Origin of the sequence: Streptomyces sp. C, assembly GCF_000158895.1 — a bacterium.
Taxonomy (GTDB): Bacteria; Actinomycetota; Actinomycetes; order Streptomycetales; family Streptomycetaceae; genus Streptomyces; species Streptomyces racemochromogenes.
Window position 1 is genome coordinate 5,331,528 of the sequence record NZ_GG657750.1, and the last position, 56,055, is coordinate 5,387,582.

57 protein-coding genes, 1 tRNA gene and 2 pseudogenes (1 of these 60 cut by a window edge) are annotated in these 56,055 nt (G+C 69.8%); 49 read left to right on the top strand and 11 right to left on the bottom strand.

Annotated features, from left to right (window positions below):
* Window positions 1-342, top strand: a pseudogene (locus tag SSNG_RS24240) (ATP-dependent DNA ligase); the annotation flags it as partial.
* A 55-nt stretch (window positions 343-397) separates the two neighbouring features.
* On the opposite strand, the gene SSNG_RS24245 reads toward SSNG_RS24240, so the two are convergent.
* Window positions 398-793, bottom strand: a complete 396-nt coding sequence (locus tag SSNG_RS24245; protein WP_007266546.1) for a DUF6479 family protein — start codon at window positions 791-793, stop codon at window positions 398-400.
* 189 nt (window positions 794-982) lie between these two features.
* A complete protein-coding gene (locus tag SSNG_RS24250; RefSeq protein ID WP_241695109.1) occupies window positions 983-1,675 on the bottom strand; it encodes an XdhC family protein in 693 nt (230 codons plus the stop codon).
* 519 nt (window positions 1,676-2,194) lie between these two features.
* Between SSNG_RS24250 and SSNG_RS24255 the strand changes: the two genes are divergently transcribed.
* The 3 genes from SSNG_RS24255 (at window position 2,195) to SSNG_RS24265 (ending at window position 5,606) form a co-directional block, all read left to right on the top strand.
* Entirely contained in the window at window positions 2,195-3,430 is a 1,236-nt protein-coding gene (locus SSNG_RS24255; protein ID WP_007266548.1) for an MFS transporter, read from the top strand.
* Between the two features lie 98 nt (window positions 3,431-3,528).
* Window positions 3,529-4,206 carry a hypothetical protein gene (locus SSNG_RS24260; RefSeq protein WP_007266549.1) on the top strand — a complete coding sequence of 226 codons (678 nt, stop codon included), beginning with the start codon at window positions 3,529-3,531 and terminating at the stop codon, window positions 4,204-4,206.
* A gap of 344 nt (window positions 4,207-4,550) precedes the next feature.
* Entirely contained in the window at window positions 4,551-5,606 is a 1,056-nt protein-coding gene (locus tag SSNG_RS24265; protein WP_042801787.1) for an HNH endonuclease, read from the top strand.
* Window positions 5,607-6,240: 634 nt separating this feature from the next.
* Here SSNG_RS24265 and SSNG_RS41300 read toward each other — a convergent pair.
* Window positions 6,241-6,609, bottom strand: a complete 369-nt coding sequence (locus tag SSNG_RS41300; protein ID WP_007266551.1) for a hypothetical protein — start codon at window positions 6,607-6,609, stop codon at window positions 6,241-6,243.
* A gap of 988 nt (window positions 6,610-7,597) precedes the next feature.
* Here SSNG_RS41300 and SSNG_RS24270 point away from each other — a divergent pair.
* Window positions 7,598-8,161 carry an HD domain-containing protein gene (locus SSNG_RS24270; protein ID WP_007266553.1) on the top strand — a complete coding sequence of 188 codons (564 nt, stop codon included), beginning with the start codon at window positions 7,598-7,600 and terminating at the stop codon, window positions 8,159-8,161.
* On the opposite strand, the gene SSNG_RS24275 is transcribed toward SSNG_RS24270, so the two are convergent.
* Window positions 8,154-8,627: an NUDIX domain-containing protein gene (locus SSNG_RS24275; protein WP_007266554.1), complete on the bottom strand. Its 474-nt coding sequence runs from the start codon at window positions 8,625-8,627 to the stop codon at window positions 8,154-8,156. The genes SSNG_RS24270 and SSNG_RS24275 overlap by 8 nt on opposite strands.
* A 3-nt stretch (window positions 8,628-8,630) precedes the next feature.
* The gene (locus SSNG_RS24280) at window positions 8,631-9,371 is read right to left on the bottom strand and encodes a helix-turn-helix transcriptional regulator (protein ID WP_007266555.1); all 741 of its coding nucleotides are present in this window, start codon (window positions 9,369-9,371) and stop codon (window positions 8,631-8,633) included.
* Window positions 9,372-10,243: 872 nt separating this feature from the next.
* Here SSNG_RS24280 and SSNG_RS24285 point away from each other — a divergent pair.
* The 15 genes from SSNG_RS24285 to SSNG_RS24355 all read left to right on the top strand — a co-directional run bounded on the left by SSNG_RS24285 (window position 10,244) and on the right by SSNG_RS24355 (window position 21,493).
* The gene (locus tag SSNG_RS24285; RefSeq protein ID WP_007266556.1) at window positions 10,244-10,564 is read left to right on the top strand and encodes a hypothetical protein; all 321 of its coding nucleotides are present in this window, start codon (window positions 10,244-10,246) and stop codon (window positions 10,562-10,564) included.
* A complete protein-coding gene (locus SSNG_RS24290) occupies window positions 10,561-11,205 on the top strand; it encodes a GGDEF domain-containing protein (RefSeq protein ID WP_007266557.1) in 645 nt (214 codons plus the stop codon). The genes SSNG_RS24285 and SSNG_RS24290 overlap by 4 nt, the downstream gene beginning before the upstream one ends.
* Window positions 11,205-12,302 (top strand): hypothetical protein, encoded by a 1,098-nt coding sequence (locus SSNG_RS24295; protein ID WP_042804042.1) that lies wholly within the window; start codon window positions 11,205-11,207, stop codon window positions 12,300-12,302. Before SSNG_RS24290 ends, SSNG_RS24295 begins: the two co-directional genes overlap by 1 nt.
* Window positions 12,302-12,646, top strand: a complete 345-nt coding sequence (locus SSNG_RS24300) for an RRQRL motif-containing zinc-binding protein (protein WP_007266559.1) — start codon at window positions 12,302-12,304, stop codon at window positions 12,644-12,646. The genes SSNG_RS24295 and SSNG_RS24300 overlap by 1 nt, the downstream gene beginning before the upstream one ends.
* A 72-nt stretch (window positions 12,647-12,718) precedes the next feature.
* Window positions 12,719-14,881, top strand: a complete 2,163-nt coding sequence (locus tag SSNG_RS24305; protein ID WP_007266560.1) for a hypothetical protein — start codon at window positions 12,719-12,721, stop codon at window positions 14,879-14,881.
* A 139-nt stretch (window positions 14,882-15,020) separates the two neighbouring features.
* Complete coding sequence (locus SSNG_RS24310; protein WP_007266561.1) at window positions 15,021-15,302, top strand: hypothetical protein; 282 nt, start codon at window positions 15,021-15,023, stop codon at window positions 15,300-15,302.
* A 3-nt stretch (window positions 15,303-15,305) separates the two neighbouring features.
* The gene (locus SSNG_RS24315; protein WP_007266562.1) at window positions 15,306-15,506 is read left to right on the top strand and encodes a hypothetical protein; all 201 of its coding nucleotides are present in this window, start codon (window positions 15,306-15,308) and stop codon (window positions 15,504-15,506) included.
* The gene (locus SSNG_RS24320; RefSeq protein ID WP_007266563.1) at window positions 15,503-16,108 is read left to right on the top strand and encodes a hypothetical protein; all 606 of its coding nucleotides are present in this window, start codon (window positions 15,503-15,505) and stop codon (window positions 16,106-16,108) included. The genes SSNG_RS24315 and SSNG_RS24320 overlap by 4 nt, the downstream gene beginning before the upstream one ends.
* On the top strand, window positions 16,105-16,329 hold the full coding sequence (locus SSNG_RS24325; RefSeq protein WP_007266564.1) for a hypothetical protein: 225 nt from the start codon (window positions 16,105-16,107) through the stop codon (window positions 16,327-16,329). Before SSNG_RS24320 ends, SSNG_RS24325 begins: the two co-directional genes overlap by 4 nt.
* The gene (locus SSNG_RS24330; protein WP_050779718.1) at window positions 16,329-16,688 is read left to right on the top strand and encodes a hypothetical protein; all 360 of its coding nucleotides are present in this window, start codon (window positions 16,329-16,331) and stop codon (window positions 16,686-16,688) included. The genes SSNG_RS24325 and SSNG_RS24330 overlap by 1 nt, the downstream gene beginning before the upstream one ends.
* A gap of 13 nt (window positions 16,689-16,701) precedes the next feature.
* Window positions 16,702-16,992 (top strand): hypothetical protein, encoded by a 291-nt coding sequence (locus tag SSNG_RS24335; protein ID WP_042801789.1) that lies wholly within the window; start codon window positions 16,702-16,704, stop codon window positions 16,990-16,992.
* Window positions 16,993-17,078: 86 nt separating this feature from the next.
* On the top strand, window positions 17,079-18,005 hold the full coding sequence (locus tag SSNG_RS24340) for a bifunctional DNA primase/polymerase (RefSeq protein WP_042801791.1): 927 nt from the start codon (window positions 17,079-17,081) through the stop codon (window positions 18,003-18,005).
* Window positions 18,002-19,552 carry a YfjI family protein gene (locus SSNG_RS24345; RefSeq protein ID WP_007266568.1) on the top strand — a complete coding sequence of 517 codons (1,551 nt, stop codon included), beginning with the start codon at window positions 18,002-18,004 and terminating at the stop codon, window positions 19,550-19,552. The genes SSNG_RS24340 and SSNG_RS24345 overlap by 4 nt, the downstream gene beginning before the upstream one ends.
* A 277-nt stretch (window positions 19,553-19,829) precedes the next feature.
* Window positions 19,830-20,045, top strand: coding sequence for a helix-turn-helix domain-containing protein (locus SSNG_RS24350; RefSeq protein ID WP_347232465.1), 216 nt, complete (start codon window positions 19,830-19,832; stop codon window positions 20,043-20,045).
* Window positions 20,042-21,493 (top strand): tyrosine-type recombinase/integrase, encoded by a 1,452-nt coding sequence (locus SSNG_RS24355; RefSeq protein WP_007266570.1) that lies wholly within the window; start codon window positions 20,042-20,044, stop codon window positions 21,491-21,493. The genes SSNG_RS24350 and SSNG_RS24355 overlap by 4 nt, the downstream gene beginning before the upstream one ends.
* Before the next feature lie 33 nt (window positions 21,494-21,526).
* Here SSNG_RS24355 and SSNG_RS24360 read toward each other — a convergent pair whose 3' ends face one another.
* Window positions 21,527-22,495 carry a hypothetical protein gene (locus SSNG_RS24360; RefSeq protein WP_128637129.1) on the bottom strand — a complete coding sequence of 323 codons (969 nt, stop codon included), beginning with the start codon at window positions 22,493-22,495 and terminating at the stop codon, window positions 21,527-21,529.
* A 310-nt stretch (window positions 22,496-22,805) separates the two neighbouring features.
* A tRNA-Arg gene (locus SSNG_RS24365) sits at window positions 22,806-22,877 on the bottom strand.
* Between the two features lie 106 nt (window positions 22,878-22,983).
* On the opposite strand from SSNG_RS24365, the gene SSNG_RS24370 reads away from it, so the two are divergent.
* From SSNG_RS24370 to SSNG_RS24490, 25 genes are all read left to right on the top strand, one after another.
* Entirely contained in the window at window positions 22,984-23,442 is a 459-nt protein-coding gene (locus SSNG_RS24370) for a response regulator (protein ID WP_128637533.1), read from the top strand.
* Window positions 23,443-23,510: 68 nt separating this feature from the next.
* Window positions 23,511-24,461, top strand: coding sequence for an ArgS-related anticodon-binding protein NrtL (gene nrtL, locus SSNG_RS24375; protein ID WP_007266573.1), 951 nt, complete (start codon window positions 23,511-23,513; stop codon window positions 24,459-24,461).
* Window positions 24,462-24,480: 19 nt separating this feature from the next.
* Entirely contained in the window at window positions 24,481-25,872 is a 1,392-nt protein-coding gene (gene lysA, locus SSNG_RS24380) for a diaminopimelate decarboxylase (protein ID WP_007266574.1), read from the top strand.
* Between the two features lie 167 nt (window positions 25,873-26,039).
* Complete coding sequence (locus SSNG_RS24385) at window positions 26,040-27,332, top strand: homoserine dehydrogenase (RefSeq protein ID WP_007266575.1); 1,293 nt, start codon at window positions 26,040-26,042, stop codon at window positions 27,330-27,332.
* A 6-nt stretch (window positions 27,333-27,338) separates the two neighbouring features.
* Window positions 27,339-28,409, top strand: coding sequence for a threonine synthase (gene thrC / locus SSNG_RS24390; RefSeq protein ID WP_007266576.1), 1,071 nt, complete (start codon window positions 27,339-27,341; stop codon window positions 28,407-28,409).
* Window positions 28,410-28,740: 331 nt separating this feature from the next.
* Window positions 28,741-29,679 carry a homoserine kinase gene (gene thrB / locus SSNG_RS24395; RefSeq protein WP_007266577.1) on the top strand — a complete coding sequence of 313 codons (939 nt, stop codon included), beginning with the start codon at window positions 28,741-28,743 and terminating at the stop codon, window positions 29,677-29,679.
* 418 nt (window positions 29,680-30,097) lie between these two features.
* Entirely contained in the window at window positions 30,098-32,176 is a 2,079-nt protein-coding gene (gene rho / locus SSNG_RS24400) for a transcription termination factor Rho (RefSeq protein ID WP_007266578.1), read from the top strand.
* Between the two features lie 265 nt (window positions 32,177-32,441).
* Window positions 32,442-33,545, top strand: a complete 1,104-nt coding sequence (locus SSNG_RS24405; protein ID WP_007266579.1) for an LCP family protein — start codon at window positions 32,442-32,444, stop codon at window positions 33,543-33,545.
* A 174-nt stretch (window positions 33,546-33,719) separates the two neighbouring features.
* Window positions 33,720-33,938 carry a 50S ribosomal protein L31 gene (gene rpmE / locus SSNG_RS24410; RefSeq protein ID WP_007266580.1) on the top strand — a complete coding sequence of 73 codons (219 nt, stop codon included), beginning with the start codon at window positions 33,720-33,722 and terminating at the stop codon, window positions 33,936-33,938.
* 120 nt (window positions 33,939-34,058) lie between these two features.
* A complete protein-coding gene (gene prfA, locus SSNG_RS24415) occupies window positions 34,059-35,138 on the top strand; it encodes a peptide chain release factor 1 (RefSeq protein WP_007266581.1) in 1,080 nt (359 codons plus the stop codon).
* Between the two features lie 82 nt (window positions 35,139-35,220).
* The gene (prmC, locus tag SSNG_RS24420) at window positions 35,221-36,066 is read left to right on the top strand and encodes a peptide chain release factor N(5)-glutamine methyltransferase (protein ID WP_007266582.1); all 846 of its coding nucleotides are present in this window, start codon (window positions 35,221-35,223) and stop codon (window positions 36,064-36,066) included.
* A gap of 52 nt (window positions 36,067-36,118) precedes the next feature.
* Window positions 36,119-36,766 carry an L-threonylcarbamoyladenylate synthase gene (locus SSNG_RS24425; protein ID WP_007266583.1) on the top strand — a complete coding sequence of 216 codons (648 nt, stop codon included), beginning with the start codon at window positions 36,119-36,121 and terminating at the stop codon, window positions 36,764-36,766.
* Complete coding sequence (locus tag SSNG_RS24430; protein WP_007266584.1) at window positions 36,763-37,401, top strand: low molecular weight phosphatase family protein; 639 nt, start codon at window positions 36,763-36,765, stop codon at window positions 37,399-37,401. Before SSNG_RS24425 ends, SSNG_RS24430 begins: the two co-directional genes overlap by 4 nt.
* 151 nt (window positions 37,402-37,552) lie before the next feature.
* A complete protein-coding gene (glyA, locus tag SSNG_RS24435; protein ID WP_042801796.1) occupies window positions 37,553-38,782 on the top strand; it encodes a serine hydroxymethyltransferase in 1,230 nt (409 codons plus the stop codon).
* A 104-nt stretch (window positions 38,783-38,886) separates the two neighbouring features.
* Window positions 38,887-40,221 (top strand): MraY family glycosyltransferase, encoded by a 1,335-nt coding sequence (locus SSNG_RS24440; protein WP_206731408.1) that lies wholly within the window; start codon window positions 38,887-38,889, stop codon window positions 40,219-40,221.
* 286 nt (window positions 40,222-40,507) lie between these two features.
* Window positions 40,508-40,945 (top strand): hypothetical protein, encoded by a 438-nt coding sequence (locus SSNG_RS24445; RefSeq protein ID WP_007266587.1) that lies wholly within the window; start codon window positions 40,508-40,510, stop codon window positions 40,943-40,945.
* A gap of 210 nt (window positions 40,946-41,155) precedes the next feature.
* The gene (atpB, locus tag SSNG_RS24450; protein ID WP_007266588.1) at window positions 41,156-41,992 is read left to right on the top strand and encodes a F0F1 ATP synthase subunit A; all 837 of its coding nucleotides are present in this window, start codon (window positions 41,156-41,158) and stop codon (window positions 41,990-41,992) included.
* An 83-nt stretch (window positions 41,993-42,075) separates the two neighbouring features.
* On the top strand, window positions 42,076-42,309 hold the full coding sequence (gene atpE / locus SSNG_RS24455; protein ID WP_007266589.1) for an ATP synthase F0 subunit C: 234 nt from the start codon (window positions 42,076-42,078) through the stop codon (window positions 42,307-42,309).
* A 43-nt stretch (window positions 42,310-42,352) separates the two neighbouring features.
* Complete coding sequence (locus SSNG_RS24460) at window positions 42,353-42,895, top strand: F0F1 ATP synthase subunit B (protein WP_007266590.1); 543 nt, start codon at window positions 42,353-42,355, stop codon at window positions 42,893-42,895.
* Entirely contained in the window at window positions 42,892-43,707 is an 816-nt protein-coding gene (locus SSNG_RS24465) for a F0F1 ATP synthase subunit delta (RefSeq protein WP_007266591.1), read from the top strand. Before SSNG_RS24460 ends, SSNG_RS24465 begins: the two co-directional genes overlap by 4 nt.
* Window positions 43,708-43,841: 134 nt before the next feature.
* Window positions 43,842-45,437 (top strand): F0F1 ATP synthase subunit alpha, encoded by a 1,596-nt coding sequence (gene atpA, locus SSNG_RS24470; protein ID WP_007266592.1) that lies wholly within the window; start codon window positions 43,842-43,844, stop codon window positions 45,435-45,437.
* Window positions 45,438-45,457: 20 nt separating this feature from the next.
* Window positions 45,458-46,375, top strand: a complete 918-nt coding sequence (locus tag SSNG_RS24475; protein ID WP_007266593.1) for a F0F1 ATP synthase subunit gamma — start codon at window positions 45,458-45,460, stop codon at window positions 46,373-46,375.
* On the top strand, window positions 46,375-47,817 hold the full coding sequence (atpD, locus tag SSNG_RS24480) for a F0F1 ATP synthase subunit beta (RefSeq protein WP_007266594.1): 1,443 nt from the start codon (window positions 46,375-46,377) through the stop codon (window positions 47,815-47,817). Before SSNG_RS24475 ends, atpD begins: the two co-directional genes overlap by 1 nt.
* A 141-nt stretch (window positions 47,818-47,958) precedes the next feature.
* The gene (locus tag SSNG_RS24485; protein WP_007266595.1) at window positions 47,959-48,333 is read left to right on the top strand and encodes a F0F1 ATP synthase subunit epsilon; all 375 of its coding nucleotides are present in this window, start codon (window positions 47,959-47,961) and stop codon (window positions 48,331-48,333) included.
* A 127-nt stretch (window positions 48,334-48,460) separates the two neighbouring features.
* Window positions 48,461-48,907, top strand: a complete 447-nt coding sequence (locus SSNG_RS24490; protein ID WP_125816350.1) for a DUF2550 domain-containing protein — start codon at window positions 48,461-48,463, stop codon at window positions 48,905-48,907.
* A gap of 89 nt (window positions 48,908-48,996) precedes the next feature.
* On the opposite strand, the gene SSNG_RS24495 is transcribed toward SSNG_RS24490, so the two are convergent.
* The 3 genes from SSNG_RS24495 to SSNG_RS24505 all read right to left on the bottom strand — a co-directional run bounded on the left by SSNG_RS24495 (window position 48,997) and on the right by SSNG_RS24505 (window position 52,863).
* Window positions 48,997-50,892, bottom strand: coding sequence for a glycoside hydrolase family 18 chitinase (locus tag SSNG_RS24495; RefSeq protein ID WP_007266597.1), 1,896 nt, complete (start codon window positions 50,890-50,892; stop codon window positions 48,997-48,999).
* Window positions 50,893-51,028: 136 nt separating this feature from the next.
* The gene (locus SSNG_RS24500) at window positions 51,029-51,682 is read right to left on the bottom strand and encodes a response regulator transcription factor (protein ID WP_007266598.1); all 654 of its coding nucleotides are present in this window, start codon (window positions 51,680-51,682) and stop codon (window positions 51,029-51,031) included.
* Complete coding sequence (locus tag SSNG_RS24505) at window positions 51,679-52,863, bottom strand: histidine kinase (RefSeq protein ID WP_241695110.1); 1,185 nt, start codon at window positions 52,861-52,863, stop codon at window positions 51,679-51,681. The genes SSNG_RS24500 and SSNG_RS24505 overlap by 4 nt, the downstream gene beginning before the upstream one ends.
* Window positions 52,864-53,032: 169 nt before the next feature.
* Between SSNG_RS24505 and SSNG_RS24510 the strand changes: the two genes are divergently transcribed.
* Entirely contained in the window at window positions 53,033-53,608 is a 576-nt protein-coding gene (locus SSNG_RS24510; RefSeq protein ID WP_007266600.1) for a hypothetical protein, read from the top strand.
* Here SSNG_RS24510 and SSNG_RS24515 read toward each other — a convergent pair.
* A complete protein-coding gene (locus tag SSNG_RS24515) occupies window positions 53,605-54,177 on the bottom strand; it encodes a cob(I)yrinic acid a,c-diamide adenosyltransferase (protein ID WP_007266601.1) in 573 nt (190 codons plus the stop codon). The genes SSNG_RS24510 and SSNG_RS24515 overlap by 4 nt on opposite strands.
* A gap of 283 nt (window positions 54,178-54,460) precedes the next feature.
* Between SSNG_RS24515 and SSNG_RS24520 the strand changes: the two genes are divergently transcribed.
* From SSNG_RS24520 to SSNG_RS24530, 3 genes and pseudogenes are all read left to right on the top strand, one after another.
* The gene (locus SSNG_RS24520; protein WP_007266602.1) at window positions 54,461-55,309 is read left to right on the top strand and encodes a 3-hydroxyacyl-CoA dehydrogenase family protein; all 849 of its coding nucleotides are present in this window, start codon (window positions 54,461-54,463) and stop codon (window positions 55,307-55,309) included.
* Window positions 55,310-55,466: 157 nt separating this feature from the next.
* Window positions 55,467-55,791: pseudogene (locus SSNG_RS24525) on the top strand (STAS domain-containing protein).
* Between the two features lie 82 nt (window positions 55,792-55,873).
* A protein-coding gene (locus tag SSNG_RS24530; RefSeq protein ID WP_042801801.1) for a LysE family translocator crosses the window boundary here: on the top strand, window positions 55,874-56,055 show its beginning. The gene runs 460 nt beyond the window's last position; only the first 182 of its 642 coding nucleotides appear in the window; the start codon lies at window positions 55,874-55,876; its stop codon lies off the right edge, out of view.

Consider the following 56,055-nt stretch of genomic DNA (forward strand, 5'->3'; position numbering starts at 1 on the left):
CGGCGCGCCTGGCGCAAGCTCCGGCACACCAACGTGCGGGACGCGGCGGTGATCGGCTACACCGGCACCCCGCGCCGCCCGCTGGCGCTCGTACTGGTCCTGCCGGGGGAGGAGGACGAGGCGCCGCTGGTGTCGAGCCCGCTCTCGGCGGTGCTGCGCACGGAGCTGGCGGCGGTCCTCGCGGAGCGCGGGGGCGCGGGTACCGGCGGGGGCGTGGTCACCGCGATCGGGCTCGGCGAGGTGCCGTTCAGCCTGCTGGACCCGCCGCTGGCGGCCGAGGTCCGGCACACCGCGCTGCGCCACCCCCCGCCGGAGGTGTTGCGGCTGCGGACGGACCTCTGACCTGCGCGGGAGGCGCGGGTCAGAGGTCCGGTGGCGGTGGGTCCGGGCGGGGAGTTCAGGCGTGCGCGCCGCGTCCCGCGTCGGGCGGCGCCCCCGGCTGCGGGTGCGGTCCCGGGCCCTCGGGCTTCTCGTAGCCGGACTCGCGCTCGGCCCGTACCTGGTCGGCGTGGTCGGAGGTGGTGGAGCCGAAGTTCCCGTAGCCCTGCATCTCGTGCGGCCGCAGGCCGCCCTCGGGGATCTCCACCGGGTCACGCTCCTCGCGGACCTCGTGCACCGCCCCGCCCTCGGGCAGGTGCGGCTGGCTCTCCGGGGTGGGCGGCGGCGGCTCCTTCTCCCGGACCCGCTGGCCCAGCTTGAAGCCGGCGAGGATCACGCCGGCGATGACGATGCCGACGACGAAGAACCACGCGATGTCGGTCAGGATCTTGTCCACGCTGAGGATCGTGTCCATAGAGCCCATTTTCCCGCTTTTGCTACTTTTGCACGTGAGAGCAGCGCAAAGAATCCCCCCGGAAACCGGCCCCGGCCCGACCCCCCACCGCCCGGGGCGCACACCGCTCCCTACTCCGAATGGATGAAGGGGGCGGGCGTCGCTCACCGCGGGGGACGGTCACCCCTCACCGCGGGGGACGGTCACCCCTCACCGCAGCGGCCCGTCCGAGTCCCGCAGCCCCCGCGCGTCCCGGCCCCCGAGCACCCCGAGGATCTCTGCGCAGATCGCCAGCGCCGTCTCCGCCGGGGTCTTGGCCCCCAGGTCCAGCCCGATCGGCCCGTGCACCCGCGCCAGCTCGGAAGCGCCCACCCCGGCGGCCACCAGCCCGTCCTGGCGCCGCGCGGTCGTCCGCCGGGAGCCGAGCGCGCCGACGTACGGGATCCCCAGCGCGAGCGCGTTCCGCAGGACCGGCACGTCGAAGTCCGGATCGTGGCTGAGCATCACCAGGCAGGCCGCGTCCCGGTGCTCGGTCAGCGCCTTCTCCGCGTCCGCCGCGTTCTCCACCACCACGGACTCCCAGCCCAGCAGCGCCGCCTGCGCCCCGATCACCCCGGCCAGCTCCCCGGTCCCGCCGATCACCACGTACGGCGCCGACGGGTACGCCTCCACCAGCACCAGCCCGGAGCCCCCGTACAGGGCGTCGCGCCCGGGCCGCCTGGTCCCCAGCAGCTCCCCGGCCCGCCGCCCGGCGTCGTCGGCCGGCTCGTCGCCGGCCCGTACGACCTCGCTGACGGCGCCGTCCGCGCCCTCGCTGAGCCGGGTCACGAGCGCCACGCCGGCCCCGGTGCCCAGCAGCTCCCACCATTCGGCGGGGATCGCGGACAGCGGCTGCAGCAGCACCTCCGCCTGCCCGCCACAGGTCAGCTTCGCCTCCGCGGCCTCGCCGGCCCCCGACCGACACCTCGCACACCCGCGCGGTCACCCCGGCGCCGCCCAGGGCCCCGGCCTCCGCGACCAGCTCGGCGTCGAACACCCCGCGGTACAGGGCCCCGACGCACTCCCCGCGGGCGTCCACGAGCACGGCCCCGGCGGGGTCCCGGGGCCCGAACCCCTGCTCGGTCACGGGCCGGGCCAGGAACGCCACCCGCCCCTCGGCCGCCCACTGCCGCGCCGTCTCCGCAAGCTCACGCATCCTCGTCGCCCCATCCTCTGTGCGCTCCCTCGCCGCAAAGCACCTGGTCAACGGGCACAAAGCGGCCTCGGAACCCACCCTACGCACGCCCCCCGCCGCCACCCACTCCCCGAACCCACCAACCCCGGGCGGTCGTCCTCGTACGGACCACCGGAAGCCCCGCCGAGTGGCCGGTCCTCCGCCCCCACGGAGAATCGAGGGAACGGGGTGAAGGGAAACGACCGACCGTGCACACCCTGAAACGCGCCTTCGACTCCCTCTCCATCCGCAACTTCCGGCTCTTCTTCCTCGGCCAGCTGCTCTCGGTGACCTGCACCTGGATGATGGTGATCGCGCAGGACTGGCTGGTGCTGGAGCTGTCGGGCAACTCGGGCACGGCCCTGGGCGTCGTCACCGCCCTCCAGTTCGCGCCGGTACTCCTCCTCACCCTCTACGGTGGCCGGCTCGCCGACCGCCACAGCAAGCGCCGCATCCTGATCCTCGCCAACCTGGTGTCGGGGGCCCTGTCCTTCCTCCTGGGCGCGTGGATCCTCCTGGGCGAGGTCCGGCTGTGGCACATCTGGCTGTTCGCGCTCGCTCTCGGCACGGTCGGCGCGGTGGAGGTGCCCACCCGGATCGCCTTCACGGGGGAGATGGTGGGCGGCGAACTCCTGCCCAACGCCTCGGCGCTGAGCGGCGCGTACTTCAACGCGGCCCGGGTGGCCGGGCCCGCGGCGGCCGGGATCCTGATCGCGCGCCTGGGCGTCGGGCCGGTGATCCTGATCAACGCGTGCAGCTACCTGGGGGCTGTGGCGGGGCTCGCGCTGATGCGCCCGTCGGAACTGCACGGCCCGCCCGCCCCCGCGTCCGACCCACGGATCGCGGACGGCCTGCGCTACGTGGCCCGGCGCCCCGACCTGGTCCTCCCGCTGGCCCTGACCGGCGTCCTGGGCCTGGCCGGCTTCAACTTCCAGCTGACGCTGCCGCTGCTGGCCAAGACCGAGTTCCACACCGGCTCGGCGGCCTTCGGACTGCTGAGCAGCTCCCTCGCGGCGGGCTCCCTGCTGGCCGCCTTCGCGGCGACGGCCCGCCGCACCCGCCCGACGACGGCCGTGGTCACCGGCTCGGCCCTGGCCTTCGGCACCACGGAAGCCCTCACGGGCCTGGCCCCCACCCTCCCGACGGCGTGCCTGCTCCTGGGCCTCACGGGCTTCGCGATGATGTACTTCGCCCAGGCGGCCAACCACCGCATCCAACTCGGCTCGGACCCCGCCTACCGCGGCCGCGTGATGGCCCTCTTCACCCTGATCTTCATGGGCACCACCCCCCTGGGCGCCCTCCTGACGGGCTGGCTCTCCGACCACTGGGGCCCCCGCTGGTCCCTCTCCACAGGCGGCCTCATCTCCCTGGCGGCAACGGCCCTGACCCTGGCGCTGCCCCTGACCCCGGAACCCGACCGCGAACCGGCCAACTCCCGCACCTGACAGGCACTTGCGGGCGCGCCCGAGGAACCGCTCCCGGCCGACGGCCGGATGGAGCAACACAGCGCGCCGCGCCCGCGGTCAGGGGCCAGGGTGTGGGCATGGCCGACAGCGACGAGGATGCGCCGGCGTCCGGCAGGAGCGGTTTCGACGCCGTGCACAAGTGGGCCGCCACGATCGCCGCCGTCGCCGCCCTGGCCTTCTCGCTCTACAACTTCACCGAACTCCAGCGGAAGCCGGAGATCGACCTCTCGCTCCCGCATTTCATGCGCATCGGAATGGAGGACGACAACGTCCAGTTCTTCGTCCAGCCCACCGTGTCCGCCAGAATCAGGACCCAGGACGTCGAGGTCATCCGCGACGCGCATTTCGACCTGACCGGCACGGGAGCCCTCGCCTCGTCGAAGCGGCCGGTCTTCTACTGGAGGGAGCTCGGCGCCTGGAACTTCGACGCGGAGGCGAGCTGGCTGTCCTACCAGTGGTCCGCGGACCCCGCCCCGTTCATCGTCAGCCAGGACAAGCCCCAGCAGCCGATCTTCCTCTTCCAGGCGGACGGCTGGAACTTCCGGGCCGGCCGGTACGAAGGGAAACTGCGCCTGACCCGGACGGGGAGCCGCTCCCCCCTGACCAAGGCGTTCTGCATCGTCCTCTCGGAGAGGGCCGCCAAGGAGATCCGCGACGGGGAGCCGAGCAGGGGCATCTACTTCTTCCGCAACGACCTGCCCAGGTTCGCCGCGTCGAAGGACCGCTCGGGATGCTACGTGAGGGAAACGGACTAGGGGCCCGGCCGGCGGCCCGTCACGGCCCGATGCCCCGTCAAGTACGCACCACAGGAGACCGGGGCCCCGTGAGCGGTGGTCCCGAAGGCCCCCGGACATACGCGAAGACCCCGTCTCAGCGTTGCCGCTGATGGCGGGGTCTTTGGGCACTTCCTGCGAAGTGCCCCCGGCAGGATTCGAACCTGCGCACACGGCTCCGGAGGGCATGGCTACGGGACCATCGAAATGCCACCTGACCTGCCGTTTCCTCGGAATAGGCTCCCCAAGAAACCGATCTCTATCGCATACCGTGCGCAGGTGCCCGCAGACACTGTTGTCAGACCCTCCGCATACACTGCGTGGCCATGGCCAAGGGACTGATCTCGCGGGACGACATCCTCAAGACGCTGGAGGAGTACGACGCCTTGGGGCGTGACACCTTCCTCGACCGCTACGGCTACCGGGAAGCCAGCACCTACTTGCTGGTGCACGAAGACAGGGAGTACGACTCCAAGGCCATTGCCGGCGTGGCCCATAAGCATCAGCACGGCGAACCGCTCACCTGGCAGCAGTTCAACGGCGGTCTCGGGGAGGCGGTGATCTGGCTCAAGCGCGAGGGCTTCAAGGTCGTAGTGTCTCGCAACCCAAAGTGGACGAGGGACGAGCTGATCCTTGCCTGCGACGTGGTCGTGCGGAACGGGTGGGAGGGCCTCGCTGCGGAAGACCCACGTATCGCAGAACTCTCTGCCCTTCTGCAGGCCCTCGCCGCCTATCCGGAGGAAGAGCGAGCCGCCACCTATCGCAACCGCAACGGAGCGGCCCGAAAGACCTACGACATCGCGACGCACCACCCCGACTACACAGGGAAGCGCACGAACGGCGGACGACTGGACGTTGTCGTTCTCCAGGACTTTCTTGACCGGCCGGCCGAGATGGCCCAAGCCGCCCAGCTGCTCCGCGAAGGACTCAAGGCGGGGACTCTTGAGACAGTACTGGCCGAGGACGATGACGATGCTGAGGACGAAGCCAGCGCCCCTGAGGGGCGTGTGCTGTACCGACGACACCGCACCCGTGAGCGCAACAAGGGGCTTCGAAAGAAGAAGATTGCCGCGGTACTGAAAGCGGGCGGAAGCCTCGCCTGCGAGGCGTGCGGCTTCGACTTCGCGCTGGTCTACGGCGAGCGCGGCGAGGGCTACATCGAGTGCCATCATGTGGTACCGCTGCATGAGGCCGGAGAAGGCACAACGAAGCTCTCAGACCTGGCCCTCATCTGCTCGAACTGTCACCGCATGATCCACCGCAGCGCACCATGGCCTACGCCCGCCGAACTGCGGAATCTCGTGAGGCGGCAGACAGCGAGCGCGGGGACGTTGTTGCCTGGCCCACGACCGGCGAAGGCGCCGGAGACTGCTGCGCCGTAGCAGAGTCACCGCGCTACTTATCGAGCAGGAGTCCAGACGATTCCAGTCTGGACTCACCGGCCGTGGGCGCGTGCTGTGGTCGGCTGGCTGTGCGCGAAGCCGTCATGCTGCTGTCCGGCGGATCGCCCCCTTGGAAGTAGCTCGGCTTGCATTTTCCTTCGGGCGTGCCGAAGGTTCGACCGAACCGTTGCCTCGCTTGCGCCCGTCAACTCGGCTATCTCGTTCGGGCGAAATCCCAGTAGGTAAAGTCGCATGATATCTGCCTGTCGTTCCGAGAGTGCTTGCAACGCCCGGTGTACATCTACGGAGGCGATAACCTCTTCTTCTATTAGGAGAGGGTCTACGATATCTGGAACCTCCGCGAAAGAGGCTGCGTCTTGATGCTTCTGTCTAAAGAAGTATCGGGTAGCGACAGTCGCCACCCAAGCCTTAGGGTGCGTCACTTCCCTACCAGACTTAATGGATAGAAGGAGGCTCACCAAGGCTTCCTGTGTGGCGTCGGCGGCCTCTGTTGAGTTGGCCCCCAGGTGCATCATGCGGCGAATTACCAAAGGCCATAGTTCTGTGTACAACGCGGCAAACTCGGCCTCAGTCTTCAAGGACTGAGGCCGAGCTGCTTCGGGATCTTTCCCGGTCAGTTCTCTTCTCCCGCCGTCGGCGGGTTAGCCGATTCGGTCGCACCCTCCGTCGGTGGGTTGGCCGTTTCGGGTGCACCCGTATTCAGAGGTCCGGGCGAGCGGTTCCAGAATTCAGCCAGGAACCAGTCCAGGGTTCGCCTGCCCGTCTCCCGAGCCTTCCTTGTGGCAGCCCAGCCGAGGCAGCCACCCAGACCCACCCACGAACTCAGTAGGGCGGCCTTGCGGTAGTCATCGATGGAAGGTGGGATGTCCGGGACGATGATGTCGGCCATGAAGAAGAAGATGACCAGGCCGCCGAACCAGATGATTCCCTGCAGCGCCGCCCCAGATCGAGGCGGTGCAGGGTCAGAAACCAACAGAGCCAAGGAACGAACTCCTGTCCCATTACCGGAGATCGCCCCGCCGCCCCCACTCGGGCATGAAAGAAGTACGGCGGGACGCCGGTCGACTGATCGACCACAGATAGTGAAGCAGTCGTTACCCGGGCAACGCAAAAATCCCGGCTGGATACAACTATCCATCGGGTCGTCACACTATGTGGCGATGCTTACCGGTTCGGCACCTCTTGTCGCTCGTGATTCGGGACCCGCCGCCTTCATCTCAGCCCGAGTGGGGACGGCGGGTCCCGTGGGACAGGTCGACCTGAGTCTCCCGTCACCTAGTTAGTGCGTCGAGAACGGGAGAACGTGCAACCTCTCTTTTGTGCGGCTCACAGCCTTGGGTTGGGAGCCGCACCCGCGGAGGGGCCGCAAGCGGAGTGTGTGACCGGCGCTATCCCATCCCGCCGTTGTCTGCCGCAGGTCGGCGACGGTGTAGTGCAACCTTCCGGGCTGGAGTGCGAAGCTGGATCCCACAGATGCTCCGGAGATTTCCAGGGAAGGATGGTCTCGTGCCGCAACCGAGCCCGCGGGGTACGTACCTGCAGATCTCAGAGGTCCTGCGCGTTCGGATCGCCGAAGGTGCGTACCCGGACGGTCTGCCGTCGGAAGCTGAAATCGGGCGAGAGTTCGGCGTGGCGCGTACGACCGTCCGGCGGGCACTGCGTGCGCTGGAAGACGCTGGGGACATCGCGGCCGTGGCGGGCGTAGGCCGGCGGGTCTCCGGAAGCAGTCAGGTTGCCCCATACGAACAGATCATGAACGACCTGCTAGCTCAGATCCGTGAGGGTGCCCTTCCGGCTGGTGCTCGGATCCCCAGTGAGGCTGATCTTGCAGAGACCTTCGGAGTGGCCAGAGGCACCGTGCGCCGTGCCGTACGTGAACTCGAAACGGCTGGGTACGTCACGGCACAGCATGGTGTCGGGCGGTTCGTCAGTTCGACCCCCTGAAGCGAGCCATCTCGGAGGGAACAGACGTGAAGCTGACTAAGTGGGCGCACGAGCTTGCAGAGTCTCTGCTCGCCGAAAGCCTTCCTCAGCGGTGGGCTCACTCGCGGCAGGTGTACGCCCAAGCCCTGAGCCTGGCCCCGGCCCTGGGGGAGGATGCCGAACTGTTGGCCGCAGCAGCCATCGCGCACGATGTCGGATACGCCCAGGCCGCCGTCGACACCGGGCAGCACATGATTGACGGGGCCCGGTACCTGCGGGATGTCGTCGGAGCCGATCCGCGCCTGTGCAGTCTCGTGGCTTTCCACACGTCATCGCCGTGGGAGGCGTTTGAGCTGGGGCTGAGCGATGCTCTCGCGGAGTTCGGTCCTGCGGAGTCAGACCTGGTGGATGCGATCACCTTCTGCGACCTCACGAGCAGCCCCACCGGCGCCCTGGTAGATCCCGAAGAGCGCTTGGCGGAAGTGCTCCATCGATACGGCCCTGAACACGTCGTCTATCGCGCCGTCTCCGCGGCCCGGCCCGAACTGCTGGCCAGGGTGGCTCGGGTAAGGCAGCGCCGCGCCGAGGCGGAGTGGCAGGCGCTCAGCTGATTCGGGGAGTCGGGGACTCCCGGAAGCCCTCTTCGAGGCGTCGGCGCGTGGTCGGCGACATGTCGAGGGAATCGACCTGGGATCGAGGGATCCACCGGACCTCGAAGGATTCGGAGCTCACCTTGATCTCGCCGCTGACCGGCCGGGCGCGGAAGCAGAGCGAGAACTCCTGGCGAACCTCGCCGTCTGCGAACGCGATGACGTGACCGGGGTCGGTGAAAATGCCCACCAGGCCGACGACCTCAACGGTGATGCCGGTCTCTTCCTGGACCTCTCGGACGACCGTTCCGGCGATGTTCTCGCCGATCTCCTGAACGCCCCCTGGCATTCCCCAGCGCCCGTTGTCCGACCGGCGCTCCATAAGGACGTCGCCCGCGTCGTTGACGACGAAGGCCGTGACCGCGGGCACGATGCTGTTGGCCTTCGGGGCGGAAGGGTCGTTGAAGTAGTCGGTGCGGCGGCTCATGGGTCACCTTTCGAGGGGAACGGCTTCGGCCCAGACTTTCTCGAAGCTTTGCTGATATGTCGAGACCAGTTCAGCGCCGGCCACGCGGCGCAGGTGGAGAACTGGGGTCAGGGGCGCGCTTACCCCGTACACCTGCGTATTCACCAACCACTCGTCATCCGAGCGGTACAGCGAGTTGTGCAGGGTCGACCTATGTTGGCGAAACTCGATACCTGGCACTGAGTAGAGCGGGCGGTACAGCTTCATGACCTCCCGGACCTTGTAGGCCACGCCCTCTCCGATCTCCTCTTCCTCGCCGCGGCGCTGGATCTCCGGGCTTTCCGGATCTCCGAGCAGGATGCGTGCCCGGACGCCCTCAGCCGCTTTCAGCTTGAGGAGCCGCGCCCATCGGGGGTTTTCGGCGAGGAATACACCCGCGTGCACCAGTACGCCGATTTCCCGCTCAGCCCTGCCGAACATCTGGAGCCACAGCTCGGCCGGCACGTAGGACCGGTGTGGGTACACCTTCAAGACTTCGGCGTCAGCAGCGTCCTTGCGCTGGGAGTCGGGCAGACCTTCCGGCCACAGGTACGACTCGTCCTCATGCAGCATCGCCGCGATGGCGAGGCGATGGCGGCGGTACGGCGCCCGCCCCTTGGTGATCCAGCGCTCCACGGTTTTGGGGTCCACCCCGACGTGTTCTGCCAGGGCTTCCACGGTGATGCCTTGCGTCAGCATCGCGGATCGCAACCGCTCGTTAGCCATCCCACCCCCAGGGACGTCCAGGGACGTACTCGACCTGCGGAACGCTACCGAGGACGTCCCAAGTCGTCCAGGGACGTGGTGACTTTGTCCCGCCCCGCGGCGGCACTCTGAGGGCACATCACACGGAAGCCCCGGTTGAGCGAGGAGCTTGACAAGCGCAATCAGGGCGGCCACTGTGAAATACACGTTCAAGCATGTATCGCATGCTGATCGGGGCGGTTCTCCGCGCTGGCCTGCATCGATGCCTGTGACGAGCTGTGCCCGGAGGAAAGCCCGAGGGGGCGAGTACGAAGGCAGCGTCCGTTCCTTAAGAACTCAACAGAGTGCCAAGCAAAACGAGACGGGGCGTGACCCCCGTCCCCATGGCGACGGGCAGTCGTCGGCGGCAACACCTTCTCTTGCGTGCTGGCTCTGGAGAACGCCCCGCTTCAAAGGGGTGCCACCCGGTACGCGCCGCCCTGCTGGCGTCAGAGCAGTGACGATGACGCCCCCGACTCTCTAAGGCTCGGTACCGGAGCGCCGTGGCAACGGCGCTCCGGTGAAGCCTCGTTCCTCCGGCTTGGAGGCCCCTGTGATCCACCGACATCTACGGGCGCTGGCCGTACTGGACCGGCACGGCCAGCCGCGCCCCTCGCGTCGACGCTCAACCGCCCTGCGAAGCGTCTCCGGGCTTCACCGCCCGGCATTGCTCGCACGGCTCGCTCTCCCTTCCGCAGTGCTCGCAGTGCTGCGGCCGGTTGCCTCCACCCCGCCCGTCAGGCACGGGCCGGGGTGGAGGGGAGCCGCGAAGTTTCGGGCTTCACCACCGGGGCGCTGCCTCTCACCACGGACCGAGGCGCCCCGGTTCCCTTCGCTCATCAGGAGAGATCCACATGCGTTCGTACATCGGGAACCACCAGATCGTGAACCCCGCCGAGTTCGAGGAACTGGCGCTCGGCTTCGATGAACTGCCCCCCGGGCTCGACCGGGATCTGTTCCGCGGCCCGCTCGCCCCGGAGACCGCCCAGGAGCGGGCGGCCCGCGAGGCGGTGGCCCGAGAGGTCATCGCGGAACTGGCCGTGCTGGGTGAGGGTGGCGACGAGATCGCCGCGTGGGACGCGCTCTACGCCGACGCGCTCACCCGCACGGTTCCCTTCCTCCGGGGCGCCGCCCGTGACGCCGACCGCTCCACGCGGGCGGGGGAAGCAGCATGAGCCACACCATGACGGCCCTGTCCGCCGCCTTACCGCTCGCGTCCGGCTGGTCGGTGCACAGCCTGTGGATGCGGCGCCGCATCGACGCTGCCCGTCGCGACCCGCTGACCGGGCTGTGGACGCGGGACGCCTTCGAGGGGCGAGCCCGCAAGAGCCTGGCCCAGAAGTGCCAGCGCGCGGTGCTCGTCTTGGACCTCAACCGGTTCAAGGAGATCAACGACACCCTCGGCCACGCGGCCGGAGACGCGGTCATCCGCGCAACCGGGCAGCGCCTGGGCCGGTGGGCCGAGGAACACGCCGGTATCGCCGGACGGCTGGGCGGGGACGAGTTCGCCGCCGTCATCCCCGGCTACGGCATCGACAAGCTGCGCGTGGACCTGTTCATGCTGACCGGCCGACTCGGCCAGCCGGTGCCGTTCGACGGCCGGCCGATCGAGGTCCACGCGTCCATCGGCGCCGCCTACCACCGCACCGGATCCGGCGACCTGTCGCTACTGCTGCGGCGCGCGGATGAGCAGATGTACAAGGCCAAGCAGCACGGCGGAGGCTGGCGCATCGCGCACCGGCTGACCGTCCCCGCGATGAGCACGGTCAACGGCCGCCGCGACGGTCGCCCCGGCACCCGTGGGGAGGCGGCGTGATGAAGACCCGCACGTCACTGACCGTGGTGCAGAGGGTCGTACTGACGGCCGCGTTTCTGCCCATGCTCGCCACCGGCGTCGCCGGTGGCGTGGGTACCTACAGCAACATCAGCCGCGCCTACGGCAAGGGCACGGCGCTCGGCGCGGTCGCGGCCGGCGAGGGTGCGACTGCGGTTCTGGCGCTGGTCCTGCTCGGGCTGACGATGCTCGGCCAGTCGTCCCCCCGCATCATCCGGGTGGGCTTGTGGGCTCTGCCCGCGGCCGCCTCGGTCATGGCGGCGATGGCTGCCGATGACCCGGGCCGCACCGTGATCTACGCCGTGACCCCGATGGGCATGTGCGTTGCGGCCGAGGGCATGGCGTTCCTCGCCCGGCGGATCGTGGTCCACCAGGACGGCCGCGACGCCGAGGCGGAAGCCAAAGCCGCTGCTGTGGTGCGGTCCCTGGCCTACCACCGCGCCCGTGCCGCGAACCACCCGTGGACGCTGGTTCGGAAGTGGTCCGACCAGACATCGTGGCGACTGGCCCGGAAGGTCGGCTTGGGCGACGCGTCGCTGGGCGCCCGACTGCTGGACGTGCAGCGCGACCGGCTCACGAGTGGCGCAGACGCCGCCCTGGCCGCCATGCTCACCGCCCCCGCAAAGCCGGATGAAACGCTAGAGATCACCGTAAATCGGTTGGGGTCTGACCTGCACGAGTCGACCCCCGAGGTGCCGACTGTGACAGCCGACGTTCCCGTCCTTGAGTTGGCCGACCCGATCCCCGCGATCGAGCCGGTGGCCCTGCCCGAGGCGGTTGCGGTAGTCGAGCCGGTCGAGGTTCCCCAGTCGGCTCCGGTGAAGTCGGTTCCCGCTGTGGAGTCGGCTCCGCGTCGGGCAACCGGTCGGGTACCGAAGTCGGCCCGCACGCCCCGACCGACGCGGGATTCGGATGAGTTGCTGGATGAGGCCCGGTCGGTCACGGCCAACTGGACCGATGGCGAGCTGACGGCCGAGGCCATCCGCAAGGCGGTCCGTACCTCCTCCGCCAACGGGCGTCTGCTCCGCGACACGCTCAAGGCCGAGCGCGCCGCAGCGGCTGAAGCGACGGCCGCGTGATGGCGGGACACGGCATACCCGTCTACTCCTGGCGGCTGGCTCCGGACGGGCTGGCCACGCGCCGTCAGCTCCGCGCGGCCGGCCTGCGCCCCGGCGGACAGGACGTCGTGGCCCAGCTGGAGCGGCCCCGCTACCGGCGGGGGCCGCTGACCGCCTACCTGTACCGCGTCGACCTGGCCAAGCCGGTCCGGCCGATGACCCCCGGCAAGGCCGCTGCCCTCGCCAAGGCGAACACCGCCCGCAGGACCTGCCCCGAGTGCCGCACGGATGCGGGCTACGTCATCCCGGCCTCGCTCGGCATGTGCGTGCCCTGCGCCTACCCCGAAGACCAGCGCGCCGCCTGACCAGCACGGCGGGCCCGAACACCGCGCTGTCCGGGCCCTTCCACCCCACTCGACATGAGGGAGCAGACCACCGTGTCTGATGTCCACGCCACCGGCCAGAGCGAAGAGCCCGAGCGCCCCGGCGCCGAGGTCTTCGACATCACCACGAAGCGCCCCACCATCCCGGCCCCGACCGCCCCGGCGGCTCCGCCGGCCGACCCGGACGACGACGAAGACGACTCGCCCCGACCGCGGCCGGTCGACTCCCCGGACCTGCCGTCCCCGGGCGTCACCACCTACAAGCGCCTGCCGATCATCCCGACCTGGCTGAAGTCGAAGCCGGGCTTCGTCTCCACCACCCAGCGCGCCGCGAGCAACGCGTTCTACGCCACCGCCTTCCACGGCATCCGCACCCCCTGGTACGCGCTTCAGCTCGGCCTGCACGCCCCGCGCGGCATGGCCCGGCTGGTGCGGGACACGAACCGTTGGGTGTGGGACGCCGAGGCGGCGCCCCTGCGGGCGTACGAGGTCTACAAGGAGAACACCGCCGAGTACCTGAAGCTCTCAAGGCAGCGGGACAGCCGGGTACGCCTGCGGACGCTGGTCACTGTGGTGGCGCTGATCTTCGGCACGGCTTTCGCGATGACCATGTACGTCATGGCCCCCGGCTGGCTCGCCGTGCTCGCCTCGGCGGCCGTCCTCACCGCCGGTTTCTGGGGAGCCCCCCAGGACCAGCCGGTGATCGGGCCCGCCGTCCTCAAGACCGAACTCCAGAAGCTCACCGGCACGCTCGTGCTCCGGGCGCTGGACAACATCGGCAACGCGAAGCTGTCGGCCGCCATCAAGAAGGGCGGCGACATGAACGGCCTGCGGTTCACCTCAGAGATCACCCGGGACGGGCCCGGCTACCGCGCCGACCTTGACCTTCCCTGGGGCGTCACCCCCGAGGACATCATGGAGGCCCGCAAGCCGCTCGCCTCCGGTCTGCGCCGCAAGGTCGGCTCCGTCTGGCCCTCGGCCGACCCCACGGAGCACGAGGGGCGGCTGATCCTATGGGTGGGCGACAAGCCCATGAACGAGACCAAGAAGCCCGCCTGGCCGCTGCTGAAGTCGGGCAGCGTGGACCTGTTCAAGCCGGTCGTCTTCGGCAACGACCAGCGCATGGGCGACGTATCCGTGACCCTGATGTTCGCCTCCGTGGTCGTCGGCTCCATCCCGCGCATGGGCAAGACGTTCCTGATGCGCCTGTTCCTGCTCATCGCCGCACTCGACCCCCGCGCCCAGCTCTACGCGTTCGACTTCAAGGGCACCGGCGACTTCGGAGCGCTGGAACCGGTCTGCCACCGCTACCGGGCTGGCGACGACGACGAAGACATCCTCTACGTTCTCGAATCGCTGCGAGAGCTGCGTCAGGAACTGCGGCGCAGGGCCAAAGTCATCAAGTCCCTGCCCCGCTCGCGCTGCCCGGAGTCGAAGGTGACCCCGGACCTGGCCAACGACAAGTCCCTGGGGCTGCACCCGATCGTGGCCGCGTTCGATGAGTGCCAGGTTCCCTTCGAGCACGACAAGTACGGCGCCGAGATCGAAGAGATCTGCACCGACCTCGGCAAGCGCGGCCCGGCCCTCGGCATGGTGACCCTGTTCGGGACCCAGCGCCCGGACGCGAAGTCGCTGCCCACCGGCATCAGCGCGAACGCGGTGCTGCGGTTCTGCCTGAAGGTCATGGGTCAGCCCGCCAACGACATGGTGCTGGGCACCTCGATGTACAAGGCGGGGTACCGGGCCACGATGTTCTCCCGCACCGACCGCGGCATCTGCTGGATGGCCGGTGAGGGAGACGACCCGCGCATCGTGGCCTCCGCGTTCGTGGACGCGCTCGGCGCCGAACAGGTCGTCGTGCGGGCCCGCCGGATGCGTGAGGAGTACGGCAACGTCACCGGCCACGCCATCGGCCAGGAACCCGAAAGCGGCGAAGCCTCCTTCGACCTGCTCGCCGACATCCTGCGCGTGGTGCCGGCCGATGAGGAGAAGGTCTGGAACGAGAAGGTCGCCACCCGCCTCGCCGCCCTGCGCCCCGAGGTCTACAGCGGCTGGAAGGCCGAGACGGTCACCACCAACCTCAAGCCGCACGGCATCACCGCCCAGGACGTCTGGGGCTCCACCACCGCCGGCAAGGGCACCACCCGACGCGGCATCGCCCGCGCCGACATCACCACCGCCATCACCCAGCGTGACGGGAAGCGGTCCGCGAACTGACCCGCACCGCTGCTAGACCTAGCGGCCCGCTCTGCTAGGTCTAGCACCCCCGCTAGCACCCCAAAGCGGCCCCCATCAGCGATCTCGCACCTAGCAGCCGACCTGCACAAACACCGGAAACCTGCCTGGAAGGCAACCCATGGCCCTCACTCTCCTTGCTAGCGCCTGCCTGCTCGTCATCACTCTCGGTTACGTCAGTCTGTGTGCGGGATCGCCGTTCGGCACCTGCCGCAAGTGCCGTGGCTTCGGCTACGCGATGAAGACCGACCGCAAGGGCCGCCTCAAGCGCGGCAAGCACTGCCGCCGCTGCGACGGCCACGGCAAGCGCATCCGCACCGGCCGCCACCTCTACAACCTCTGGCTGCGCGCCTACCGCGACGCCAACCCCGCCCCGCGCAAGACGTTCGCCCCGAAGGGATAACCCATGGCCATCACCCTCTCGCTCGTCGCCCTGTTCGGGCTGGTCCTGTTCTTCCTCCTCCGCTCCAAGACCCTCGGCTACGGCTCCGCGTTCATCGCCATGATGTTCGGCTTCTTCCTCGCCTCCACCGGCGCCTCCGGCCCCATCAACGAACTCACCACCGCGATCATCAAGGCCGTCTCGGACCTGGGGAGCCAGGGATGAACGAGCCCATCACCTACCGGCACTGGGCCATCGACCTCGCCCCCAAGGCCGCCCCCGCGCTGGCCACCACGACCGTGCTCATCCTGGGCCGGATCTGGAACGCCAACGGCGCCGAACACTCCGTCGGAAACGCCGCGCTCATGGTCGTCCTCGCCACCGGAGCCGCGACGGCCGGCGCGTTCGCCTCGGGCGGCCGGTCCGGTGACAGCGTGATCGCCGGAACCGCGTTCGCCGCATCCGGCGGACTGGCCCTGGCCGGAGTCGCCGGATACGCCGATGGCCTCTCCCTGCCGATCCTGCTGTGGGCGCTGGCCACCGCCGTCGCCTATGGCCTCGCCGCCCGCTACTGGCGCACCGACCGCCGCGAGACCGTCGCCCATGAGCGGCAGACCCTCGGACGCCGCGAGGACCACGCACACGTCGAACGCGTCGAAGCACTGCGCGCCGGAGCTCAGATCGAAGTCGCCCGCTCCGGCGCGGCCTACGCCGAACAGCTCGCCAACGCCCTCATCACCCGCGCCGCCCTCCCCGGCTTCAACCCGTACGCCCTCACCGACGCCGGACTCCCGCAGCTCCCCACCGCCGAAAGGAAAGACCGATGACCGGACCCGAGCACTACCTCCAGGCCGAGGAATACCTCCAGGAGTCCTTCAACATGGCCAGCGGCTCTGACATGGAGCGGTACTACCTCACCGCTGCACAGGTACACGCCACCCTCGCGCTCGCGGCCGCCACGGCCTTCGCTCCGCACCGCCTCGGCGTGAACCGCGCCGAGTGGAAGGCCTGGCAGGCCGCCGCGTGGACGCCTGAGGACATGTCGTGATGCGCCACTGGCCCGCACCCGAGGCGGCGTACGCCACCGCGCCGAGCATCATCAGCGAAATCGGGTGGACCTTCCGAGCGGCCCGGGACTACCTGCACGGCATCCAGGGCCGCGAGTTCTGGCTCCGCAAGGCCGCACTCCTGGACCGCATCGCCGTCACCGACGACGAGCCCGCAGGCGGCGATGCCGCCACCCTCGCCGTCGAAGCTGCCCGGCGCCTCATGGAGATCGACCACGCCGCCGGCCTCGGCCCGTCCGGCTACGCCGACGGCCCCTACACCCCCGACCACCCGGACAGCGTCCGCGAGCCCCGCGGCTACGTCCGTCAGGAATACGCCCTTTGGATCCGCCACCACTGAGGAGACCACCGTCGTGAGCACCAGCCCTGCCCTCAGCACCACGCAGCACCCCACGATGTACACGCAGGTCGATGGCCTCAGCTACCGGCCCGAGCGCATCAGCGTGATCGCGGCCCTGTCCCACATCCGCAGCGCCCGAAAGAGCCCCAAGAACGTGGACGCGGTCAACGTGTACGCCTTCACCGGCCGCGATGGAATCCCGCTCCACGTGGTCTACATCCACCACGTCCCGGGGCGCTGGCACGGCGTGAACGACGTCATCGACGTCTACGAGATCCCCACCGCCGCGCTCACCGACCTCTAGCTGTGCCCGGGGCGGTCGCCTCTCACCACAAGACCGCGACCGCCCCGGCTTCTCCGTCCCTTCGCAGAAACAGGAGAACCCCCAGCATGACACCAACCCCCACCCCGGCGCTGCTGTGCGCCGCTCTGGCCGCCGCTGAGCGCGGCTGGCCCGTCTTCCCGCTCCGCCCCGGAGACAAGCGGCCCGCCGGACACCCCGAACGCAACTGCCCCCGCACCGGCCGCTGCACGGACGGCCACCGCACCCCCGAACAGCGCGCCACCCTCGACACCGAGCAGATCACCGCGTGCTGGCAGACGGCCCCCTACAACGTCGGCCTTGCCACCGGCCCCGCCGGACTCCTCGTCGTAGACCTCGACATCCCCAAGGAAGACGACGGACCCGCGCCCGCGGACTGGGCGGGGGCGACCGATGGCCTGGACGTCTTCGCCATGATCTGCGAGCGAGCCGGTGAGCGGCTGCCGACTGAGACATTCACGGTGCGCACCCGCCGTGGCGGACAGCACCTCTACTTCACCGCCCCCGCCGAAAAGCGGCTACGTGGGAGCGCAGGACGGTTGGGGTGGAAGGTCGACACGCGAGCCTGGGGCGGGTACGTGGTCGCGGCCGGCAGCACCGTCGGCACCGGGTCCTACGAGATCATTCACGACGCGCCCCCGGCTGCTCTCCCCACGTGGCTCGGTGACCTGCTCATCACGCCTCCCGCACCCGCCCCGGTCCCCGTGGCCGTTCTCCGCTCCCGCATCGGCAAGGCAGACCGGTACGCGACGGCCGCCCTGAACGGCGAGGTCGCCAAGGTCGCGGCTGCTGCTACCGGCGCCCAGAACACGACGCTGTACAACGCGGCGTACGCCCTCGGCCGCCTCATCGCCGCAGGCACCCTCACGGAGACGGAAGTCACCGACGCGCTCACCGCCGCCGCGCCGAAGGGGCTCGCGCCCTCCCGGATTGCTGCCAGCATCCGCGACGGCATTCGCCGCAGCACTCACAACGCGGCCGGTGATGTGGCATGAGCACCCCTTCCGCAGACGCCGACCTGTGGGCCGGATTCGACGCCCTCACTGCCGAGGACGTGACCGGACCGGCATGGGACGAGCCGGTCCTACTCACAGCCCGCCGTGATCTGCCGGGCTTCCCCGTGAACACGCTCCCGCCGTGGCTGGCCGCCATGGTCGCGGCCGTCGCCGAGGAGACACAGACACCCGCCGATCTGGCCGGATGCCTGGCCCTCGCCGTCATCGCCACCGCCGCTGGCGGACGGGCCACCGTCTGCGTGCGCGGACGCTGGCGTGAGCCGGTCAACCTCTACACCGCCGTCGCCCTGGATCCCGGTAACCGTAAGAGCGCCGTGTTCGCCCTGATGACCGAGCCGCTCATGGCCGTGGAGAAGACCCTGGTGGAACTCTCCGGCCCCGCACGCGCCGAGGCCGAGACCACCGCACGCCTCGCGAAGGCCGCCGCCGACAAGGCCGCGGCCAAGGCCGCGAACGCCGAGGCCGGAATGCGAGACCAGCTCACTGCCGAAGCCATTGCCCTGGCCCAGGCCGCCGAGGAGATCAAGGTCCCCTGCAAGCCTCAACTCGTTGCGGACGACGTCACCCAGGAGAGCTTGGCCACCCTCCTCGCCGAGCAGGACGGCCGCATGTCTGTGCTCTCACCCGAGGGCGGCATCTTCGGCATCATCGCGGGCCTCTACTCAGGCACCCCGAACATGGAGATCTTCCTCAAGGGCCACGCTGGGGACATGGTGCGGGTCAACCGTCAGGGCCGCGAGTCCCAGCACATCGAACACCCCGCCGTAACCATGGGCCTGGCGGTACAGCCTGAAGTCCTCGAGTCCATTGGCCAGATCAAAGGCGCCGACGGCCGGGGACTCCTGGCCCGGTTCCTGTACGCACAGCCCGAATCCCTCGTCGGCCGGCGCAACCTCACCCCGCAACTCATCCCGGACGACGTGGCCGAGACATACAGGCGCCAGCTCGGCGGGCTGGCCATGGCCCTGCATGAATGGACCGACCCGGCCGTGCTCACCCTCACGACCGAGGCCGACGCAGTCATGCTCGCCTACCAGAAGGTCACCGAATCCCGGATCGGGAAGGGCGGCTCACTCGCGGACATCGTGAAGTGGGCCAGCAAGCGGGACGGGGCCGTAGCCCGTATTGCAGGGCTGCTCCACCTAGCCACCCACCCCGACAGCGGATGGACCCGCCCCATCGAGGCCGCGACCTTGGCCGACGCCACCCTCCTCGGCGACTATTTCACCGCCCACGCCCAGCACGTGTTCGACGCCATGGGCGCTGCCCCCGCACAGGACGCTGCCCGCCAAGTTCTCGCGCACCTCGGGGATGCTCGGTTGACCGGCTTCACCAGACGGGACCTGTTCCGCCAGCTCTCCCGCGGGGACTTTCCCACCATGGCCGACCTCGACCCGGCCCTGAGCCTGCTGGAGGAACACGGCTGGATCCGCCAGCAGCCCCCGCCCCCGCGTACCGGACGCGGCGGCCGGCCGCCCTCCCCGAAGTACGACGCGCACCCCCGCCTCGTGCGCGGCGACGCCTGACAGAACCCCGGTCAGACCGACACAACTGACAGAACCTCCGATCTAGCGCGCTGACCTGCACAAACAGGCCCTCCGGCCGTCGTGACAAAACCTCCGGAAACTCTGACAGAACCCACCCGTCGACCGTGGCAGAACCCGCCGCCGGAGGTTCTGTCAGAGTTTTCGCGAGTTTTGTCAGAGCCACTCCTAGCCCGGAACTCGCAGGTCAGCGCGTTCTCGCCCAGGTTCTGTCAGTTCTGTCAGCGGTCCGGGGGTTTCTGCTCCTCAACCCATCCTCTTGCTTCCCCGAAGGAGCCTCGCCGTGGCCAAGCCCCGCGACGAAATGCTGACCATTCCGCAGGTGGTCGAAGAAATCGGTGTTCCGCGAGCCACGTTCTACCGCTGGCGGCAGTGCAAGAAAGGTCCCAAGTCCATCAAGCTCCCGAACGGGTCCGTGCGCATCCGGCGCTCGGAGCTGACCCGCTGGCTGGAGATGCGGGAGGAAACGGCGTGACGAACGGCGCTGATCCCGGGTCCGAGCAGATCAATAGCTCGGGCCCGGAAGGGTTTTCCCTCGACATCCGGCTGTGGAATGTGACCAAGGCGCAGAGCAAGACCCGCCCCTATCAACTCCGCTGGATTGTCGGGGGCAAGGTCAGCAGTAAGACGTTCGCGACCGTGGCGCTTGCTGGAAGCCGCCGGTCCGAACTGTGGTTGGCCATGAAGCGCGGCGAGGCCTTCCGCATCAAGGACGGCCTTCCTGAGTCGGAAGTCCGCGCCGCCGCGCAGGCCGCAGAGCCCGCGGATGCTCGCGAGGAACTGTCCTGGTTCACGTTCTGCCGTGAGTACATGGCCATGCGCTGGCCCACGGCTGCTGCCAAGACTCGCGAGGGCATCGCGGACGGCCTCGCGGCCGTCACCCTGGCCATGGTGGAGCAGGGCAAGCAGATGCCCGAGGTGGAGCAACTACGCCTCGCTCTTCGCTGGGCCGTTGTACCGGCGAACGCCGACTGGGAGCCGCCAGCCGAACTCGATGACGCTTACCGATGGCTTTCAGAACGGGCGCTGCTCGTTTCGGCTCTGGAGGACCCGAAGATCCTGCGAGACGTCCACTATCGCCTCTCGTTCAAGCTGGATGGTGCACCGGCCGCAGGGGAGACGGCACGCCGCCGGCGCCGAGCCCTGAACACGGCGGTGGAGTACGCCATCGAGCGGAAGCTCCTGATGGAGAACCCCCTTGTGGCGCTCAAGAAGGTGAAGACCTCAGCATCGGACCGCGTGGACCCGCGGGTTCTCGTGAACAAGACACAGGCTGCCCAGCTGTTGACCGCGGTCTCCTACGTCGGGACATGGGACCGCAAGAAGGGGCGCCGACTAGTCGCCTTCTTCGCCGTCATGTACTTCGCAGCGCTGCGCCCGAGCGAGGCTGTGGGGCTGAAGCAGAGGGACTGCCACTTGCCTGAGAAGGGGTGGGGGACACTCACCCTCCGCGACACGAATCCCGTCTCCGGGAAGCAGTGGACCGACAGCGGACAGCGCCACGACAAGCGAGGCCTGAAGTCCCGCGAGGCTAAAGAAGACCGCCCGGTCCCGATCCCGCCGCCGTTGGTCGCCGTGCTCCGTGACCACCTTCGCGAGTTTGGCACAGCCAAGGACGGCCGGCTCTTTACGAACGAGCGGCTCGGACTGGTCGGCAGCAGCACGTACTGGCGGGTGTGGAAGGACGCCCGTGAGTACGCGCTCCCGCCGGACCTCCAGGCATCCATTCTCGGCGGACGGCCGTACGACCTGCGGCATACCTGCATCACGACTTGGCTGAATGCAGGGGTACCAGTGGCCGAGGTGGCTCGAAGAGTCGGCAACTCACCCGAGGTGATCCACCGCGTATATGAGGGCTGTATCTACGGCCAGGAAGAGGCAATGAACAGGAAGATCGAGCAGGAGTTGGACTGGCCGTTGTGAGCTGGCGTCGGGCCTTTAGGCCCGACGTCCCCGTCAAGCACCAAAGATGCTGATAGGCACGGTGGTGTCGTCCACGATGCTCCATCCAGAGTCCCTCTGGATTCGAGGATCCAAGTGGATGCTTCGCATCCGTGACTCACTCAGCTCTCGCTCGGTTGCACCGCGGCGCGGTCTCACATTGAGCAGAACCGCATCGAAAGCCTCGCCAATTGCATCGGCCACCCGATCGGCGTCGTCCACAGCTGGAAACGTGAAAGAGACCGTTCCAGGGTCGAGCAGCATATGGACGAGGAGTTGGCGCACGTTGCCGTCCAGGTAGTTCTCTCGCCAGAGGGAAGACGGTTGAACCTCCTGACCTCTCAGATGGAACGTTGCTTTCCAGAGCAACCCTCTGCTGCCACTGATGGGAGCATGTTCCTCAGGAGCAGAGGCGAAGGGGCGGACTGTGTACGAGAGTTGAAATGCAACGTTGTACTGGCGCTCGGCGTGCAGGAGAAGACGCTTCGCAGTGGAGTGCTCTTCACGCACCCATGCGGCCACAACCGGGTCATTTAGTTGGTTGGGGGCGCGCAGCTCGCGATTGTAAGAGGCATAGGCGGTAAAGGCGCCCTTCTCCAGATCGCGGAGTGTCTGTTCCAGGCGGCCGAGATCGTCTCTGTGAGGTCGTCTCAAGTGTCCGAGGCGGTGGCGAATTGCGAGGAGCTCAGGCGTGCGAGCAAGCAGAGTGACCTTGTCCATCAGTGACGGACCGACCAGGTCCCAATTCGCTTCTAGGAGCGGAAACAGCTTCCCGACATCCAGGTAGCTCAGAGGGTCCTCCCAGTCAGCTGTAGCCATGTAGCTACGCGACTCGTCTTTCTCGCGTCTCGTGGTTGCGCCTTGACCAATGTGATTGGTCCAGTCGACGCCGTGAACGGATCTGAGTTCGACGTAGATCAATGACCGGAGGTACGTCTCCAGCTGCCACCACCGCGAGTAGAGGGCCAGGGTCTCCTCGGGCATGCCGCTGGTGTACAGCGCCGTCTCGATGGCCTCCTTGGTGCCAAGGGAGAACCGTTGCCATGTACTACGTGCTCGCATGTCGCCCCCCGAGGCTTCGCTCCACTAGTCAACGCGAGGCTAGCGCCGAGGCAGGAAGCGGTGCCTGGATTTAAGGGCGGACGCAGGGGCTTCTGGCGTGGAGGTCTATCGCAGGTCTATCGCGACCAGTGCGTAACAACGGCAAAGACCTGGACTCAGTGGGACTGGGTCCAGGTCTTCATGCTTGGCGCTCGTGCAGGTCAGCGCCGTGATCGCGCTGGTCCAGCAGAAGTGCCCCCGGCAGGATTCGAACCTGCGCACACGGCTCCGGAGGCCGTTGCTCTATCCCCTGAGCTACGGGGGCGTGTCGTTCGCGTTGCGGCGACGGGTTGAACACTACCAGCTTCCACGGGGTGATCAGGAACCGATTTGGGCGGGAGGGGGAGGTCGGTCGCCCGGAGGGGGTGGAAGTGGCAAAAACCCGGACGCGGGGGCTTAGGGCGACCTACTCTCGAGTTGTGCCAGGCGCCTCGGGCCGGGTGCTTGTTGTCGACGACAACAAGGTCATCCGGCAGCTGATCAAGGTCAATCTCGAGCTGGAGGGCTTCGAGGTCGTGACCGCGAGCGATGGTGCCGAGTGTCTGGACGTGGTGCACCGGGTGCGTCCTGACGCGATCACCCTTGATGTGGTCATGCCCCGGCTGGACGGGTTCGGGGCCGCCGCGCAATTGCGGGCCGATCCGCGGACGCGGCACGTGCCCGTCGCCATCGTCAGCGCCTGTACGCAGCACGAGGTCGAGGCCGGGATCGCCGCCGGGGTGGACGCGTTCGTCGCCAAACCCTTCGAGCCCGCCGAGCTGGTGCGGGTCGTACGGCGGCTCGTCGAGCGGAAGGGTGCCCCTGCGGGGAGGGCCGGCCGGGGGGCCTGAGCGCGCCCTCCTGTTCACATGGCGAAACCGGATGCATGGCCCAGGGGCTTCTCGCCTAGGCTGGGTCCGTGATCCCCGCCGACCTCTCTCGTGCCGTCGTACAAGCCGTACGCCGTGCCGTCGAGGGTGGTGAGCTCGCCGCCGGCGTGCCCGAACGGGTGGTCGTCGAGCGGACCCGGCCCGGAGGAGTGGGGGAGTACGCCAGCCCCGTCGCGCTCCAGGTGGCGAAGAGCGCCCGGCTGGAGCCCCGTGAGGTCGCCCGGGTGCTCGCGGGCCGGCTCCTCGCCGACGAGCCCGGGATCCTGGGCGTGGAGATCACCGGCCCGGGATTCCTGAACTTCAGCCTCGCACCCCTGTCCGCCGCCGCGCTCGTGCGCGAGGTGCGGGTGCGGGGGACCCGGTACGGGTACGCGCCCGGTGCGGAGCCGCGGGGGAGCGTCGTACGGGCCGCCGTGCGGCGGATCCAGGAGAGCCAGGGCGTCCCGGACGGGCCCGTGCCGCGCGTCGCGCCCGTCGCCCGGCGGGACGGGGACGTCGTCGCCGCGTACGGGGCGGACGCCGCGGCCTGGGCCATGCTCTGCGTACCGGCCCGCGAGACCCCTTCTTTCGCCCCCGCCCTGCTGGTCCAGGACGAATCCAGTGAGTTCTTCCGGGTGCGGTACGCCCATGCCCGGGCGCGCGCCCTGGGGATCAACGCCGGCGATCTCGGGTTCGTCAGCGAGCCCGCCGAGCCCGCCGGGCCCGGGGACGACGCCGACGGCCACGGCCTGCTGCGGCTGCTCGGCGAGTACCCGCTCGTGCTGGAGGCCGCCGCGCACCACCAGGCCCCCGAGCGGCTCACCCGGCACCTCGTCGCCGTCGCCGACGCGCTCCTCGACTTCCAGCACCAGGTCCTGCCCAAGGGGGACGAGAAACCCTCGGCCGCCCACCGCGCCCGGCTGGCACTCGCCGAAGCCGCCGGGACGGTGCTGGCCGGCGGCCTCGCCCTGCTCGGCATCGACGCCCCAGACTTCCTGTGACCCGCGAAGAGAGATACCGATGAGCCGTTCCGCGCACCCCGCCGGGCCCCGCCACGCCGACGTCCTGCCCGAGGGCCACTACGCCCCGCCGCCGGCCGACCTGAACGCGCTCGACGAGAAGGTGTGGTCCCGCACCGTCACGCGGAACGAGGACGGCGTCGTGACCGTGGGCGGGATCGAAGTGACCCGGCTCGCCGAGGAGTTCGGCACCCCCGCCTACTTCCTCGACGAGGAGGACTTCCGGGCCCGCTGCCGCGCCTGGGCGCACGCCTTCGGCAAGGACGCCGACGTGTTCTACGCCGGGAAGGCGTTCCTCTCCAAGGCCGTCGTGAAGTGGCTCAAGGAGGAGGGGCTGAACCTCGACGTGTGTTCGGGCGGGGAGCTGGCGACCGCCCTCGCCGCCGAGATGCCCGCCGAGCGGATCGCCTTCCACGGCAACAACAAGTCCGAGAGCGAGATCCGGCGCGCGATCACCGCCGGCGTGGGGCGGATCGTCCTGGACTCCTTCCAGGAGATCGCCCGCGTCGCGCACATCGCCCGCGAGCTGGGCGTCCGCCAGCCCGTGCAGATCCGGGTGACCGTGGGTGTGGAGGCGCACACCCACGAGTTCATCGCGACCGCCCACGAGGACCAGAAGTTCGGGATCGCCGTCGCCGACGGGTCCGCCGCCGAGGCCGTCCGCCGGGCGCTCGGGCACGACTCGCTGGAGCTGCTCGGCGTCCACTCCCACATCGGCTCGCAGATCTTCGACATGGCCGGCTTCGAGGTCTCCGCGAAGAGGGTCGTGCGGCTGCTGGCAGCCGTACGGGACGAGCACGGGGTCGAGCTGCCGGAGATCGACCTCGGCGGCGGCCTCGGCATCGCCTACACCTCCGCCGACGACCCGCGCGAGCCGCACGAGATCGCCAAGGCCCTCACCGAGATCGTCGCGCGGGAGTGCGAGAGCGCCGGCCTCAAGGCCCCGCGCATCTCCGTCGAACCCGGCCGCGCCATCGTCGGGCCGACCGCCTTCACCCTCTACGAGGTCGGCACCATCAAGCCGCTGGAGGGGCTGCGCACGTACGTCTCCGTCGACGGCGGCATGTCCGACAACATCCGTACGGCCCTGTACGACGCCGAATACGCGGTCACCCTCGTCTCCCGCGTCTCCGACGCCGAGCCGATGCTCGTCCGCGTCGTCGGCAAGCACTGCGAGAGCGGTGACATCGTCGTGAAGGACGCCTTCCTGCCGGCCGACCTGGCCCCCGGCGACCTGCTCGCCGTGCCCGCCACCGGGGCGTACTGCCGCTCCATGGCCAGCAACTACAACCACGCGCTCCGCCCGCCCGTCGTCGCCGTGCGCGACGGCGCGGCGCGGGTGATCGTCCGCCGTGAGACGGAAGAAGATCTCCTGTCCCTCGACCTCGGATGACCCCCATATTTCTGGGGGAAGCATCCGGACCCCCAAAATAGACGTTCAGTACACGTCTCACTCAATGGACCGGAGATGGAATCTCATGTCCATTGAGTGAGACTGGTTCATACCTGGCGCGCAAAACCGCGCGCCGGGAGCGATGGAAGATCGAAAGGCGTAGGTCAATGATGCGTACGCGTCCGCTGAAGGTGGCGCTGCTGGGCTGTGGCGTGGTCGGCTCAGAGGTGGCGCGCATCATGACGACGCACGCCGACGATCTGACAGCCAGGATCGGCGCGCCCGTCGAACTCGCCGGCGTGGCCGTGCGCCGTCCGTCCAAGGTGCGCGAGGGCATCGACCCCGCCCTCGTCACCACCGATGCGACCGCCCTCCTCAAACGCGGTGACATCGACGTGGCCATCGAGGTCATCGGCGGCATCGAGCCCGCCCGCACCCTGATCACCACCGCCTTCGAGCACGGCATCTCCGTCGTCTCCGCGAACAAGGCGCTGCTCGCCCAGGACGGCGCGGCCCTGCACGCCGCCGCCGAGCAGGCCGGGCTGGACCTGTACTACGAGGCCGCCGTAGCCGGCGCCATCCCGCTGGTCCGCCCGATGCGCGAGTCCCTCGCCGGCGACAAGATCAACCGGGTGATGGGCATCGTCAACGGCACGACGAACTTCATCCTCGACAAGATGGACTCGACCGGCGCGGGCTACCAGGAGGCGCTCGACGAGGCCACCGCCCTCGGGTACGCCGAGGCCGACCCCACCGCCGACGTCGAGGGCTACGACGCCGCCGCCAAGGCCGCGATCCTCGCCGGCATCGCCTTCCACACCCGGGTCCGCCTGGACGACGTCTACCGCGAGGGCATGACCGAGGTCAGCGCCGCGGACTTCGCCTCCGCCAAGCGCATGGGCTGCACCATCAAGCTCCTCGCCATCCTGGAGCGCGCGGCGGACGGCGAGTCCGTCACCGCCCGCGTCCACCCGGCGATGATCCCGCTCAGCCACCCGCTCGCCTCCGTCCGCGAGGCGTACAACGCCGTCTTCGTCGAGGCCGAGGCCGCCGGACGGCTGATGTTCTACGGGCCCGGCGCGGGCGGCTCGCCGACCGCGTCCGCGGTCCTCGGCGACCTCGTCGCCGTCTGCCGCAACAAGCTCGCCGAGGCAACGGGGCCCGGCGAGTCGGCGTACACCCAGCTGCCGGTCAGCCCCATGGGGGACGTCGTCACCCGCTACCACATCAGCCTCGATGTGGCGGACAAGCCGGGCGTCCTCGCCCAGGTGGCGACCACCTTCGCGGAGCACGGCGTGTCGATCGACACGGTCCGGCAGCAGGGCAAGGACGGCGAGGCCTCCCTCGTCGTCGTCACCCACCGCGCACCCGACGCCGCCCTCTCCGGGACCGTCGAGGCGCTGCGGAAGCTGGACACCGTGCGCGGTGTCGCCAGCATCATGCGTGTTGAAGGGGAGTAAGGACCCATGAGCAGCAATCGCACCCACCAGTGGCGCGGCATCATCGAGGAGTACCGCGACCGACTGCCGGTGACGGACACGACTCCCGTGGTCACGCTCCGCGAGGGCGGCACTCCCCTCGTCCCCGCCCAGGTGCTCTCCGAGCGCACGGGCTGTGAGGTGCACCTCAAGGTCGAGGGCGCGAACCCGACCGGGTCCTTCAAGGACCGCGGCATGACCATGGCCATCACCAAGGCCAAGGAGGACGGCGCCAAGGCCGTCATCTGCGCCTCCACGGGCAACACCTCGGCCTCCGCCGCCGCCTACGCGGTGCGCGCCGGCATGGTGTCCGCCGTCCTCGTGCCCCGCGGCAAGATCGCGCTCGGCAAGATGGGCCAGGCCCTGGTGCACGGCGCCAAGATCCTGCAGGTTGACGGCAACTTCGACGACTGCCTGGACCTGGCGCGCGCGCTGTCCGACAACTACCCGGTGGCGCTGGTCAATTCCGTCAACCCGGTGCGCATCGAGGGCCAGAAGACGGCCGCGTTCGAGATCGTCGACGCGCTCGGCGACGCCCCCGACATCCACGTGCTGCCCGTCGGCAACGCCGGCAACATCACGGCGTACTGGAAGGGCTTCAAGGAGTACAAGGCCGACGGCCTGGCCTCCCGCACGCCCCGCGTCTGGGGTTTCCAGGCCTCCGGTTCCGCGCCGATCGTGCGCGGCGAGGTCGTCAAGGAGCCGCACACCATCGCCACCGCGATCCGCATCGGCAACCCGGCCTCCTGGGACTACGCGCTCGCCGCGCGCGAGGAGTCGGGCGGTCTCATCGACGAGGTGACGGACCGCCAGATCCTGGCCGCCTACCGCCTGTTGGCCGCACAGGAGGGCGTCTTCGTCGAGCCCGCCTCGGCCGCGTCGGTCGCCGGTCTGCTGAAGGCCGCCGAGGCCGGCCTGGTCGACCCCGGCCAGAAGATCGTGTGCACCGTCACGGGCAACGGCCTCAAGGACCCCGACTGGGCCGTCGCCGGCGCTCCGCAGCCGGTCACCGTCCCGGTGGACGCCGCGGCCGCGGCCGTCCGTCTCGGCCTGGTCTGACCCCGCTCCCCGGCCCCTGAGGGGGCCCGAGCCCCGTTGCCGGATTCCGGAAGTCTCCGGAATCCGGCGACCCGGGCGGTACGGCACCAAGAAGCCAACGGCGATCCCTCCGGATCCGGCGGAAGACACCGACACGCATCGTGCGCCTCCTGTGCGCCCTATGTCGCGGGAGAACCTTCCTTCGATACGCTGTACTTACATCCGCCACCGCGCATATGACCGCGGTGCTGCCCCGAGGGCCTTCGGGTGTCGTACGTTCTCCAGTACATTCGCAGCGAAGATCCCGCGCAGCAGCCGGATCCCGCACAGTCACAAGGAGTGTCATCGACCGATGGCAGGTCCAGCGTTCCGCGCCGCCGCCGTACGGGTGCGCGTCCCCGCCAGCAGCGCCAACCTCGGCCCCGGCTTCGACGCCCTCGGCCTGGCCCTGGGGCTCTACGACGACGTCGTCGTCCGGGTGGCCGATTCCGGCCTGGACATCGACATCGCGGGCGAGGGTGCCGACACCCTCCCGCGGGACGAGAGCCACCTCCTCGTACGCTCCATGCGCACCGCCTTCGACCTGCTCGGCGGGCAGCCGCGCGGCCTGGAGGTCGTCTGCGCCAACCGCATCCCGCACGGCCGGGGCCTCGGCTCCTCCTCCGCCGCGATCTGCGCCGGCATCGTCGCCGCCCGCGCCGTGACCATAGGCGGGGAGGCCAAGCTCGACGACGCGGCGCTGCTGGAGCTCGCCACCGAGATCGAGGGCCACCCCGACAACGTCGCCGCCTGTCTGCTCGGCGGTTTCACCCTGGCGTGGATGGAGGGCGGCAGCGCCAAGGCGATCCGGATGGACCCCGCGGATTCCATCGTTCCGGTGGTCTTCGTCCCGTCGAAGCCGGTCCTGACCGAGACCGCCCGCGGCCTGCTGCCGCGCACCGTCCCGCACGTGGACGCGGCCGTCAACGCGGGCCGCGCGGGCCTGCTCGTGGAGGCCATGACCAGGCGTCCCGAGTTCCTGCTGCCCGCCACCGAGGACCGGCTGCACCAGGAGTACCGGGCCCCGGCGATGCCGGAGAGCGTGGCACTCGTCAACCGGCTGCGGGCGGACGGCATCCCCGCGGTCATCTCCGGCGCGGGCCCCACGGTCCTCGCGCTGGTCGACAACGGCGCGGCCGACAAGGTCGCGCGGCTCGCGGGCGAGGGGTGGGCCGCCAACCGGCTCGCCCTCGACGCCGCGGGCGCGAGCGTCCTTCCGCTGGGCGCCCAGGGCGGTCAGCCCGTGTCGTGACGACACGGCCCGTCGTGGGCGGACGGCCGGGCAGGCCGCCCGCCCACGACGGGCGATTGCCGGTGATTGAGAGGGGGAATGTCTGTTGGATCCGGTAGTGTTAACCTCAAGTGCGCATCCGAAGCCGCCATGGCTCGGTGCTCAGTGTCCCCATTCGGGACCACATTTCTTCCGGGAGCCTCCCCGACTGCTTTGATCGCTGCCAGCAGTTTCGAGCACGCTCCGGAATCGGCGTGACATTCCCACGCTTTCCAGCTCGGGGGCTTCTCGCCGGAACCACCATGCACGTTTCTCTCCGCCGTAACTCTTACCGGCGGACCACCGCCCCGGCACGGTCCACACACCCGGACCGTCGTCGGACAGCACAACCGGTCGCCGAGCCAGACAGGCCGACGTCCGCTCCAGGGAAGGACCCTTCGTGAGCGACACCACCGATCTGATGGGCGCTGCCGACACCAACGTCGACACCAGTGCCCCCGCCGCGGGCGCGGCCCCGAAGCGCCGCCGCTCCGGCACCGGCCTTGAGGGCATGGTCCTGGCCGAGCTGCAGCAGGTCGCGTCGGGCCTCGGTATCAGGGGCACCGCGCGGATGCGCAAGAGCCAGCTGATCGAGGTCATCAAGGAGGCGCAGGGCGGCAGCGCCCCCAAGGCCGCCGCCGCGGCCCCCGCCGCCGACGCCGCCGAGGCCAAGCCGAAGCGCCGCGCCACCAGCAAGGCCCGTACGGGCGAGGCCGCCGCCGCGGCCCCCGCCGAGAAGCCCGCCGCCCAGGCCCAGATCGAGATCCCGGGCCAGCCGGCCAGCGACGACGCCCCGATCGGCGAGCGCCGCCGCCGCCGGGCCACCGCCCCCTCCGGCAGCCCCGAGTCCTCGGCCCCCGCCGCCGTGCAGGTCGAGCAGAAGATCGAGGCCGCCGCCCCGGCCGCGCAGCCCGAGGCCAAGGCCGAGGCCGCCACCGCCGTCTCCGCCCAGCCGCAGGGCCAGGCGCAGGAGGCCGGCGAGGGCCGCACCCGCCGCGACCGCCGTGACCGCGGCGACCGTGGTGAGCGCGGTGAGCGCGGTGAGCGCGGTGAGCGTCAGCAGGGCCGCCGTGAGCGCGGCGCCAAGGCCGACGAGCAGGGCCAGCAGCAGGGCGGCCAGGGCCAGCAGCAGGGCGGCGGCCGCCAGGACCGCCAGGACCGCGCCGACCGCCAGCAGCAGGGCGGCCGCGGCCAGGGCCGGCAGGACCGTCAGGACAACGGCCCGCAGGACGACTTCGACGAGGACGGCCGTCGCGGCCGTCGCGGACGCTACCGCGACCGCCGCGGCCGTCGCGGCCGTGACGAGTTCGCGCCGAACGAGCCGCAGGTCGCCGATGACGACGTGCTGATCCCCGTCGCGGGCATCCTCGACATCCTCGACAACTACGCGTTCATCCGGACCTCGGGCTACCTGCCCGGCCCCAACGACGTGTACGTCTCCCTCGCCCAGGTCCGCAAGGCCGGCCTGCGCAAGGGCGACCACACCACCGGTGCGGTCCGCCAGCCCAAGGACGGCGAGCGCCGCGAGAAGTTCAACGCCCTCGTGCGCCTGGACTCCGTCAACGGCATGGCGCCCGAATCCGGCCGCGGCCGACCGGAGTTCCAGAAGCTGACCCCGCTCTACCCGCAGGACCGGCTCCGCCTGGAGACCGACCCGGGCGTGCTGACGACCCGCATCATCGACCTCGTGTCGCCGATCGGCAAGGGCCAGCGCGGTCTGATCGTGGCCCCGCCGAAGACCGGCAAGACCATGATCATGCAGGCGATCGCCAACGCGATCACCACCAACAACCCCGAGTGCCACCTGATGGTCGTCCTGGTCGACGAGCGTCCGGAAGAGGTCACCGACATGCAGCGGTCGGTCAAGGGCGAGGTCATCTCCTCGACCTTCGACCGCCCGGCCGAGGACCACACCACCGTCGCCGAGCTGGCCATCGAGCGCGCCAAGCGCCTCGTCGAGCTGGGTCACGACGTGGTCGTCCTGCTGGACTCCATCACCCGTCTGGGCCGCGCGTACAACCTCGCGGCGCCCGCCTCCGGCCGCATCCTGTCCGGTGGTGTCGACTCGACCGCGCTGTACCCGCCGAAGCGCTTCTTCGGTGCCGCGCGCAACATCGAGGACGGCGGCTCGCTGACCATCCTGGCCACCGCGCTCGTCGACACCGGCTCGCGCATGGACGAGGTGATCTTCGAGGAGTTCAAGGGCACCGGCAACATGGAGCTCAAGCTCGACCGCAAGCTCGCCGACAAGCGCATCTTCCCGGCCGTCGACGTCGACCCGTCGGGTACGCGCAAGGAGGAGATCCTCCTCAACAGCGAGGAGCTCGCCATCGTCTGGAAGCTGCGCCGGGTGCTGCACGCGCTCGACTCGCAGCAGGCGATCGAGCTGCTGCTCGACAAGATGAAGCAGACGAAGTCGAACGCCGAGTTCCTGATGCAGATCGCCAAGACGACCCCGGCCGGCAAGAACGACGACTGACCGGGTCGCCCGAACACGGAACCGCCCCCGCCGCACCCGCGGCGGGGGCGGTTCCTTTGGTGCGAGCTTCGCCACACGCCTGCCCCGACGGGGCCCGCACGCGCCCCTTCGGAGCCCGGATCGGGACCCTCGGTCGCCATCCGGTCACGCCTCGTGCTGTAGGGGAGGGGGTGTGCGGAGCGGTCCACGCTCCGTGGAACCCTGGAATGCGCTAGTCCGTCTGTGTGAGAGAGCAGTCGGCAACGAAGCCAGGACCGGGGAGAGCATGAGCGAGGACAGCAGGGGCAGCGGTCGCAGGGCGGCACGCAGGCGCGGGCGCCGGGCGCAGCCGCGCCGCCGCAGGGGCCTCAGGGTCGCCGCCTGGACCGCCGCGGGGGTGGTCCTGCTGGGCGGGGGGAGCCTCGGCTGGTTCTACTTCAAGCTCAACGGCAACCTGCACAGCGTCGACATCGACCAGGCCCTGGGCAAGGACCGCCCGCCGAACGTCGACAACGGCTCGATGGACATCCTGGTCCTCGGCTCCGACTCCCGCGACGGGGCGAACAGCGAGTACGGCGCGGACGACGGCGGCTCGGCCCGCTCCGACACCGCGATGATCATCCACCTCTACGAGGGCCACAAGCAGGCCAGCGTCGTGTCGATCCCGCGCGACACCATGCTCCCGAGGCCCGCCTGCCCCACCGGCAAGGGGAAGACCAGCGCCCCCAGGCAGCGCGCCCAGTTCAACGAGGCCTTCACCATCGGCGGGGCCGCCTGTGCCGTCAAGACCGTCGAGGCGATGTCGGGGATCCGCATGGACCACTACATCGAGGTCGACTTCACCGGCTTCAAGAAGATCATCGACAACCTGGGCGGGGTCGAGCTCACGACCACCAAGCCGATCAAGGACGACGGCAGCCACCTCGACCTGCCGGCCGGCTCCCACAAGCTCAACGGCGAGCAGTCCCTCGGCCTCGTCCGCACGCGCAAGAGCGTCGGCGACGGCGGCGACCTGGGCCGAATACAGCTCCAGCAGGCCTTCATCAAGGCGCTGATCAAGCAGGTCAAGGGCGTGGGGGTGTTCGACAGCCCGAAGAAGCTCTACGGCCTCGCCGACTCCGCCACCAAGGCGATCACCACCGACAAGGCGCTCGGCGACGTGAAGTCCCTCGCGAGCTTCGCCCAGGGCCTCCAGGGCATCGGCGCGGAGAACATGCACATGATCACCCTGCCGGTGGGCCCGGACCCGCTCGACAGGGACCGCGTCGCGATCCTGCCCAAGGACTCCAAGATGGTCTGGGACGCCCTGCTGGCCGACCAGCCCATCCCCGCCGCTGCCACCGAGCACTCCAACGGGGACAAGAGCAGCGCGGGCTCGATCGTCCGGTAGCCCCGCCCTGCCGGGACCCGGCAGGAATAGATGCCGGCCCCCTCCTGTTGAAGGCAGCGTTCCCGGAATTTTGACAGGCGGCCCGGTCCTGGCAGACTGGTCTGTCGGCCCCGGTTCACGCAGTGCGCAATTCGGCTCCTGCGACCCGGCGCCCTCCCGAATCTAGGAGACACCTTGAAGCGCGATGTTCACCCCGAGTACGTCGAGACCCAGGTCAGCTGCACCTGTGGCGCGTCGTTCACCACCCGCAGCACCCTGACCGAGGGCACCATCCGTGCCGAGGTCTGCTCCGAGTGCCACCCGTTCTACACGGGCAAGCAGAAGATCCTCGACACCGGTGGCCGCGTGGCCCGCTTCGAGGCCCGCTTCGGCAAGGGTGCGGCCAAGAAGTAGCGCGACCCAGGCGCCGGTCGCCGGCCGCCCCCTGACCACGCGGGGGCGGCCGGACCGGCGCCTTTGTCGTCGTTCAGCCAGCCCAGCCCCTTTTTGATTTTTTCACCCCAGGAGCATCCGATGTTCGAAGCGGTCGAGGACCTGGTCGGCGAGCACGCCGACCTCGAGAAGAAGCTCGCCGACCCTTCGGTCCACTCCGATCAGGCGAACGCCCGCAAGCTGAACAAGCGCTACGCGGAGCTGACGCCGATCGTCGCGACCTTCCGCGCCTGGAAGCAGTCGGCCGAGGACATCGAGACGGCCAAGGAGCTGGCGGCCGACGACCCCGACTTCGCCGCCGAGGCCAAGGAACTGAGCGCCCAGCGCGAAGAGCTCACCGAGAAGCTCCGCCTGCTGCTCGTCCCGCGCGACCCCAGCGACGACAAGGACGTCCTCCTGGAGATCAAGGCCGGCGCCGGCGGCGACGAGTCCGCCCTGTTCGCAGGCGACCTGCTGCGCATGTACCTGCGCTACGCCGAGCGCGTGGGCTGGAAGACCGAGATCATCGACTCCACCGAGTCCGAGCTCGGCGGCTACAAGGACGTCCAGGTCTCCGTGCGCACCAAGGGCGGCAACGGGGCCACCGAGCCCGGCCAGGGCGTCTGGGCCCGGATGAAGTACGAGGGCGGCGTGCACCGCGTCCAGCGCGTGCCGGCCACCGAGTCCCAGGGCCGCATCCACACCTCCGCCGCCGGCGTGCTCGTCACCCCGGAGGCCGAGGAGGTCGAGGTCGAGATCAACATGAACGACCTCCGCATCGACGTGTACCGCTCCTCGGGCCCCGGCGGCCAGTCCGTCAACACCACCGACTCGGCCGTGCGCATCACGCACATCCCGACCGGCGTGGTCGCCTCCTGCCAGAACGAGAAGAGCCAGCTCCAGAACAAGGAGCAGGCCATGCGCATCCTGCGCTCGCGCCTGCTGGCCGCCGCCCAGGAAGCCGCCGAGCAGGAGGCCTCCGACCAGCGCCGCAGCCAGGTGCGCAGCGTCGACCGTTCCGAGAAGATCCGTACGTACAACTTCCCGGAGAACCGGATCTCGGACCACCGGACCGGTTTCAAGGCGTACAACCTGGACCAGGTGCTCGACGGCGACCTCGACTCGGTCATCCAGGCCTGTGTCGACACCGACTCCGCGGCGAAGCTCGCGGCCGCACACTGACCTTCGCCCCACCCCCCTCCCCCAAGCTCTCGGCTTCGCTCGAGCAGGGGGGACCCCCATGACAGCAGCCCGGAGGACCAGCGTGAACTTGCTGCTTGCCGAGGTGGCCCAGGCCACCCAGCGGCTGGCCGCCGCCGGCGTGCCCTCACCGCGTTTCGACGCGGAGGAGCTCGCGGCCTTCGTGCACGGCGTCAAGCGGGGGGAACTGCACCACGTCAAGGACGCGGACTTCGACGCCCGCTACTGGGAGGCCGTCGCCCGCCGCGAGGCGCGCGAGCCGCTCCAGCACATCACCGGCCGGGCCTTCTTCCGGTACCTGGAGCTCCAGGTCGGCCCCGGGGTGTTCGTCCCCCGGCCCGAGACCGAGTCGGTCGTGGACTGGGCCATACACGCCGTCCGGGCCATGGACGTGGTCGAGCCGCTGATCGTGGACCTGTGCACCGGGTCGGGCGCCATCGCGCTCGCCATGGCCCAGGAGGTGCCGCGCTCGCGCGTGCACGCCGTGGAGCTGTCCGAGGACGCCCTGCGCTGGACCCGCAAGAACGCCGAGGGCTCCCGGGTCACCGTCCACCAGGGCGACGCGCTCACCGCGCTGCCCGAGCTGGACGGACAGGTCGACCTGGTCATCTCCAACCCGCCGTACATCCCGCTCACCGAGTGGGAGTACGTCGCCCCGGAGGCCCGCGACCACGACCCCGAAATGGCGCTGTTCTCCGGCGAGGACGGCCTCGACACCATCCGCGGCATCGAGCGCACCGCGCACCGGCTGCTGCGGCCCGGCGGCATCGTCGTGATCGAGCACGCCGACACGCAGGGCGGCCAGGTGCCGTGGATCTTCGCCGACGAACGCGGCTGGGCCGACGCCGCCGACCACCCCGACCTGAACAACCGCCCGCGCTTCGCGACCGCCCGCAAGGCCATGCCGTGACCCGCGCGACCGCCGCCCCCGCCACCCCCACGCTGCACGAGGAGATCCGCTGATGGCCCGGCGATACGACTGCAACGACGCGACGGACCGCAAGACGGGTCTGCGCGAAGCGGCCTCCGCCGTCCGTCGCGGAGAGCTCGTCGTGCTGCCCACCGACACCCTGTACGGGATCGGCGCGGACGCCTTCAGCGCGGAGGCCGTCGGCGACCTGCTCGCCGCCAAGGGCCGCGGCCGCAACATGCCCACCCCCGTCCTGATCGGCTCCCCGAACACCCTCCACGGCCTCGTCACGGACTTCTCCGAGCAGGCGTGGGAGCTCGTCGACGCCTTCTGGCCGGGCGGGCTCACGCTGGTCGCCAAGCACCAGCCGTCGCTGGCCTGGGACCTGGGGGAGACCCGCGGGACCGTCGCCGTGCGCATGCCCCTGCACCCCGTCGCGATCGAGCTGCTGACCGAGGTCGGCCCGATGGCCGTCTCCTCGGCCAACCTGTCCGGGCACCCGGCGCCGGCCGACTGCGACGCGGCGCGCGAGATGCTGGGCGACTCCGTGTCCGTGTACCTGGACGGCGGGCCCACGCCGAGCACCGAGCCGTCGTCGATCGTCGACGTCACCGGGAAGGTTCCCGTGCTGCTGCGCGAGGGGGCGCTGAGCGCCGCACAGCTGCGGGAGGTCGTACCCGACCTCGAGGTGGCTCCGTGAGCCCTCAGGGGCGTGGCATAGCCAAGGGAGACTCCTTCCGCATACTCCACGTCAGCACCGGGAACGTGTGCCGCTCGCCCATCACCGAGCGGCTGACGCGCCACGCGCTCGCCGACCGCCTGGCCGTCCTGGGCCTGCCGGCCGAGGACCTCATCGTGGAGAGCGCCGGCACCTGGGGCCACGAGGGCGCCCCGATGGAGGCCAACGCGGCGGCCGTGCTGGCGGACTTCGGCGCGGACGCCACGGGGTTCACCGGGCGCGAGCTGCTCGACGAGCACGTCATACGCGCCGACCTGGTGCTCACCGCCACGCGGGACCACCGGGCGCAGGTCATCTCCATGGGCCACTCGGCGGGGCTGCGGACCTTCACGCTGAAGGAGTTCACCCGGCTCGTACGGGCGATAGACCCGGCCACGCTGCCGCCGCTGGACGACGGCATGGCGGAGCGGGCGCGAGCACTGGTACGGGCCGCCGCCGCGCTGCGCGGGTGGCTGCTGGCGCCGTCCGCCGACGCGGACGAGGTGTACGACCCGTACGGGGCGCCGATCACGTTCTTCCGGTCGATCGGCGACGAGATCAACCAGGCCCTGGACCCCGTGGTCACGGCCCTGACGGGCCTCGACGCCCACCACTGAGGCCCGCCCGCGTCTCGTGCACCGCTCGCGCGGCCCGTGGCCGACGCCGGTGGTCGACTGCGGCCTGGTGTGCCGCGGCGGCGCGGGCGCGGAGGGCCGGGCGGGCCTACAGTGGCTGGTACCGGTACCCCCACTGTGCGGGAGTCGCGCCATGAGCGTCATGACCCAGCCCACGGACGCCCTGCGCCAGCAGGACCCGCAGATGGCCGACGTCCTCGAAGGGGAGCGGCGCCGGCAGGCGGAGACGCTGCAGATGAGCGCCGCCGAGAACTTCACCTCGCCCGCCGTGCTCGCCGCGCTGGGGTCCGTGCTCTCCAACAAGTACGCCGAGGGGTACCCCGGCGCCCGCTACCACGGCGGCTGCGAGTACGTGGACCTCGCCGAGCGGACGGCCGTGGAGCGGGCCAGGGCGCTCTTCGGGGTCGAGCACGCCAATGTCCAGCCGCACTCCGGTTCCGCGGCCGTCCTGGCCGCCTACGCGGCGCTGCTGCGGCCCGGCGACACCGTCCTGGCCATGGGGCTGGCGCACGGCGGGCACCTCACGCACGGCTCGCCCGCCAACTTCTCCGGCCGCTGGTTCGACTTCGTCGGGTACGGCGTCGACGCCGAGAGCGGGCTCGTCGACTACGAACAGGTGCAGCGGCTGGCGCGGGCGCACCGGCCCAAGGCCATCGTCTGCGGGTCCATCTCCTATCCCCGGCACCTGGAGTACTCGGCGTTCCGGGAGATCGCCGACGAGGTCGGGGCCTACCTGATCGCCGACGCCGCCCACCCGATCGGGCTCGTGGCCGGCGGGGCCGCGCCCAGTCCGGTCCCGTACGCGGACATCGTCTGCGCGACCACCCACAAGGTGCTGCGCGGCCCCCGCGGCGGGATGCTGCTGTGCGGCGGCGAGTTCGCGGAGCGGGTCGACCGGGCGGTGTTCCCCTTCACCCAGGGCGGCGCCCAGATGCACTCCATCGCCGCGAAGGCGGTGGCCTTCGGCGAGGCGGCCGCACCGCCCTTCACCCGGTACGCGCACCGGGTCGTGGCCAACGCCCGTGCCCTGGCCGCCGCCCTGGAGCAGCGCGGGTTCGCCGTGACGACCGGCGGGACGGACACCCACCTCATCAGCGCCGACCCCGCGGCGCTCGGCGTGGACGGGCCGACCGCGCGCGGCCGGCTGGCCGCCGCCGGGATCGTCCTGGACACCTGCGCGCTGCCGTACGGGGACCAGCGGGGCATCCGCCTGGGCACCGCGGCGGTGACCACGCAGGGGATGGGGGAGCCGGAGATGGCCCGGATCGCCGGCCTGTTCGCCGCCGCGCTGGGAGGGGACGCGGCCCGGACGCGGGCCGAGGTGGCCGCCCTGACGGGTGGATTTCCCCCGTACGGGGCGTAACCGGTACGAGCATGGAGTAGTGCAACCGGAACGGGGCCTCCGTGCGTCCTCGTCCCTGGTGACATCGCGGCTAATGTGTGGGGCTGAGATGGCCGGCGATACATCTGGGGCAGCCAGTGCGTGAATATCTGCTGACGCTTTGCGTCACGGTCGCGGTGACCTACCTGCTGACCGGGCCCGTGCGGAAGTTCGCGATCGCGGCCGGCGCGATGCCGGAGATCCGCGCCCGGGACGTGCACCGCGAGCCCACTCCGCGGCTCGGCGGCATCGCCATGTTCGGCGGCATGTGCGCGGGGCTGCTGGTCGCCGACCACCTGCAGAACCTCAACGCGGTCTTCGAACGCTCCAACGAGCCCAGGGCGCTGCTCTCGGGAGCGGCGCTGATCTGGCTGATCGGCGTCCTGGACGACAAGTTCGAGCTCGACGCCCTGATCAAGCTCGGCGCCCAGATGATCGCCGCGGGCGTGATGGTCATGCAGGGCCTGACCATCCTGTGGATTCCGGTTCCGGGCATCGGCACGGTGGCGCTCACCCAGTGGCAGGGCACCCTGCTCACGGTCGCCCTGGTGGTCATCACCATCAACGCGGTGAACTTCGTCGACGGCCTCGACGGCCTGGCGGCGGGCATGGTCTGCATCGCCACGTGCGCGTTCTTCCTCTACGCCTACCGGATCTGGTTCGGCTACGGCATCGAGTCCGCCGCCCCCGCCACCCTCTTCGCGGCGATCCTGATGGGGATGTGCCTGGGCTTCCTGCCGCACAACATGCATCCCGCCCGGATCTTCATGGGGGATTCCGGCTCGATGCTGATCGGCCTGGTGCTGGCCGCCTCGGCGATCTCGATCACGGGGCAGGTGGACCCCGACACGATGGCGCTCTTCGTCGGCGGTGAGCGCAACGCCACCCACGCGATGCTGCCGGTCTTCATTCCGCTGCTGCTGCCCCTGACCATCATCGCCATTCCGATGGCGGACCTGGTCCTGGCCATCGTGCGGCGCACCTGGAACGGCCAGTCGCCGTTCGCGGCGGACCGCGGCCACCTGCACCACCGGCTCCTGGAACTCGGGCATTCCCACAGCCGTGCCGTACTCATCATGTATTTCTGGTCAGGCCTGATCGCATTCGGCACGGTGGCCTATTCCGTGCATTCGGCCTCGATGTGGATCGTGCTCTCACTCGCCGCGCTGAGCGCGCTGGGCCTCGTACTGCTCCTGATGCCCCGGTTCACCCCGCGGGCGCCGCGTTGGGCGCACGGCCTGGTCCCGCCGCGCTACCGGTACGCCGAGCGGGCCGCGGAGGCGGCCGTGCGGGAGGACGAGGGCGTGGAGCCGGCGCCGGCGAGGCCCGTCGTGGCGGGGGTGTCGGGCGTCAACGGCGCGACCGCGGTAGGCCCCCGTTCGCGCTTCCCCGACCGGCGTAAGGCCGGATCGTCCCGCTGACGGGTCGGGCGCATTTCCGACATGGGCGCCCTTTACCAGACAATGGGGCGGCTTGTCTTGCACACACGGGCGCGTTAGCCCTCATGTGTGACAGTCAGCACACCCGACAGGTAAAGCTCTCATCAAATAGTTTGTGATACCGTTCACTAAACCCGGCGACAGAGCCGAAGGACCGTAGTGCGACGGTCCATTGGCCCGAGGCTCTCACTCGGACCGGGCTTACGCTCGTCCCCGTACGAGTTCCCGTACGAGTCCGTGCCCCCACCACCACGCGGAGCAAACCGCCATGCGGTCAGATGACGTCCGATCCCTCCTGCAAACCGCCGTACCCACTGCTGCCGTCGGCGCGATCGCCGCCGTGATCAGCGGTCTGGTCGTCGGAGGCAAGGGTGCCGTCGGATCAGTCGTCGCGACCGTGGTCGTGATCCTGTTCATGGGTCTCGGATTCGTCGTCCTGCAGCGCACGGCGAAATCCCTGCCGCATCTGTTCCAGGCCATGGGCCTCATGCTCTACGCGGCCCAGATCCTGCTGCTCTTCGTCTTTCTCGCCGTGTTCAAGAACACGACACTGTTCCACCCCCGGGCGTTCGCCATCACGCTCGTCGCCACCACCCTCGTGTGGATCGGCGCACAGACGCGTGCCCACATGAAGGCGAAGATCCTTTACGTCGAGCCGGACTCGACGAAGGGTGAAAAGCCCGAAAACCCGGGGTCGAAGTCGTGAGGGGTAGGGCCGGGATAAGTGTGCGTTCGAGATGCTGCTATCGTCCGGTTCCAACTGCGGCTCTGCGGGCGCGGGCATCTGAGCTGACGCCTGTTCCATCGCGAGGCTCGATGCCTGACTGCCGCCCCCACACCCGTTACACCAGTCCAGTGCCGAACCGCGGCCTCGCGCCGCGCCGACACAACGAGGTTGCCGTACCTATGCGCCACGCTGAAGGAGCCCGCGGTGAGTGCTGACCCGACGCAGGTCCTCGCCTTCGAGACCGACTGTCACATCTTCGACGGATGTGGCTTCCCCGGCCCGGGCCTGCACTCGTTCCTCTTCGAGCCGCTCTGGGGCGAAGCGGGCAGCAATGCCTACTTCAACAAGCCGATGCTGCTGGCCCTCCTGGGCTCGATCATCATCGTGGCCTTCTTCTGGGCCGCCTTCGGCAAGGCGAAGATCGTCCCCGGCAAGCTCCAGATGGTCGGCGAGGCCGGCTACGACTTCGTGCGCCGCGGCATCGTCTACGAGACCCTCGGCAAGAAGGAGGGCGAGAAGTACGTCCCCTTCATGGTCTCGCTGTTCTTCTTCGTCTGGATCCTGAACGTCTGGTCGATCGTCCCGGTGGCACAGTTCCCGGTGACCTCGATCATCGCGTACCCGGCCGTGCTCGCCCTGATCGTCTACGTGATCTGGATGTCGGTCACCTTCAAGCGCCACGGCTTCGTCGGCGGCCTGAAGAACCTCACCGGCTACGACAAGAGCCTCGGCGGCGTCCTGCCGCTCATCATGGTCATCGAGTTCTTCTCGAACGTCCTGGTGCGCCCGTTCACCCACGCGGTCCGACTCTTCGCGAACATGTTCGCCGGTCACACCCTGCTGCTGCTCTTCACGATCGCCAGCTGGTACCTGCTGAACGGCATCGGCATCGCCTACGCCGGTGTGTCGTTCGTGATGGTGATCGTGATGACCGCCTTCGAGCTCTTCATCCAGGCCGTCCAGGCGTACGTCTTCGTCCTCCTGGCCTGCAGCTTCATCCAGGGCGCGCTCGCCGAGCACCACTGAGCCAGGCCCGCCCCCCGCTCAGCCCCCCGTATTCGTCCGGTGGCCAACCCCCACCGGTCCGTGAAAGAGAAGGAAGAACTGGCATGTCCCAGACCCTTGCCGCCGTCACCGGCTCCCTCAGCTCCGTTGGTTACGGTCTCGCGGCCATCGGCCCCGGCGTCGGCGTCGGCATCATCTTCGGTAACGGCACCCAGGCCCTCGCCCGTCAGCCCGAGGCTGCCGGCCTGATCCGCGCCAACCAGATCCTCGGCTTCGCCTTCTGTGAGGCGCTCGCCCTGATCGGTCTGGTCATGCCGTTCGTCTACCCGAGCTCCTGATCCTCGGTCTCGACGAACAGTCCACTAGACGAAAGGCACTGATGTGAACCTCATGGTTCTGGCGGCCGAGGAGATGGAAAACCCCCTCATCCCGCCGATCCCCGAGCTCGTCATCGGTCTGATCGCCTTCGTCATCGTCTTCGGCTTCCTCGCGAAGAAGCTCCTCCCGAACATCAACAAGGTTCTGGACGAGCGCCGCGAGCAGATCGAGGGCGGTATCGAGAAGGCCGAAGCCGCTCAGACCGAGGCTCAGAGCGTGCTGGAGCAGTACAAGGCCCAGCTCGCCGAAGCCCGGCACGAGGCCGCGCGCCTGCGCCAGGACGCGCTGGAGCAGGGCACTGCGCTCAAGGAAGAACTGCGCGCAGAGGGCCAGCGGCAGCGTGAGGAGATCATCGCTGCCGGTCACGCCCAGATCGCGGCAGACCGCAAGGCCGCCGCTCAGGCGCTGCGTCAGGACGTGGGCAAGCTCGCCACCGACCTGGCCGGCAAGCTCGTCGGCGAGTCCCTCGAGGACGCCGCTCGTCAGAGCCGCACCATCGACCGCTTCCTCAGCGAGCTTGAGGAGAAGGCCGAGGCGGCCCGATGAACGGAGCGAGCCGCGAGGCGCTGGCCTCCGCGCGCGAGCGTCTCGACGCGCTGACGGACAACACGTCCGTCGACGCGGCGAAGCTCGCCGGTGAGCTGGCAGCCGTCACCGCGCTGCTCGACCGTGAGGTCTCGCTGCGTCGGGTCATCACGGACCCGGCGCAGTCCGGCGAGGCCAAGGCCGAGCTGGTCGGCCGGCTGCTGTCCGGCCAGGTCGACGGGAACACCCTCGACCTGGTGTCCGGCATGGCGCGCTCCCGCTGGTCGCAGTCCCGCGACCTGGTGGACGCGCTGGAGGAGCTGGCGGCCACCGCCGACCTCACGGCGGCCCAGCAGGCAGGCGGGCTCGACAACGTCGAGGACGAGGTCTTCCGCTTCGGCCGGATCGTCGCCTCCAGCACCGAGCTGCGCTCCGCGCTGACCGACCGCGCCGCCACCGGCTCCGCCAAGAGCGAGCTGCTGCGCAGCCTGCTCGGCGGCAAGGTGAACGCCGTCACCGAGCGCCTGGTGATCCGTCTCGTCACGCACCCGCGTGGACGTAGCCTGGAAGCGGGACTCGAGACCCTGTCCAAGCTCGCCGCCGAGCGACGGGACCGCATGGTCGCCACCGTGACCAGCGCGATCCCGCTCAGCGACGTGCAGAAGCAGCGTCTCGGAGCGGTGCTGGCCAAGCTGTACGGCCGCCAGATGCACCTGAACCTCGACGTGGACCCCGCGGTCCTCGGCGGGATCTCGGTGCGGGTCGGCGACGAGGTCATCGACGGCACCATCGCGGACCGCCTCGCCGAGGCGTCGCGCCGCATGGCCGGCTGACCAGCCGCCACCACACAGATACAAAGCATTCCTAGCGGCCCGGTTGGGCCGTGCAGAACTTGCAGAAGATTCCTGGGGGTCACCCCCAGACCCCTAAGAAGCTTCAGGCCCAACAAGGAGAGCAGGGAACCCAGATGGCGGAGCTCACGATCCGGCCGGAGGAGATCCGGGACGCACTGGAGACCTTTGTCCAGTCGTACCAGCCGGACGCGGCCTCGCGCGAGGAGGTCGGAACGGTCAGCGTTGCCGGCGACGGCATCGCGAAGGTGGAGGGCCTGCCCTCCGCCATGGCGAACGAGCTGCTGAAGTTCGAGGACGGCACCCTCGGTCTCGCCCTCAACCTCGAGGAGCGCGAGATCGGTGCGATCGTCCTCGGCGAGTTCAGCGGTATCGAGGAGGGCCAGCCGGTGCAGCGCACCGGTGAGGTCCTCTCCGTAGGCGTCGGCGAGGGCTACCTCGGCCGCGTCGTCGACCCGCTCGGCAACCCGATCGACGGCCTCGGCGAGATCGCGACCGAGGGCCGCCGCGCCCTCGAGCTGCAGGCCCCGGGCGTCATGGTCCGCAAGTCGGTGCACGAGCCCATGCAGACCGGCTACAAGGCCGTCGACGCCATGGTGCCGATCGGCCGCGGCCAGCGTCAGCTGATCATCGGCGACCGTCAGACCGGCAAGACCGCTCTGGCCGTCGACACGATCATCAACCAGCGTGACAACTGGCGCTCCGGCGACGTGAACAAGCAGGTCCGCTGCATCTACGTCGCCATCGGCCAGAAGGGCTCGACCATCGCGTCCGTTCGCGGCGCCCTGGAAGAGGCCGGCGCGCTCGAGTACACGACGATCGTCGCCGCCCCGGCGTCCGACCCGGCCGGCTTCAAGTACCTGGCGCCGTACACCGGTTCCGCCATCGGTCAGCACTGGATGTACGCCGGCAAGCACGTCCTGATCATCTTCGACGACCTGTCGAAGCAGGCCGACGCCTACCGCGCCGTGTCGCTGCTGCTGCGCCGCCCGCCGGGCCGCGAGGCCTACCCGGGTGACGTCTTCTACCTGCACTCCCGTCTGCTGGAGCGCTGCGCGAAGCTCTCCGACGAGATGGGTGCCGGCTCGATGACCGGTCTGCCGATCGTCGAGACCAAGGCCAACGACGTGTCGGCGTTCATCCCGACCAACGTCATCTCCATCACCGACGGCCAGTGCTTCCTGGAGTCCGACCTGTTCAACGCGGGCCAGCGCCCGGCGCTGAACGTCGGTATCTCGGTCTCCCGCGTCGGTGGTTCCGCGCAGCACAAGGCCATGAAGCAGGTCTCCGGCCGCCTCCGCGTCGACCTGGCCCAGTACCGCGAGCTGGAGGCGTTCGCCGCCTTCGGTTCCGACCTGGACGCCGCGTCGAAGGCCTCGCTGGAGCGCGGCAAGCGCATGGTCGAGCTGCTGAAGCAGGGCCAGTACCAGCCGATGCCCGTCGAGGAGCAGGTCGTCTCCGTCTGGGCCGGCACCACCGGCAAGATGGACGACGTCCCGGTCGAGGACATCCGCCGCTTCGAGTCGGAGCTGCTGGAGCACCTGCGCCGCGAGCGCAAGGACCTCCTCACCTCCATCGCCGACGGCGGCAAGATGTCGGACGACACGCTGGGCTCGATCGCCGACGCGATCGCCGCCTTCAAGCGCCAGTTCGAGACCTCGGACGGAAAGCTCCTGGGCGAGGACGTCCCGGCCGTCAACGTCTCCAAGTGACGACGGAAGGGACCTGACTCATGGGAGCGCAGCTCCGGGTCTACAAGCGTCGCATCCGTGCCATCACGGCGACCAAGAAGATCACCAAGGCGATGGAGATGATCGCCGCCTCGCGCATCGTCAAGGCGCAGCGCAAGGTGGCGGCGTCGATGCCGTACGCGACCGAGCTCACCCGTGCGGTGACCGCGGTGGCGACCGGTTCGAACACCAAGCACGCCCTGACCACCGAGGTCGAGACGCCGACCCGGGCCGCGATCGTGCTCATCACGAGCGACCGCGGTCTGGCCGGCGGCTACTCCTCGAACGCCATCAAGCAGGCCGACCGGCTCACCGAGCGGCTCCGCGCGGAGGGCAAGGAGGTCGACAGCTACATCGTCGGCCGCAAGGGTGTCGCCTACTACGGCTTCCGTGAGCGCAAGGTCACGGAGTCGTGGACCGGCTTCACCGACAGCCCGGCCTACGCCGACGCCAAGCGCGTCGCGGCGCCGCTGATCGAGGCCATCCAGACGGAGACGGCCGAGGGCGGCGTCGACGAACTGCACATCGTCTACACGGAATTCGTGTCGATGATGACGCAGAACGCCGTGGACGGCCGGATGCTGCCGCTCAGCCTCGACCAGGCTCAGGAGGAGGACGGCGCGAAGGGCGAGATCCTTCCGCTGTTCGAGTTCGAGCCGTCGGCGGAGGACGTCCTCGACGCCCTGCTGCCGCGCTACGTCGAGAGCCGGATCTACAACGCACTGCTGCAGGCCGCCGCTTCCGAGCACGCTGCCCGCCGCCGCGCGATGAAGTCGGCGACCGACAACGCCGGAGACCTCATCAAGAGCCTCTCCCGGCTTGCCAACGCGGCCCGCCAGGCCGAAATCACCCAGGAAATCAGCGAGATCGTCGGTGGCGCGAGCGCCATGGCCGACGCGACCGCGGGGAGTGACAAGTAATGACGACCTCTGTTGAGACGGCCGCCGCCACGGGCCGCGTCGCCCGGGTCATCGGCCCGGTCGTCGACGTGGAGTTCCCCGTCGACGCGATGCCCGAGATCTACAACGCGCTGAAGGTCCAGGTCGCCGACCCGGCCGAGGACGGCGCGCTCAAGACGCTGACCCTCGAGGTCGCCCAGCACCTGGGTGACGGCATGGTCCGCACGATCTCCATGCAGCCGACCGACGGTCTGGTCCGCCAGGCCCCGGTGACCGACACGGGCGAGGGCATCACCGTCCCCGTCGGTGACTTCACCAAGGGCAAGGTGTTCAACACCCTGGGTGAGGTGCTGAACTACCCGGAGGCGAACGCCGAGGTCACCGAGCGCTGGCCCATCCACCGCAAGGCGCCCTCCTTCGACGAGCTCGAGTCGAAGACCGAGATGTTCGAGACCGGCGTCAAGGTCATCGACCTTCTCACCCCGTACGTCAAGGGTGGAAAGATCGGTCTGTTCGGTGGTGCCGGTGTCGGCAAGACCGTTCTGATCCAGGAAATGATCTACCGCGTCGCCAACAACCACGACGGTGTGTCGGTCTTCGCGGGCGTCGGTGAGCGTACCCGTGAGGGCAACGACCTCATCGAGGAAATGGGCGACTCGGGCGTCATCGACAAGACGGCCCTCGTCTTCGGCCAGATGGACGAGCCCCCGGGCACCCGTCTGCGCGTCGCGCTCGCCGGTCTGACCATGGCGGAGTACTTCCGCGATGTTCAGAAGCAGGACGTGCTGTTCTTCATCGACAACATCTTCCGGTACACCCAGGCGGGTTCCGAGGTGTCGACCCTGCTCGGCCGCATGCCCTCCGCGGTGGGTTACCAGCCGAACCTGGCCGACGAGATGGGTCTCCTCCAGGAGCGCATCACCTCGACCCGTGGTCACTCGATCACCTCGATGCAGGCGATCTACGTCCCCGCGGACGACCTGACCGACCCGGCGCCGGCGACCACCTTCGCCCACCTCGACGCGACGACGGTTCTCTCCCGTCCGATCTCCGAGAAGGGCATCTACCCGGCCGTGGACCCGCTGGACTCGACGTCCCGCATCCTCGACCCGCGGTACATCGCGGCGGACCACTACGCGGCCGCCATGCGTGTCAAGGGGATCCTGCAGAAGTACAAGGACCTCCAGGACATCATCGCGATCCTCGGCATCGACGAGCTGGGCGAGGAGGACAAGCTCGTTGTCCACCGTGCCCGTCGCGTCGAGCGCTTCCTGTCGCAGAACACCCACGTCGCCAAGCAGTTCACCGGCGTGGACGGTTCGGACGTTCCGCTCGACGAGTCGATCACCGCGTTCAACGCGATCTGCGACGGTGAGTACGACCACTTCCCCGAGCAGGCGTTCTTCATGTGCGGTGGCATCGAGGACCTGAAGGCCAACGCCAAGGAGCTGGGCGTCTCCTGATCCGGCGCGCTCCGCGAGGAGCGCATCCGGTTCACAGGTTTCGCCGGAGAGGGGCGGGTGTGTCCCGTCCCTCTCCACACGCCCATTAGAATTTGACCCAACACCCGGCTGACCCGCCGGGTGGTGACCCGAGGAGCCACCTTGGCTGCTGAGCTGCACGTCGAGCTGGTCGCGGCGGACCGCAATGTCTGGTCCGGCGAGGCCACCCTGGTCGTCGCCCGCACCACGTCCGGCGACATCGGCGTCATGCCCGGTCACCAGCCGCTTCTCGGTGTGCTGGAATCGGGCCCGGTGACCATCCGTACCAGCGAGGGCGGCACTGTCGTCGCCGCGGTGCACGGCGGATTCATCTCGTTCGCGGACAACAAGCTGTCCCTGCTGGCCGAGATCGCCGAGCTCGCGGACGAGATCGACGTCCAGCGGGCGGAGCGGGCACTGGAGCGCGCGAAGTCGGAGGCCGACGCGGCCGCCGAACGTCGCGCCGATGTCCGGCTGCGCGCGGTCGCGGGCCACTGAGCCCCGTACCGAACAGTTTGATACCTCAGCCGCGGTCGGGTCCGGAATTTTCCGGACCGGGTCGCGGCTGAGGCGATGTACGTACTTTTGTTTGTGCGGTTTTCGATGAGCGAGGAGGTCGGTGAAGATGCTCCTCGCTCTGCTTGTGAGCGGCCTGGTCGTAGCCCTGGTGGTGATCGGGCTGTTCGTGTTCGGGCTGCGCCGCAGACTCATCCAGCGGTCCGGCGGGACCTTCGACTGCAGCATGCGCTGGGGCGTGGCCGAGGAGCCCGACGTCTCCGGCAAGGGCTGGGTCTACGGGGTCGCCCGCTACAGCGGTGACCGGATCGAGTGGTTCCGCGTCTTCTCGTACTCGCCCCGCCCGCGCCGGCTGCTGGAGCGTTCCTCCATCGAGGTGCTCGCGCGGCGCGCGCCCGAGGGCGAGGAGGAGCTGGCCCTGCTGTCCGACGCCGTCGTGCTCGGCTGTTCCCACCAGGGGACGCGCCTGGAGCTGGCGATGAGCGAGGACGCGCTGACCGGGTTCCTGGCGTGGCTGGAGGCCGCGCCGCCCGGGCAGAGGGTGAACGTGGCCTGAGGCGACCGGTACGTGAGGAAGCCGGGGAGGCGGGGGACGGTCCCGCCTCCCCGGCTTCGTCGTACACCGGGCCGTGCAGTGCGTGGGGGTTACTGCAGCCCGGTGTGGATCGCGGCCGCGAGTTCGCCGCCCGCGGTGTCGCCGCTGAACTCCCAGAAGAAGGCGCCCTTGAGGCCCTGGTTCTTCAGCCAGGTCATCTTCGAGGCGATGGTGGCGGGGGTGTCGTAGCTCCACCAGTTGCTGCCGCACTTGGCGTAGGCGGTGCCGGCGACGGTTCCGGTGGTGGGGCAGCTGGTCTTGAGGATCTTGTAGTCCTCGATGCCCTGCTCGTAGGTGCCCTGGGCGGGTCCGGTGGCGGTGCCGCCGGGGGCGTCCTGGGTGACTCCGGTCCAGCCGCGGCCGTAGAAGCCGATGCCGAGGTTGAGCTTGGAGCCGGGGATGCCCTTGCCCTTGAGCTTGGTGATGGCGGCCTCGGAGTTGAAGCCGGCGATCGGGATGCCGGCGTAGGAGGTCAGCGGGGAGTGCGGGGCGGTGGGGCCCTTGGCGTCCCACGCGCCGAAGAAGTCGTACGTCATGACGTTGTAGAAGTCGACGTACTGTGCGGCGCCGCCGTAGTCGGCGAGGTCGAGCTTGCCGCCGTTGGAGCCGTCGGCGGAGATCGCGGCGGTGACCAGGTTGGAGCCGCCGAACTTGGCGCGCAGGGCCGACATCAGGTTCTTGAAGGAGGCGGCGCCGCTGGTGTCGCAGGACAGTCCGCAGGCGTTGGGGTACTCCCAGTCGATGTCGATGCCGTCGAAGACGTCCGCCCAGCGGGGGTCCTCGACCAGGGCGTGGCAGGAGTCGGCGAAGGCGGCCGGGTTCTGGGCGGCCTGGCCGAAGCCGCCGGACCAGGTCCAGCCGCCGAAGGAGTAGAGGACCTTGATGTTCGGGTACTTGGCCTTGAGCTTGCGCAGCTGGTTGAAGTTGCCGCGCAGGGGCTGGTCCCAGTTGTCGGCGACGCCGTCGACGCTCTGGTCGGCGGTGTAGGCCTTGTCGTAGTCGGCGTAGGCGTCGCCGATGGTGCACTTGCCGTTCTGGACGTTGCCGAAGGCGTAGTTGATGTGCGTGATCTTCGCGGCGCTGCCCGAGGTGACCAGGTTCTTCACGTGGTAGTTGCGCTGGTAGACGCCCCAGTCGGTGAAGTAGCCGAGCTTGACCTTGGCGCCGGGGTCCGGGGGCTCGGTGCCGCCGCCGCCCGGGGTGGTGACCGTGAGCTCGCCCGAGGAGGGTCCGGTCTGGTCGGCGGTGTCACGGGCGGTCACCGAGTAGGTGTACCTGGTGCCCTTGGTCAGGCCGCCGTCGTTGAAGGTGGTGCCGGTGACGGTGGTGAGCTTGCCGCCGTTGCGGTAGACGTCGTAGTTCTTGACGCCCTTGTCGTCGGTGGCCGCCGACCAGGACAGGGTCAGCGCGTTCTCGGTGACGCCGGTGGCGGTGGGGGTGCCGGGGGCCGAGGGCGGGTTGTCGGTGGGGTTGGTGCCGCCGTCGCAGGAGCCGCCGTTGATCTTGCAGCCGGAGGGGGCGCCGGCGCCGGTGCCGTTGAAGCCGAAGCTGACGGTGGCGCCGGGGGCCAGGGTGCCGTTCCAGCCGACGTTCTTGGCGGTCCAGCGGTTGCCCGAGCTGGTGACGGTGGCGTCCCAGGCGGAGGTCACCCGGGTGCCGGCCGGGTAGTCCCACTCCACGGTCCAGCTGCTGAGGGTGGTGGTGCCGGTGTTCTTCACCGTCCACTTGCCCTCGAAGCCGGAGCCCCAGTCGGAGACCTTGGTGTAGGTCGCGGTCGCGGAAGGGGCCGCCTGCGCCGGGCCGGCCAGGCCGACGAGGCCGGCGACGGGCAGGGCGAGGGCCGCCACGGTGGCGGCCAGCCTCCTGAACAGACGGTTGCGTGGGGGTGCTGTGCTCAAGGGTGCTCCTCCGTAGGTCCGTACCGATCGTGGGGCCGACCGGTACATGGGGGTGGGACCTGCGCCGCCCGTGAGCACGCCTCGTGTCGCTGTACGTCATGGCACGCTCACCACAGTGATGCGGTGAGACTAGAAAGGTCTGGACCAAGCGTCAAGAGGTCCAGACCTTAGCTCCAGAGGTCGTCTAGATCCCCAACTCCTGGGCCAGTACGGCCGCTTGGACCCGGCTGCGCAGCTCCAGCTTCCCCAGCAGCCTGCTGACGTGGGTCTTCACCGTGGCCTCCGCCATGTCCAGCCGCACGGCGATCTCCGCGTTGGACAAGCCCTCTCCCAGCGCCCCCAGCACCTCCCGCTCGCGCCGCGTCAGCGACTCCACCGCCGCGGCCGCCCCCGGCCGCACGGGGGCCCGTACCGCCTTCGGCGCCGCGAACTCGGCGATCAGCCGCCGGGTCACCGCCGGGGCGATCAGCCCCTCGCCGCGCGCCACCGTCCGCACCGCCGCGATCAGCTCCGCCGCGTCCGCGTCCTTCAGCAGGAAGCCCGCGGCCCCCGCCCGCAGCGCGCCGAAGACGTACTCGTCCAGGTCGAAGGTGGTCAGGACCAGCACGTCCGCCAGCCCCCGCTCCACCACCTGCCGGGTGGCCGACACCCCGTCGAGCTTCGGCATCTGCACGTCCATGAGGACCAGGTCCGGCCGCAGCTCGTCCGCCAGCCGCACCGCCTCCTCACCGTCGGCGGCCTCACCCACCACCTCGACGTCGCCCGCACTGCGCAGGATCAGCACCAGGCCGGCCCGTACGGCCCGCTGGTCCTCGGCCACGAGCACCCTGATGGTCATGACTGCACCGCCCTCTCCTCGGCGGGCAGCACCGCCCGCACCTGCCACACCCTGTCCGTCGCGCCCGCCGTGAACGTCCCGCCCAGCAGCTCCGTGCGCTCCCGCATGCCGATCAGCCCGGCACCGGAACCCGGGGCGCGCGGGTCCGGCCGGTCCCCGTATGGGGAGTCCACGGCCACCGTCAGCAGCCCCGCGCCGTGCGCCACGCGGACCCGGACCGTTCCGGGGGCGGCGTGCTTGAGGGCGTTGGTCAGCGACTCCTGCACGATCCGGTACGCCGCCAGCTCCACCGGTGCCGGCAGCGCCGCCCCGGCGGGCCGCTCGTCCGCCAGGACGAAGTCCAGCCCGCTCGCCGACCCGTTCGTACGGGCCTGCCCCAGCAGGGCGTCCAGGCCGTCCAGGGAGGGCACGGCGACGGCTTCCTGCTCCGCGCCCGCGTCCCGCAGCAGCCCGATCAGCCGGCGCATCTCCGCCAGACCCTGCACGCTGTTCTCCCGGATCACCCCGAGGGCCTCGCGGCTGGTGGCGGGGGAGTCGATGGAGAGGGCGGCGGTGGAGTGGATGGCGATCGCCGAGAGGTGGTTGGCCACCATGTCGTGCAGCTCGCGCGCCATCCGGGCGCGCTCGGCCACCACGGCCTGGCTGCGGTCCATCTCGGCCAGGAGCGCCGTCTGCTCCGCGCGCAGCCGGGCGGCCTCGGCGGCCTCGCGGTGGTTGCGCAGGGTGGCGCCGGTCAGGGCCGGGGCGAAGCTCACGATGCCGGTGACCACCCCGATGAGCAGGGCCTGCGGGGTGCGCAGCCAGACCAGGGAGCCGATGGTGACGGCCACGGTGATCAGGCCGGTGGTGACCGGGAGGCGGCGGGCCATGGAGGGCTTGCCGTAGACCACGGCCGCGTACATCAGGTCGGTGAAGATGATGACGCTGGCGATGTTGCCGAGGGTGAACTGGTCCGCGATGACGGCGAGGGTGCCGACGGACAGGGTGACGTGGGGCAGGGTGCGGCGCAGCAGCTCCAGGGCGCCGAGCACCAGCAGCGGGACCAGCACGGCCCAGTCGGGCAGGAGGTCCCGGCTGGGCGAACTGTGCACGCCCAGCACCCACAGCAGCAGGCCGGCGAACACGCTGACGGCGGCGAGCAGCACGTCGTCGCGGTGCGGGCGGGGGATCTTCGGGAGCACGCCCCCATCCAACACGGTCCGCGGCGGCGGGGCCTCGGCGCCCGGGCTGAGAAGGCGCTACATCGAAGGATGCAGCCGGCTTTCGTCACTGGCGACGACGCGGCGGGGCGCGGCGGCCGGAACCCTTGGAGGAGAAGCGGGGGAACCGGAGAAGGAAGGGAGAGCCGTCATGCTCGTCGGGCTGATCATCGCCTGTGAGGTCGGCTTCTGGGTGCTGCTGGCGGGCGGACTGGCGCTGCGCTACCTGGCCGGAATGCCGCGGCTGGGCGCCGCGCTGCTGCTGTGCGAGCCGCTGCTGGAGCTGGTGCTGCTGGTGGCGTCCTTCGTCGACCTGAAGAACGGCGGGGAACCGAGCTGGCGGCACGGCGTCGCGGCGCTCTACATCGGCTACACGGTCGGGTACGGGCACTACACGGTGAAGTGGCTCGACGGGCACGCCGCCCACCGCTTCGCCGGGGGCCCGAAGCCGCCCGGAAGCAAGTACGGCAAGGCCCGCGCGGTCCACGAGTGGAAGCTGTGGACGCGGACCCTGGCCGCCGCCGCGGTCGCGTACGGGCTGCTCCAGGCCGGTATCTGGTACGTCGGCGACGCCGCCGGCACCGCCCAGCTCCAGGCGGGCCAGGGCGTCGCCCTGAAGGTCGTCGGCATCCAGGCCCTGATCGCCGCGACCTACACGATCTGGCCCCGCAAGGCCCCTGCCGGCGCGGCGGACCCGGACGCCCCACTGGCCGAAACCAAGCGTTAGCGCTCGCCGCCGGGGACCCAGAGCACGTCGCCGACCTCCTTGTTGGCCGTCCTGGCCAAGATGAACAGGAGGTCGGACAGGCGGTTGAGGTAGGTGGCCGTCAGGGGGTTCATCACCTCGCCGTGCTCCTCCAGCGCCGCCCACGTGGAGCGCTCGGCCCGGCGGACCACCGTGCAGGCCTGGTGCAGCAGGGCCGCGCCCGGGGTGCCGCCGGGGAGGATGAAGCTGCGCAGCTTCTCCAGCTGCTCGTTGAAGACGTCGCAGTCCGCCTCCAGCCGGTCCACGTAGAACTGCTCCACCCGCAGCGGCGGGTACTCCGGGTCCTCCACCACGGGGGTGCACAGGTCGGCGCCGACGTCGAACAGGTCGTTCTGCACGCGGACCAGGACCTTCACCACCTCCTCCGGCAGCGCACCCAGCGCGATCGCCGTCCCGATGGCGGCGTTGGCCTCGTTGGCGTCGGCGTACGCGGAGATCCGCAAGTCCGTCTTCCGCGTCCGGCTCATGTCCCCCAGGGCGGTCGTGCCCTTGTCGCCGGTACGGGTGTAGATGCGCGTCAGGTTCACCATGGCGCCAGCGTAGACGTGCCCCCGGCCGCGTACCGTCGAGCGGCTCGGCCGCCGCACCGCCGCCCGGTGGGGCCGGGCCGCATCCAGGAGTCTGCGGCCCGCTGTGACGGTGGCGGAATCCGAACTGTGGGGCCGCGTACGCCTCCTGGGCCGTACCAGTGTGATGTCCGTCATCTGAGACGTGACGCGTGTTACTTCACGGTCACTCCGCCCCTCACGGGCGCTAGTCTCCGCCGGAGAGGCTACGAGGCCGGGTCGTACTGAGAACAACGAGGGGTGTGCAGTGGCTGGGAAGCTCGCCGTCATCGGCGCGGGACTGATGGGTTCCGGGATCGCTCAGGTCTCCGCTCAGGCGGGTTGGGACGTCGTCCTGCGGGACGTCACCGATGCCGCGCTGACCCGGGGCACGGACGGCATCAAGGCCTCGTACGACAAGTTCGTCTCCAAGGGCAGGATGACCGCCGAGGACGCCGAGGCGGCGCTCGCGCGGATCACCACGACCACCGACCTCGACGCGGTCGCCGACGTGGACATCGTCGTCGAGGCCGTCTTCGAGAAGCTGGAGGTCAAGCACGACATCTTCCGCACCCTCGACAAGATCGTGCGCGAGGACGCCGTTCTGGCCTCCAACACCTCCGCCATCCCGATCACCAAGATCGCGGCCGTGACGGAGCGCCCCGAGCGGGTCGTCGGCGCGCACTTCTTCTCGCCCGTCCCGATGATGCAGCTCTGCGAGCTGGTGCGCGGCTACAAGACGAGCGACGAGACCCTCGCCACCACCCGCGCGTTCGCCGAGTCGGTCGGCAAGACCTGCATCGTCGTCAACCGCGACGTCGCCGGCTTCGTGACCACCCGCCTGATCTCCGCGCTCGTCGTCGAGGCCGCGAAGCTCTACGAATCGGGCGTGGCCACCGCCGAGGACATCGACATCGCCTGCAAGCTGGGCTTCGGGCACGCCATGGGCCCGCTGGCCACCGCCGACCTCACCGGCGTCGACATCCTGCTGCACGCCACCAGCAACATCTACACCGAGTGCCAGGACGAGAAGTTCGCGCCGCCGGAGCTGATGCGCCGCATGGTCGACGCGGGCGACATCGGCCGCAAGAGCGGCCAGGGCTTCTACAAGCACTGAGGACGAGCGTTCGAATCCCCGCACCCTACGGGGTGAATTAGGTATCGGTTCGCTCACGGTCGGCAACTTCACCGCCCGCACGGCAGTCAGTTGCAGTGAGAGTTGCCGACCACGGACCCGTCGGACCACACGTACGCAGTAAAGCCGGGGAGCACACATGTACATCAGGGGCGACCACGCCGAACTCGCTGTCGGGGGCCGCCTCGACGTGCGCAGCGCGGCTGACGCCCGTACGGTCCTCCACACCGCCCTCGACGACGGCCACGGCGACCTCGTGCTCGACCTCACCGGCCTGGACTCCTGGGACGCGACCGGACTCGGCGTGATCATGGGGGCGCACCGGCGGGCCGGCCGGACCGGGCGGCGCCTGGTCCTGCGCGGGGTGCCCGACCGGATGCAGCGGCTGCTCGTCGCGACCCGGCTGCACCGCATCCTCGCGATCGAGGGCGGGCTGGAAGGCGGAGTCCCTGCCCCGGGTGTGAGACAAGGGGCGGCGGGCGGGCGGGGGCCGGGCCCGGGAAAAAGGGGCTGCGGCCCCGGGGCGGGCTCGGTTTACATGGGTCCATGGTGTCCACCGACAGACTGCTGGCCTTCGCGGCCATGTCCCTCGTGCTGATCGTGATCCCCGGCCCCAGCGTGCTCTTCGTCGTCGGACGGGCGCTCGCCCAGGGCCGGCGGGCCGCGCTGACCACGGTGGCCGGGAACACGCTCGGAGCGTACGTACTCGTCGTGGCCGTGGCGCTCGG

What these genes read in the sequence shown, in the direction of transcription:
- SSNG_RS24245 (WP_007266546.1), bottom strand. Translation starts at nt 793, where the DNA reads ATGGACACGATCCTCAGCGTGGACAAGATCCTGACCGACATCGCGTGG.
- SSNG_RS24260 (WP_007266549.1), top strand. Translation starts at nt 3,529, where the DNA reads ATGGCCGACAGCGACGAGGATGCGCCGGCGTCCGGCAGGAGCGGTTTC.
- SSNG_RS24265 (WP_042801787.1), top strand. Translation starts at nt 4,551, where the DNA reads ATGGCCAAGGGACTGATCTCGCGGGACGACATCCTCAAGACGCTGGAG.
- SSNG_RS24275 (WP_007266554.1), bottom strand. Translation starts at nt 8,627, where the DNA reads ATGAGCCGCCGCACCGACTACTTCAACGACCCTTCCGCCCCGAAGGCC.
- SSNG_RS24280 (WP_007266555.1), bottom strand. Translation starts at nt 9,371, where the DNA reads ATGGCTAACGAGCGGTTGCGATCCGCGATGCTGACGCAAGGCATCACC.
- SSNG_RS24285 (WP_007266556.1), top strand. Translation starts at nt 10,244, where the DNA reads ATGCGTTCGTACATCGGGAACCACCAGATCGTGAACCCCGCCGAGTTC.
- SSNG_RS24290 (WP_007266557.1), top strand. Translation starts at nt 10,561, where the DNA reads ATGAGCCACACCATGACGGCCCTGTCCGCCGCCTTACCGCTCGCGTCC.
- SSNG_RS24295 (WP_042804042.1), top strand. Translation starts at nt 11,205, where the DNA reads ATGAAGACCCGCACGTCACTGACCGTGGTGCAGAGGGTCGTACTGACG.
- SSNG_RS24300 (WP_007266559.1), top strand. Translation starts at nt 12,302, where the DNA reads ATGGCGGGACACGGCATACCCGTCTACTCCTGGCGGCTGGCTCCGGAC.
- SSNG_RS24310 (WP_007266561.1), top strand. Translation starts at nt 15,021, where the DNA reads ATGGCCCTCACTCTCCTTGCTAGCGCCTGCCTGCTCGTCATCACTCTC.
- SSNG_RS24315 (WP_007266562.1), top strand. Translation starts at nt 15,306, where the DNA reads ATGGCCATCACCCTCTCGCTCGTCGCCCTGTTCGGGCTGGTCCTGTTC.
- SSNG_RS24320 (WP_007266563.1), top strand. Translation starts at nt 15,503, where the DNA reads ATGAACGAGCCCATCACCTACCGGCACTGGGCCATCGACCTCGCCCCC.
- SSNG_RS24325 (WP_007266564.1), top strand. Translation starts at nt 16,105, where the DNA reads ATGACCGGACCCGAGCACTACCTCCAGGCCGAGGAATACCTCCAGGAG.
- SSNG_RS24330 (WP_050779718.1), top strand. Translation starts at nt 16,329, where the DNA reads ATGCGCCACTGGCCCGCACCCGAGGCGGCGTACGCCACCGCGCCGAGC.
- SSNG_RS24340 (WP_042801791.1), top strand. Translation starts at nt 17,079, where the DNA reads ATGACACCAACCCCCACCCCGGCGCTGCTGTGCGCCGCTCTGGCCGCC.
- SSNG_RS24345 (WP_007266568.1), top strand. Translation starts at nt 18,002, where the DNA reads ATGAGCACCCCTTCCGCAGACGCCGACCTGTGGGCCGGATTCGACGCC.
- SSNG_RS24360 (WP_128637129.1), bottom strand. Translation starts at nt 22,495, where the DNA reads ATGCCCGAGGAGACCCTGGCCCTCTACTCGCGGTGGTGGCAGCTGGAG.
- lysA (WP_007266574.1), top strand. Translation starts at nt 24,481, where the DNA reads ATGAGCCGTTCCGCGCACCCCGCCGGGCCCCGCCACGCCGACGTCCTG.
- SSNG_RS24385 (WP_007266575.1), top strand. Translation starts at nt 26,040, where the DNA reads ATGATGCGTACGCGTCCGCTGAAGGTGGCGCTGCTGGGCTGTGGCGTG.
- thrC (WP_007266576.1), top strand. Translation starts at nt 27,339, where the DNA reads ATGAGCAGCAATCGCACCCACCAGTGGCGCGGCATCATCGAGGAGTAC.
- thrB (WP_007266577.1), top strand. Translation starts at nt 28,741, where the DNA reads ATGGCAGGTCCAGCGTTCCGCGCCGCCGCCGTACGGGTGCGCGTCCCC.
- SSNG_RS24405 (WP_007266579.1), top strand. Translation starts at nt 32,442, where the DNA reads ATGAGCGAGGACAGCAGGGGCAGCGGTCGCAGGGCGGCACGCAGGCGC.
- prfA (WP_007266581.1), top strand. Translation starts at nt 34,059, where the DNA reads ATGTTCGAAGCGGTCGAGGACCTGGTCGGCGAGCACGCCGACCTCGAG.
- SSNG_RS24425 (WP_007266583.1), top strand. Translation starts at nt 36,119, where the DNA reads ATGGCCCGGCGATACGACTGCAACGACGCGACGGACCGCAAGACGGGT.
- glyA (WP_042801796.1), top strand. Translation starts at nt 37,553, where the DNA reads ATGAGCGTCATGACCCAGCCCACGGACGCCCTGCGCCAGCAGGACCCG.
- SSNG_RS24445 (WP_007266587.1), top strand. Translation starts at nt 40,508, where the DNA reads ATGCGGTCAGATGACGTCCGATCCCTCCTGCAAACCGCCGTACCCACT.
- atpE (WP_007266589.1), top strand. Translation starts at nt 42,076, where the DNA reads ATGTCCCAGACCCTTGCCGCCGTCACCGGCTCCCTCAGCTCCGTTGGT.
- SSNG_RS24465 (WP_007266591.1), top strand. Translation starts at nt 42,892, where the DNA reads ATGAACGGAGCGAGCCGCGAGGCGCTGGCCTCCGCGCGCGAGCGTCTC.
- atpA (WP_007266592.1), top strand. Translation starts at nt 43,842, where the DNA reads ATGGCGGAGCTCACGATCCGGCCGGAGGAGATCCGGGACGCACTGGAG.
- SSNG_RS24475 (WP_007266593.1), top strand. Translation starts at nt 45,458, where the DNA reads ATGGGAGCGCAGCTCCGGGTCTACAAGCGTCGCATCCGTGCCATCACG.
- atpD (WP_007266594.1), top strand. Translation starts at nt 46,375, where the DNA reads ATGACGACCTCTGTTGAGACGGCCGCCGCCACGGGCCGCGTCGCCCGG.
- SSNG_RS24490 (WP_125816350.1), top strand. Translation starts at nt 48,461, where the DNA reads ATGCTCCTCGCTCTGCTTGTGAGCGGCCTGGTCGTAGCCCTGGTGGTG.
- SSNG_RS24495 (WP_007266597.1), bottom strand. Translation starts at nt 50,892, where the DNA reads ATGTACCGGTCGGCCCCACGATCGGTACGGACCTACGGAGGAGCACCC.
- SSNG_RS24500 (WP_007266598.1), bottom strand. Translation starts at nt 51,682, where the DNA reads ATGACCATCAGGGTGCTCGTGGCCGAGGACCAGCGGGCCGTACGGGCC.
- SSNG_RS24510 (WP_007266600.1), top strand. Translation starts at nt 53,033, where the DNA reads ATGCTCGTCGGGCTGATCATCGCCTGTGAGGTCGGCTTCTGGGTGCTG.
- SSNG_RS24515 (WP_007266601.1), bottom strand. Translation starts at nt 54,177, where the DNA reads ATGGTGAACCTGACGCGCATCTACACCCGTACCGGCGACAAGGGCACG.